Source organism: Streptomyces sp. NPDC008079 (genome assembly GCF_042957385.1).
Taxonomy (GTDB): domain Bacteria; phylum Actinomycetota; class Actinomycetes; order Streptomycetales; family Streptomycetaceae; genus Actinacidiphila.
The window spans coordinates 56655-114067 of sequence record NZ_JBIBIC010000006.1; the positions used below are offsets into that span (position 1 = coordinate 56655).

The window sequence follows — 57413 nt, forward strand, 5'->3', positions numbered from 1 at the left end:
CTTCGTGTGGGTCTCGGTGATCGGCAACGCGGTGGGCGCCTTCGCCTCGCTGGTGGCCGGGCTCGCCGACCGCTGGGGGCGGGCGAATCTGGTGGTCTACGGGCTGCTCGTCGCGTCGCTGCTGGTCTTCCTCGGACTGCCGAACGCGGGCGGCAAGACCATGTATCTGGTGCTGTTCGCGCTGGTCAGCTTTATCGAGGGCATCGTGCTCGTGGCCACGCCCGCGCTGATCCGCGACTTCTCGCCGCAGGTCGGGCGGGCCACCGCGATGGGCGCCTGGACGATGGGGCCGGTGATCGGCAGCCTCGTCGTCACCACCGTCACCAGCAACACCCTGGACACGTCGAGCTGGCAGGACGAGCTGCGCTACTCCGGCGTCTCCGGTCTGGTGGTCTTCGTGATCGCGATCTTCGCGCTGCGCGAGCTGTCCCCCGGACTGCGCGACCAGATCATGGTGACGCTGCGGGACCGGGCGCTGGTCGAGGCGCGCGCCAAGGGCATCGACCCGCAGGCCGCGAGGCGCGGTGAGTGGCGGCAGATGCTCCGGCTCGACGTGGCGGGCTCCGCGCTGGCGATCTCGCTCTTCCTGCTGCTGTACTTCGCGGCCGTCGGCAACTTCGTCGTCTACTTCGCGACCACCTACGGCTACACCGAGCAGCGGGCCAACGCGGTCGCGAACTGGTACTGGGCGGCGAACGCCATCGCCCTGGTGGTGATCGGCGTGATCTCCGACCGGCTCAAGGTGCGCAAGCCGTTCATGATCGTGGGCGCGGTCGGTTCCATCGTGGTGACCGCGATCTTCGCCTCCCGCGCCACCCACCCCACCACCGGCTACTACACCTTCGCGTGGCTGTTCATCGGGATCGGCGTCTTCAGCGGCATCGCCTACGGGCCGTGGATGGCGAGCTTCACCGAGACCGTCGAGAAGCACAATCCGGCGGCCACCGCGACGGGCCTGGCGGTGTGGGGCTGGACGATCAGGATCGTGGTCGCGGTCTCGGCCGCCTTCATCCCGGTGCTGGTCACCTCCGTCACCCCGCTGGTCGACCACGGCACCGAGGTCACCGTCGCGCAGCGGCAGGCGGCGCCCGCGCTCGCCGTCGTCAACGCCCATCCCCAACTCTTCGCGGAACTGGGCAAGTACCCGCCGGGCAAGGCGCCCGCGGCCCTCACCCAGCAGGCGGTCCAGGAGGTCGGCCCCGCCGACCTCGCCGTGGTCCAGAAGGCGCAGCCGCAGTTGGCGGTGCTCACCACGTACGGCGCCAAGGTGCAGAAGGCCGCGCACGACGGCCCCGGCCAGTGGCGTACCTGGTGGTGGATCTGTGTCGGCGGCCAGGTCCTCTTCCTGCCGTTCGTGTTCGTGATGGCCGGTCGCTGGAGTCCCAAGCGGGCCAAGCAGGACGCCGATGAGCACCAGGCGGCGGTGGACCGCGAAATGGCGGCGCTCGCGGCGGAACCCGCCTGAGGCACACGGCACACCCGCGAAATCGCCCGCCGTGCTCAAGAAATGACACAGCGTCAGTCATGCGGGGGTAATGGCCCGGTCATGGGCCCGTCAGGTGCCTCGGCGCCCGGCGGGCCCATGAATGATGTGCGACGGCCATGGCGCGCCTGTGTGAATCGCCGGTCACGGCGGCCCGTGAGGGCTACAGTCCCGATCATGAGCGAACGTCCGTTTGAGGCTCTGGGGTTGAGTGCCGACGCGGACCGGGCCTACCCGTTGCTGGTGGCCACGCGGGGAGTGGCCGATGCGGAACTGGCTCGGCAGATGGGGGTGTCGAGGGCGCGGGCGGAGGAAGCCTGCGGGGAGTTGGCCGGGCGCGGCCTGGCGAAGCTCGGGCGCGACGGGCGCTGGTATCCGGTGCCGCCGCAGAGCACGCTGCTGCCGCTGGTGTCCCGCGCCCAGGAGCAGTTGCGGCGCGGCCGGGAACTGCTCGACCGGCTGGGAGTGGAGTACCAGCGGGTGCACGAGGGCCACCGGGCGGAGGAGATCGTCCGGGTGGTCGAGGGCCAGGCCGCCATCGGCCGCTGGGCGGAACAGCTCCACGCCTCGGCCGTCTCGGAGTTGATGGCCTTCGTCCGTACCGACAAGGACACGGCGGACGACGCCGTCCCCGACCCGCTGGCCTGCGGCTCGGCCGCCGTGCCGGGGATACGCCGCCGGGTGGTCTTCGAGCGGGCGGGCCTGGAGTCGATGGGCCTGGACCCGCTGGCCGCGCTCGACCCGCCGGGCACCCGGCAGCAGGCGTTCGTCCGGGTCACCGACCGGCTGCCGGTGCGGCTGTGCGTCGCCGACCACTCGCTGGCGCTGCTGCCGCTGCCCGCCGACGCGCGGCCACCGGACCCGGTGATGCTGGTGATCCGGCCGAGCGGACTGCTCGACGCGCTGGTCACGCTCTTCGAGTCGGTGTGGGCGGACGCCGTGCCGCTCGGCCGCCCCGACGCCGGACCCTCGCCGGCCCGCGCCGACGCGGGACCGGCCCGCAGCGCCGTCCAACTGCGCATCCTGGCCATGCTGGTGAGCGGCAGCACGGACGCGGCGATGGCCCGCGCCCTGGGTGTCGCGGTGCGGACCGTGCAGCGGCACATCGCGGCGATGCAGCGGGACGCCGGAGTCGACAACCGTATACGGCTGGTCTGGCACGCGGCCCGGCACGGCTGGCTGGACGACGGATACGGACGCGGTGAGGTTGTGCCGTCTGGTTGACGTGAACGCGACGTGCAGTTCCGGTGTGGGTGATGTCAGGTATCCGACAATCACTTCGGGTTCCAGTGGTGCGTGTGAGGCACAGGTATACGCCAGCGGTTCGATCGGACCGCAACCGGCCACGACCTCGTCATGGCACGGTCCCCTCCGGCATCACGGAGTCCCGCCTTGCGCATATTTCCCAGACGGAGCGGAGGTCGGCGCGCCGCTACCGCGGTAGCCGCCCTCGCGTCGGCCACCATCGCCCTGCTCGGCCTTCAACTGCCCGCCGCGGCAACGGCGTCCGCCGCACCCTCCTCCCGGCCCGACGTCGTACGGCAGTGCGGCGACGCCCAGCCGGGTCAATTCCGCTGCTTCGCGCTGCGCCGCACCGACGTGGCCGCGCACAAGGGCATCCAGCCGCTCGCCGCCACCCCGGCCGGCTTCGGTGCCACTGACCTCCAGGACGCGTACAACCTGCCCGCCGACGGCGGCGCGGGCCAGACCATCGCCATCGTCGACGCCTACGACGACCCCACCGCCGAGGCGGACCTGGCGATCTACCGGGCGCAGTACGGCCTGCCCGAGTGCACCACCGCCAACGGCTGCTTCAAGAAGGTCAGCCAGCGCGGCGGCACCGACTACCCGTCACCCGACCCCGACTGGGCGGGCGAGATCTCGCTCGACGTCGACATGGTCTCGGCAGCCGCCCCCAACGCCCACATCCTGCTCGTCGAGGCCGACTCGGCGAACTTCGCGGACCTGGGCGCCGCGGTGGACGAGGCGGTCGCGCTCGGCGCGAAGTACGTCTCCAACTCCTACGGGACCGGCTACAGCAGCACGCCCGGCAGCGGCGAGGACCCGTCCGAGACCACGGACATGGACCCGTACTACAACCACCCGGGTGTCGCGGTGGTCGCCTCCTCCGGCGACGACGGCTTCGGCGTCAGCTACCCGGCGGCCTCGCAATACGTGACCTCCGTCGGCGGCACCGCGCTCGCCAAGGACACCGGCACCAGCCGCGGTTGGACCGAGTCCGTGTGGAACAACACCTACGGCGGCCCCGGTTCAGGATGCTCGCTCTACGAGCCCAAGCCGGCCTTCCAGACCAACGGCTTCTGTGACAAGCGGTCCGTCGCCGACGTCTCCGCGGTCGCCGACCCGGTCACCGGCGTCTCCGTCTACCAGGGCTACGGCGGCAACGGGTGGGCGGTCTACGGCGGCACCAGCGCCTCCTCCCCGCTGATCGCGGGCGTGTACGCGTCGGCCGGCACCCCGGCCGCGGGCACGTACCCGAACTCCTACCCGTACGCGCAGGCCGGCGCCCTCAACGACGTCACCGCGGGCAACAACGGCACCTGCTCGCCCACCCAGCAGTGCACCGCGGGCCCCGGCTACGACGGCCCGACCGGCCTCGGCACCCCGAACGGCCTGGCGGCCTTCCGCAGCGGCCCGCACGGCGTGCTCACCGGCAAGGTCACCGACCACGCCACCGGGGCGGCCATCGCGGGCGCCAAGGTGACCGCGGGCGACTACAGCGCCACCTCCGACGCGACCGGCGGCTACAAGCTGGACGTCCCGCCGGGCAGTTACGACCTGACCGCCGCCGCCTACGGCTACGCGAGCAAGACCGCGTCCGCCGTCGAACTGGCCGACGGCGCCACCGTCACCACCTCCTTCGCCCTGGACGCGGTGGCCAAGCAGACCGTCGCGGGCAAGGTCACCGACGGCTCGGGCCACGGCTGGCCGCTGTACGCGAAGATCACCGTCGACGGTGTCCCCGGCGCGCCGGTCTACACCGACCCCGTCACCGGTGACTACTCGCTGACGCTCCCTCAGGGCAGCGCGTACACCCTGCACGTCAGCGCCAACTACCCCGGCTACAAGACGGTCGACAAGAGCCTCCAGATCGGCACCGCCGACCAGACGCTCAACGTCCCCGTGCCCGTCGACCCGTCGTCCGACCAGGCGCCCGGCTACGCGGTGCACCTGACCGGCAGCAGCGAGGCGTTCACCTCCACCACCGGACCCCCGGCGGGCTGGTCGGTGACCAACGCGGACAGCACCAACGGCGGTTGGGTCTTCAACGACCCGGGCGCCCGCGGCAACAGGACCGGCGGCAGCGGCGGTTTCGCCAACATCGACAGCGACAACATCGGCCAGGGCCTCAGCCAGGACAGCTCGCTGCTGTCCCCGTCCTACGACCTCACCGACGTCGCCGCCCCGGTGCTCGGCTTCGACACCGACTACAAGGCGTTCAGCAACTCCACCGCCGACGTGGACGTCTCGACCGACGCCGGCGCCACCTGGACCACCGTCTGGCACAAGACGACCACCTCGGTGGCCGGTCCCACGCACGTCGAACTCCCGCTGGCCGACTACGCGGGCAAGAGCGACGTACGGCTGCGCTTCCACTACAAGGGCAACTGGGCCTACTGGTGGCAGCTCGACAACGTTTTCGTCGGCAAGCGCACCTACGACCCGGTCAGCGGCGGCCTGATCGTCGGCAACGTGACCGACAGCAACACCAAGGCGGGCGTCAACGGCGCCACCGTCACCAGCACCGACGCGCCCGACGACCACACCACCACCAACGCCACGCCCGACGACCCGAACCTGGGCGACGGCTTCTTCTGGATGTTCTCGCACCTCACCGGCAAGCACCCGATCACGGCCACCGCGTCGAAGTACACCTCGGCGACCGCGACCGTGAACGTCCCCAGGGACGGCGTCGGTTCGCACAACCTCGCCCTCAAGGCGGGCCAGATCAAGGTCACCCCGGCGAGCATCAGCAAGACCGTCGCCTGGGGCAAGAGCGCGAGCCAGGTCGTGACGGTGAAGAACACCGGTAACGCCCCGGCCACCGTCACCCTCGGCGAGACGCCGGGCGGAGTCGTCCTCCAGAAGGCCGGCGGCGCCCCGCTCAACCTCGTCAAGGGCCACTACTCGCCGCTGTCGCTCACCACGCACGGCGCGAGCGCCAAGAAGGGCGCGCTGTCGCCCGGCGGCAAGGCCACCACCGACGCCGCCGCCAACGCGCAGGGCGCGGCGGGCGACGCCTGGCAGACCATCCCCGACCTGCCCGTACCCACCGGTGACAACGCGGTGGCCGTGCACAACGGGACCGTCTACTCGGCGTTCGGCTTCACCGGCGTGGCCGACACCAGCGACCTGTACGCGTACAGCGCGGACAGCGGCGCCTGGACCAAGCTCGCCTCCGCCGCCGACACCCGTGAGGCCCCGGTCCACGGCGTGATCGGCGACAAGTTCTACGCGGCCGGCGGCTGGGGCGCCAGCGGCAACCCGGACGCCAAGCTGGAAATCTACGACATCGCCTCCAACACCTGGAGCACCGGAGCCAATTCGCCCAAGCCGTACGCGGGCGCGGGCAGCGCGGTGCTCAACGGCAAGCTGTACTCGGTCGGCGGCTGCACCGCCACCGCGTGCGGCACCGCCGACGTCACCTCCTACGACCCGGCGACCAACACGTGGGCCAGCGCCGCCGCCTACCCGGAGCCCATCGCCTGGGAGTCCTGCGGCGCGGTCACCGGCAAGCTCTACTGCTCCGGTGGCACCACGGACGCGGGCAGCACCACTCACGCGTACGTCTACGACCCCGCCGCCGACTCCTGGTCGCCGATCGCGGACCAGCCGACCGACGCGTGGGGCGCCACGTACACCTCGGCCAACGGCGTGCTGCTGGTCAAGGGCGGTGCCATCAACGCGGGCGCCGCGCTGACCAACCAGACGTGGGCCTACCAGCCCACCGACAACACCTGGACGGCGCTGCCCAACGCCAACGCCTCGCTCTACCGCGGCAGCGGCGGCGCCGGCTTCTACTCGGTCGGCGGCCTGGCGGGCCAGACCCCGGCCAAGAACGCGGAAGTGCTCCCCGGCTACGACCAGCCCGACGTCACCGACGTCACCTGGCTGTCGGAGAGCGCCACGTCCGTCACCGTCGCACCCGGCGCCAGCACCACGCTGACCGTCACCCTGGACGCGTCCGTCCCCGAGATCACCCAGCCGGGGACGTACTCGGCCTCGATCGGCCTGGCCAGTGACACGCCGTACAGCATCGCCCCGATCCCCGTGTCGCTGACCGTCAAGCCGCCCGCCACCTGGGGCAAGATCACCGGCACCGTCAGCGGCGGCGGATCGCCGCTGGCCGGGGCCACCGTCCAGATCAACACCTGGGCGACGCACTACACGCTGAAGACCGCCCCCGACGGCACGTACGCCCTGTGGCTGGACGTCCGCAACAACCCGCTCCAGCTCATCGTGGCCAAGGACGGCTGGCAGCCGACCGTGGCCACCGTGAAGATCACGAAGGGAGCGACCGTCACCAGCAACTTCACCTTGCTGAAGGACTGATCGGGACTCCTTCGCAGCAGCGCGCCCCCGTCGCCGGTTCCCACCGGCGGCGGGGGCGCCGCCGTGCGAGGGGCGTCAGTCGGTGAGGCCGGTGACGCGCAGCGTCAGATTGAGGCGTCCGCCGCTCAGCCCGACGGCCGGATCGCCGGTGTGCGGAAGGACTTTGGGCACCCCGTGGAAGGCGTAGCGGGACGGCCCGCCGAAGACGAAGAGGTCACCGGAGGCCAACTCCACGTCGGTGTACGGCTTTCCGCGCGTCTCGGTGTTGCCGAAGCGGAAGACGCAGGTGTCGCCGATGCTCAACGACACCACCGGTGCACCGGACTTCTCGTCCTTGTCCTGATGCATGCCCATCGTGGCGCCCTCGCCGTAGAAGTTCACCAGCGCCGTGTCCGGCGCGTACGCCGCCCCCGCGGCCCCGTCCTCGTACGCGTCCGCCACCGCGCGGCGGCCCAACTCGCCCAGGCGCTCGGGGAACGCGGCGACGCGGGCGCCGTTCACGTCGTGCGCGATCCGCGAGTACGCGTACGGGCTCCAGTGCCAGCCCAGACACATCGTGTGCACCGACATGACGCCGCCGCGCGGCAGCCGGGTGCGCCGCATCGGCACCGGGCCGCGCGCCCACGCGCGGCACGCCGCCACCAACTCGGCCTGTTCCTCGGGGGAGAGCCAGCCGGGCACGTGGACGGCGCCGGGCGCGGGCCGCGAGCGCGGCCGGGGGATGAGCGCGTTCACGCCGCGCTCCTGGCCCGCGCCTCGCGCAACAGGCGGGCGATGACGTCGAGTTCGGCCGCGACCAGGCGCTCGGCCGCGTCCGCGTCGCCGTCGAGCACCGCCGCGACCAGCGCCTCGTGACCGCCAGGACCCGCGGTCCCCAGGGCCAACAGGGCCTCGCGCAGCGCGGGTGCGAACTCGGCGAACAGATCGGTGAGTACGGGATTGCCGGCCGCGGCCACCAGCGCCGCGTGCAGCGCGAGGTCGGCGTCCACGCGGGCCGCCGGATCGGCGGCGGCCTCCGGCCGGGCGGCGCGTGCGGTGGCCGTGAGCGCCGAGGCCAGCGCTGCGTCGAGCGCCGCCGCGTCCTCGTCGGTACGGCGCCGCGCCGCCAGCCGTACGGCCCGCGTCTCCAGCAGCGCGCGCACCTCGTGGACGTCCGTCGCCGCCGCCCTGCCGAGCTTGGCCGACCACTCCTCGACCGGTTCGGTGGCGATGACGAACACCCCGGCGCCCTGCCGGGTCCGCAGCTGCCCGGCACCGGCCAGGGCGCGTACCGCCTCGCGGACCGTGGACCGGCCGACACCGAGCGACGCGGCGAGCGCCGTCTCGCCCGGCAGCCTGGCGCCCACCGGCCAGCGTCCCTCGGCGATCTGCTCCCGCAGGCGCTGCGCGGCCTGCTCGACGAGCGGACTGGGGCGCAGTGATCCGACGGTCATCGGCGTCTCACCTCGCAGATCTCAGGTTCTCTGAGGAGTCGTCCCAAGATCAGTTTACTCGGGGCCACCGGGACGGCGACCCGAGCGGGACGGCGGCCGAAAGCGGGGCTCGACGCGCGGGCTCGATGCGCGGGAGGGGCGCACGGGCCCGGTGCGCGGGAGGGGCCTCAAGGCTTGTAGATCTTCCCCGGCTCCGGCTTCGCGGGGGCCATCAGCTCCGGCACGGTCACCAAGGTGTAGCCCTCGGCGCGCAGCGAGTCGATGATCCCCGGCACCGCGGGCACCGTTCCCTTGTAGAGGTCGTGCAGCAGGATGATCCCGTCCCGGTGCGCGTCCTTGAGGATGCGCTTGTGGATCAGCGCGGAGTCGGTGGTCGCGTAGTCGCTCGCCGTGTCGTTCCACAGCACCAGCGACAGGCCCAACTCCTTGGAGATCTTGGCGACTTCCTTGTTGGTACGGCCCTGCGGCGGGCGCATCAGCGTCGGCCGCTTGCCGGTCAGCTTCTCGACCGCCGTGTTGAGCCGGTCCAACTCGGTGCGGATCTCGGCCGGTTTGAGGTCGGTCAGCCTGCGGTGGGTCCAGGTGTGGTTGCCCAGCACATTCCCGTTCCGCCCCATCTGCGCGACCAGGTCCGGGTACTTGTCCACGTGGTTGTGGCCCAGCAGGAAGAAGGTGACCCGCACCTTCTTTTCGTCGAGGACCTTCAGCAGCGCGGGGGTGTGCTCACTGGGACCCGCGTCGAAGGTCAGCGCGATGCACTTGGCCTTGCGGCAGTCGACGGCCCCGGCGGGCAGCGCCGCGTCGGCCCCGGCCTTCTTCGCCGCCGCGTTCCGCGCGCTGCGCGGGGACTGCGTGTCATAGGTGGTGCACCCGCTCAGCGCCGTCGCCAGCGCCACCGCCGCCACCGCGGCTCCGGCGCACCGGCGTCGTATGGCTGAGGGCGTTCCTGGCATGGCGGGTCCTCCGGGTCTGTGCGTGGGCGCGCCGCGCGGTGGCTCGGAACGGCACCGCGCGGCTGCGTACGGCTGCTCGGCACGGGGCTCCGCCCGGCCCGCCGCGCGGGCTCGCCGGGCGACATCCGTGCGAAGTCTGTATGTCCGCTCTGTGTCTGCTGAGCGGACGGAGACTCACCCTACACACCCGCTATGTACGGCATGTATAGCGGGGTGTTTCGGCCACGCCGCAGGTGGGACAGGGGTGCCCCGGTGCATGAATGTCCGTTGTGTCGACACTTCGGGCAGAACCGGTCGCCCTCGGGCCATATCGAAAAGGATCTTCGCGCAAAACAGCGCGCGACCGATCGGTTCCAGTGTGTACTGGGCACGGCCCGCCCCCGGGCGGCCCGCCGTCCCGCCGTTCCCTGATCCTCCGAGGCCGATTCGATGATCGAGATACCGGACCTGGCCGTCGCCGGCCTGGCCGCCGGGACCGTGTCCGCCTTAGTGCTCGGCGGCGGCCTGCTGCGCTCCTTACGGCACAGGACCCGGCAGCGCGCGGAGATCGCCGGGCTGCGGTCCCGGCTCGACGAGGCGCGGCAGGAGACCGAACGGGTCACCACGGCCGTCGCCGCCGAGATCGCCCACCTGGCCGCCGCGCGCATCCCCGCCGAGGCCACCCGCGCCGCCCACCCGCACGTCCGGGTGCCGGGACCGCTGCACCCCGGAACCCTCGGCGGCCGGGCCACGGCGGACGCCGAATCCCCGGACGGCCGACCGCCGCACCCCGACCCCCCGCACCCCGGACCCCCGGACGCTGAACGCCCGGCCCCCGGACCCCCGCCCGCCGACATCGAAGCCGCCCTGGGGGACGTCCTCACCGCCGTCCTCGCCGCGACCGCCCGGGAGCGCAAGCGGGTCGACGCAGCCGCCCGCGCGGGCATGCGCGGCGCCACCCGCGACATCCAGGCCGGGCTCTACCGCCTCCAGGACGTCCTGCGCGGACTCCAACAGCGTTACGACGAGCCCGAGTTGGCCCAGACGCTGTTCGCCCTCGACCACGAGAACGAGCAGTCGCTGCGCCGCGCCCAGGTGACGGCCGTGGTGTGCGGGGCCTGGGTCGGCCTGGCCCGTGAGGAGTCGCACCTGGTCGAGGCGGTGACCGGCGGCCAGTCCCGGCTCGTCGGCTACCACCGCGTCCGGGTCAACAACCACCTCGAACCCGGTACGGCGCTGGTCTCGCACGCGGTCGAGCCCGTCGCCATCATCGTGGCCGAGCTCTTGGACAACGCGCTGCGGCACTCCGCGCCCGACACCGCCGTGGTGGTCAACCTCGAAGCCGTCCACCACGGTGTCTCCGTCACCGTGGACGACTCCGGCGTCGGCATGGCCGCCGACGAGCGGGCGTACGCGCAGAAGATGGTCGCGGGCACCGACCCGATCCTGCTCTCCGACCTCGGCGACCCGCCGCGCATGGGCCTGGCCGCGATCGGCCAGCTCACCCGGCGCTTCGACCTGTCCGTCGACCTCTCCTCGCCGTCGCCCTACGGCGGCGTCCGGGCCGTCCTGCTGGTCAGGAAGCACCTGCTCAGCCATATCGACCCGGTCGAGCAGCCGCCCGCCGCCAGCACGCCGCGCTCCACCCGCCCGGCCGTCGCGGACGACGGCGCGCCCGACCCGGCCCACGCCCGCGCCGGGTCCCCGGCGGACACCGCCGCGGAGGTGCTGCCGCAACGGCGACGCAAGGCCCGCGCCGCCCACGGGAGGGCGGCGGCGAACGGGACCGCCGCCGCGCCCGCGGCACCCGCCCGCACACCGGAGGAGGCCGCCGCGGCCCTCGGCGCCCTCCAGGCCGGAACCGCCGCGGCCAGAAACGCCGTCGACACCGAAGGGAACGACCCGCGATGACCAGCCGCGACACCGGCGACACCGCGTGGGTGCTGGATCCGATCCTGGAGATCCCGCATGTCACCGCAGCCGTCCTGCTCACCAGGGACGGTCTCGTCTCCGGGTACTCGGAGGCGCTGTCCCAGGCCACCGCCGAGCGCACCGCAGCGATCACCAGCACCGTCCAGGGCGCCTGCCGTACGGCCGCCGCCGCCTTCGCGGACCGGACCGACGCGCGAATCCGGCAGGTGGTGATCGAGTCCGACCACGGCTACATCCTGGTCGCGCCCACCGAACACGGCACGTGCGTGGCCGCGTTCGGCGGCCCCGAGGTCCGTCTCGACCTGCTCGCCCACCGGGTCCACTCGCAGGTGGCCAGGCTCGGCGAGAAGGCCATGACCGCCGCGCCCCGCGCGGGCGATGGCGGCACCGCGGAATGACCGGCCGCCGGACCGGCCGCCCGCTGGTCCCCGCCTATCTGTCCACCGGCGGGGTGGCGCGGCCGAGCCGGGACAGCCTGGAGCGGCTGTCGGTGCTGACCAGCACCGACGCCGACGGCGCGATTCCCGCCGAACTCCCCGCCGCCCAGCACGCGTTGCTGGAACTGCTGGACGGCGGATCCCTCACCGTGGTGGAGACGGCGGCCCTGCTGGGGCTGCCCGTCTCCGCCGTCCGGGTACTCGCCGCGGAGCTGACCGACCGGGGGCTGGTCAGCGTCCGTCCGCCCGTACCCGTAGCCGACCTACCGGAACCCGACCTGCTGAAGAGAGTGGCCGATGGCCTCCGCGCCCTCAAGCACTGACCCCCACCGAGGCGACGTACATCTGCCGGACAGCGCCCGCGAGTTGGTGAAGATCCTGGTGGCGGGTCCGTTCGGGGTGGGCAAGACCACGCTGATCGACTCGGTCTCCGAGATCCGCCCGCTGCACACCGAGGAACACCTCAGCGAGGCGTCCGCCGCCGTCGACGACCTCGACGGCGTCCGTGACAAGACCACCACCACCGTCGCCATCGACTTCGGCCGGATCAGCATGGCGGGCGGCGTCGTCCTGTACCTGTTCGGCACCCCGGGGCAGGAACGGTTCCGCTCGCTGTGGGCCGACATCGCGTACGGGGCGCTGGGCGCGCTGGTGCTGGTCGACACCCGCAGGATCAACGACTCCTTCGACGTCCTCGGCCTGGTGGAGGAGACCGGCCTGCCGTACGCCGTCGCGCTCAACACCTTCCCCGACGCGCGGACGTACACCGAGGCCCAGTTGCGGCAGGCGCTCGACCTGGAGCCCGGCACGCCGATGGTGGCGTGCGACGCGCGCGACACCAACTCCTCCGTCGACGCGCTGCTCGCGCTGGTGCAGCACCTGATCGACCGCAAGGACGCCGACCCAACGCCCGGAGCCCTCTGATGAATCACCCTCCCGCAGCGCCCTCTCCCGCGCCCGCCGCGCCGTCTTCCTCCCCATCGTCCTCCTCCGCGCCCGCCACTCCCGCCGACACCTTCGCCCGGTCGGCGCCGGTCCGGCTCTGGGAGGACGGCTTCGCCGCCGACCCGCACCGCTACTACGCGGCGCTCAAGGCGCAGGGTCCGCTCGGCTGGGCCGAACTCGCGCCGGGCGTACCGGCGTACGTCGTCACCGACCGGCGCGCCGCGCTCGACCTGCTGCGTGACGCGGAGACCTGGTCGCACGACCCGCGCCCGTGGGAGTCCACGGTCGCCGAGGACGCGCCGATTCTCGGCATGATGCGCTGGCGGCCCAACACCCTGTTCTCCGACGGCGACGCGCACGTCCGCTACCGCCGCGCCTTCGCCGACGCGGTCGACCTGGTGGAACCCGCCGATCTGCGCGAGCGGGTGCACCGCGCGGTGGACATCCTGATCGGCCGCTTCGGACCCGTCGGCCACGCCGACCTCGTCGCCGACTTCGCCCGCCCGCTGATGTCGCTGATCTTCAACAACCTCTTCGGGCTGCCGGACAGCGAGAGCGGCCGACTGGAGGTCGCGCTCGGCAAGATGATGGAGGGCGGCGTCCAAGCGGCCGAGGGCGAGGCCGAGTTCGGGGCGTACGTGCTCGGACTGATCGCCGCCAAGAGCGAGACCCGCGGCCCCGACCTGACGAGCTGGCTGCTGGACCACCCGGAGGACCTGACGGCCGAAGAGGTGACCTGGCAGGTCTTCCTCACCCTCGGCGCGGGCCACGAGCCGACCGCGAATCTGGTCTCCAACGCGCTGTCGCGCATCCTCGGCAACCCCGACTTCTACACCACGCTGACCAGCGGCTCCCGCCCGGTCATGGACGCCGTCGTCGAGGTCCTGCGGTACGAGACGCCGCTGTCCAACTACGGCATCCACTTCGCGCGCGAGCCGCTGAGCTTCCACGGCGTGTGGGTGCGGGCGGCCGTGCCCGTCGTCATCTCCTACGGCGCGCTGGGCCACTTCGCCGAGCAGGAGTCGGGCGGCGCCCACCACCCGGGCGACGCCTCCCACCTGTCCTGGTCGGCGGGCGAGCACTCCTGCCCGGTCAAGCAGCACACCCTGCTCATCGCCACCGAGGCCATCGAACGCCTCACCCAGTGGCTGCCCGACCTGGAACCGACCACCGACCGCGACCGCCTCACCTGGCGGCCGGGCCCATTCCACCGCTCGCTGACGGCGCTGCCCGTCCGCTTCACCCCGCGCACCCCCGACCAGACCGGAGACCGCGCATGACCGCGCACGCCGCCCGTGTGGCCATCGACCCGTTCGGCACCGACATCCCCCTGGAGAGCGCCGAGTTACGGGCGCTGGGCCCGGTGGTGCCGGTCGAGTTGCCGGGCGGCATCCCGGCCTGGGCGCCCACCGGCTACGACACGCTCAAGTCGCTGATCCTCGACCCGCGGGTCAGCCGCGACCCGCGGCAGCACTGGGCGCTGTGGTCCGAGGTCGGCGACCACCCCGCCTGGGGCTGGGTCCTCGGCTGGGTCGGCGTGGTCAACATGCTCTCCACGTACGGCTCCGACCACGCCCGGCTGCGCAAGCTCGTCGCGCCCAGCTTCACCGCCCGGCGCACCGAGGCGATGCGGGTCCGCGTCGAGACGATCACTCAGGAGCTGCTGAGCGCACCGGAGTTGGCGGCGGCCGACGGCCGGTCGGTCGACCTGCGCGCCGCGTACGCGCACCCGCTGCCGATGCGGATGATCTGCGAACTCTTCGGCGTCCCCGACCACTTGACGGAGGCGACGGGCACGCTGATCGCCGCCATCATGGACACCTCCGACCCGACCCCGGAGCACGGACGGTTCGTTCAGGAGCAGATCGGTGTCGTGCTGCCCGCGCTGATCGGCCACAGGACCGAGCACCCCGGCGACGACATGACCACCGAGCTGATCCGGATGCGCGCCGAGGACGGCGACCGGCTCAGCGACGAGGAGTTGCTCTACACCCTGCTGCTGGTGATCGGCGCCGGGTTCGAGACCACGGTCAACCTCATCGGCAACGCGGTGGTCGCGCTGCTCACACACCCCGGCCAACTCGCCGCCGTACGGGCGGGGGAGATCGGCTGGGACGCGGTCATCGACGAGGTGCTGCGCGTCCACCCCTCGATCGCGGCGCTGCCGCTGCGCTTCGCGGTCAGCGACATCACGGTGGACGGGGTCACCATCCCGGCGGGCGACGCCATCGTCACCACGTACGCCGCCGCCGGCCACGACCCGGCGCACTACGGGCCCACGGCCGCCGAGTTCGACGCGACGCGGGCCGCCGACGACCATCTCGCCTTCGGCATCGGTGTGCACCGCTGCATCGGCGCACCGCTGGCCCGGATGGAGGCGCGCACCGCGCTCCCGGCCCTCTTCGAGCGCTTCCCCGACCTCCGACTCGCCGTCCCGCAGGACGAGTTGCAGCAGGTGCCGTCCTTCATCGCCTACGGCTGGCAGCGAATCCCGGTCCATCTGCACGGCTGACGCCGCTGCCGCACGGCCGCGCGCGAAGGCCCCCAGCACGTAAGGGCAGCACGTCAAGGCCGCACGTGAAGAGGATCAGCGCGCGCCCTTGGCGGCGAGCGTGTCCAGCAGCCGGGTCAGCGAGCCGCCGAGCCCCCAGCGCTCCGCGAGCGACTCCAGCACCTCGGGGTCGGCGGCCTCGCCCGGCAGCGTCGGATCGAAGTCCGGCAGCGGTACGTCGGCGGCGACGGCCACGACCTTGGGCGCCACGTCGAGATAGGCGGCGGCCTCCACGATGTTGCGCCGCCTGGCCGGGGTCAGCTTGGACATCGGGTCGGTCGCGGCGGCCCGCACACCGGCCAGGTCCCCGTACTCGGTGACGAGTTGGGCCGCCGTCTTCTCGCCGATGCCCTTCACGCCGGGCAGCCCGTCGCTCGGGTCGCCGCGCAGCGCCGCGAAGTCCGCGTACTGCCCGGCCCGCACCCCGTACCGGTCCTGGATGGCCGCCTCGTCGATGACGTCGCAGTCGCCGACGCCCTTGCGGGGGTAGAGCACGCGCACGCCCCGCGCGTCGTCCACGAGCTGGAACAGGTCGCGGTCCCCGGTGACGATCGCGACCGGCGTGCGGGAGGCGGTGGCGAGGGTGCCGATGACGTCGTCCGCCTCGTAACCGGCGACGCCCACCCGGGTGACGCCGATCGCGTCGAGCACCGCCTCGATCACCGGCACCTGCGGGGACAGCGTGTCGGGCACCTCCTCGACGCCCTCGGTGTCCTCGACCACGCGGTGCGCTTTGTACGACGGGATCAGGTCCACCCGCCACTGCGGGCGCCAGTCCGCGTCCATGCAGGCGACCAGCGCGGTGGGGGAGTGGTCGGCGACCAGCCTGGCGATGAAGTCCAGCAGCCCGCGCACCGCGTTCACCGGTGTGCCGTCCGGTGCCTTCACCGATTCGGGCACCCCGAAGTAGGCGCGGAAGTACAGGCTCGCGGTGTCGAGCAGGAGCAGTTTGCCGCCGGGCGTGTCGTCAGTCACGGCGCCAGCATCGCACGGGGGTCGGACAGTCCGTCGTACGGTGGGCGGGTGAATCAGCGCCGTTACGCCGTACGCCGGGTGGTCTCGCTGGTGCCGTCGCTGACCGAGGCGGTCGCCGCCACCGCGCCGGAACTGCTGGTCGGCGCCACCGACTGGTGCACCCATCCGGCGGACCTCGACGTGGTGCGGATCGGCGGCACCAAGAACCCCGACGTGCCCGCCGTCGTCGCCCTCGCCCCCGACCTCGTGGTCGCCAACGAGGAGGAGAACCGCGCCCCGGACCTGGCCGCGCTGCGGGCCGCGGGTGTGCGCGTCCTGGTCACCGACGTACGGACGCTGCCCCAGGCGTTCGGCGAGCTGCACCGGATGCTGGTCGACGGCTGCGGGGTGCCGCGCCCGCGGTGGCTGGACGAGGCGGAGGCGGCCTGGCGGGGGATTCCGGCGGCGCCCGCGGTCACGGCGACGGCGGTCGTGCCGATCTGGCGGCGGCCGTGGATGGTGCTCGGCCGCGACACCTTCGCCGGTGACCTGCTGGCCAGGCTCGGCGTGCGCAACGCCTACGCCGGACACGCCGAGCGCTACCCGGCGGTCCCGGTCGAGGAGCTGCGGGCCGTGGGCGCCGACCTCGTCGTGCTCCCCGACGAGCCGTACCGCTTCACCGCCGACGACGGCCCCGAGTCCTTCCCCGGCCTGCCCGCCGCCCTGGTCAGCGGTCGCCATCTCACCTGGTACGGGCCCTCGTTGGTGCGAGCGCCCGCCGTCGTGGGGGCCGCGCTGAGGGCGGCGCGCACGTACTGAGACCGGTCAAGCCGGTCACCCCGTGGGCGCCGCCAGCAGCCGGCCGCTCACCGTCCCCCGCAGCGTGCCCGCGCCCGCCGCCAGCCAGGCCACGACCAGCGCCGCGTACAGCCCGACCGCCAGCCAGCCCAGCGCGTGCAGACCGGTGTGCCGGGCCAGGCTCGCCGCGCCGGTCACGCAGGTGCCGACCGGGAAGGTGAAGGCCCACCAGGTCATCGCGAACGGCATCCCGCGCCGGGCCGCCCGTACCACCAGGGCCGCCGCCACCGCGAGCCACAGCAGCGCGAAGCCCATCACCGGGACGCCGTACAGCACCGCGAAGCCGCGCAGCGCCGTCGCGTACGGGGCGGGGACGGCGCCGGAGGCCACGTCGGCGCCCTGGCCGACCGCCGTCGTGGACTGCCCGAGCGGACCGAGCACCAGGAAGAGCGTCGGGGTCAGGGCGAGCGGCAGCGGCCCGCGGCGCACCAGGCGCGACCACACCAGCGGCAGCATCGTCAGCGTCGCCAGCAGGCTCAGCCCGAACATCGCGTAACAGCCCAGCAGCAGCGCCTCCCTGGCCTGCACGGCGTCGGCGGGCAGACGCGGGATCAGCGCGGGCCCGGTGGCCGCCGCGACCATCGGCGCCACCACCGGCAGCAGCCACACGGGCGACGCGTCGTCGAGGCCGATCCGGTGTCTGGCCACCATCAGATACGGCACGGCCGCCGCGACCACCAGCGACGACGCCGTCCCGACCGCCCACAGCGCCGCGTCGACCGTGACCGCCGTACGCTCCCCGAGCACCGGCGGCCCGAGCAGCAGCGTGCCCGCGCCGACGGCCAGCAGCGCCATCGGCAGACAGCCGTAGAACGGCGCCACGGCCGGGTCGCGCAGATGGCGCCGCGCCTGGTCGGTGTGCCAGGCCCAGTGCGCGCAGCGGGCCGCGAGGACCGCGACGAGCAGGACCGCGGACAGCGCCCACACGCCGGTGCACACGTCCCGCAGCCAGCGCTGCCCGCCCGGCAGCGCCACCCCGGCGTTCGCCACGATCGCCGTCCCCATGACGGTGGCGTACCAGTTGGGACCGACGTGCCGTACCGCGGGGACACGAGTACGGACCTGGGCGAACGGCTGCGCGGCGTGAACAGTGGCCATGCTCCGACCCTCCCCTCCCGCGGGCCGCCCCGGTAGAGCCCGCGAGGCTATGAGGGCATAACGTGGACTTATGGCTCAGCCGTCCACCGCGCCGCCCCCACCAGGCACTCCGCTCGCCCGCCGGGTCCCCGACCTCGCCGCCATGGAGCTGCTGCTGGCCGTCGCGCGGCTCGGCAGCCTCGGGCGGGCCGCGCGGGAGCTGGGCATCAGCCAGCCCGCGGCCAGCGGGCGGCTGCGCGGCCTGGAGCGGCAGCTCGGCGTGGCGCTGGTCCGCCGCTCGCCCGGCGGCTCGCGCCTCACCGACGAGGGGGCGCTGGTCAGCGAGTGGGCGCGCAAGGTGCTGGAGGCCGCCGAGGCGTTCGACGCGGGCGCGCGGGCGCTGCGCGGCAGGCGCGACTCCCGGCTCCGGGTCGCGGCCAGCATGACCGTCGCCGAATACCTGCTGCCCGGCTGGCTGATCGCCCTGCACGGCAGCCACCCGGACACGGCCGTCTCGCTCGCCGCGGGCAACTCCGCGGCCGTCGCCCGGCAGGTGCTCGCGGGCACCGCCGACCTCGGCTTCGTCGAGGGCGTGGACGTCCCCGCGGGTCTGGACGCCGTCGTGATCGCGCACGACCTGCTGCTGGTCGTGGTCGCGCCCGCCCACCCCTGGGCCCGCCGCCGCAAGGCGCTGACCGCGGCCGAACTCGCCGCGACCCCGCTCGTCCTGCGCGAGGAGGGCTCCGGCACCCGGCAGGTGCTCGACGCGGGCCTGGCGGGACACGGCGGCCCGGCCGTACCGCTGCTCGAACTCGCCTCGACCACCGCCGTGAAGGCCGCCACCGTCAGCGGCGCGGGGCCCGCGGTGCTCAGCGAACTCGCCGTCGTGGAGGAGCTGGCCGCCCGCCGCCTCGTCCGCGTCCCCGTCGCCGGTCTCGACCTCGGCCGGTCGCTGCGCGCGGTGTGGACGGCGGGCCACCGCCCGGCGGGCCCGGCGCGCGACCTGCTGACGCTGACCCGAGGCAAGAGCGGCAAGAGCGGCAAGCGGTAAGAGCTGCGAGGGGTGAGAGGGACCGGCAGCACGGGGACGGGCGGCCGGGCGGCCGGAAATCGCGGTGACAGAACGGGTGTAACCGGGCTGTGACCGACGCCCTTACGGGATTCTCATGCAGGGGCCATAGGGTGACGGCCGTGACGACGACGACCCCGCCCGGCTGGTATCCAGAACCCGGGCACACAGGCAACGGCCCGGCCATGGAACGCTGGTGGGACGGGAGTACGTGGACGGAGTACACCAGGACCGCGCCCGTCCCGGTGGACGCGGTCCAGCAGCCCTACGCGGGCTACCCCGGCACGCCGGGCTATCCGGGCGACGTCGTGGCCGGCGGCCCCGGCGGCGGCGGTCGCCGTACCGGTGCGGTGGTCATCGCGATCGTGGCCGCGCTCGTCCTGATCGGTGGCGTGGTCGCCGGAATCCTGGTCCTGGGCAAGGACGACAAGAGCGACAAGAACGCCTCGCCGACGCCCAGCGCCTCGGCGCCGCACCGAGGCGAGTCCCGGACACCGCGGTCGCCGGGCGGCGGGTCGCCCGACCCCGACTCCCCGGACGGCTCGCAGGGTCCCGACGGCGGCAGCGACGGCAAGGCCGTGGACGGCTACGACGGCATCAGGCTCCCCGTGCTCAACGGCTGGACCGGCACCTCGGGCGCCAACGGCATCGGCGCCAGCGTGGTCACCGGCGGCTACCCGTGCCCCGGCGACGCCACCAAGGACTGCGTGCGCGGCGGCGTCTTCGCCCAGCCCGCCGAGGCGCTCAAGCTCACCGCGACCGGAGCGGAGGCCGCCGCCAAGGCGGACATCGCGCAGAACGCGGCCGACGCGTACAGCACCGACATCTACGGCGCCACGACCTCGCACCAGCAGATCGCGTCGCAGCCGGTCACGGTCGCCGGGCAGAAGGGGTACTTCGTCCGCTGGAAGATCGTCACGAAGTCCGGCACCAGCGGGTACGTGGAGTCCCTCGCCTTCCCCTCGCCCCGCGACCCGAAGAACATCGCGGTCGTCCGCTTCGGCTTCGACATCGGCTCCAAAGCCCCGAGCCTGGCCGTCATGGACCAGATCACCCAGGGCATCAAGGCCGACAGCAGCGGCGGCACCGGCGGCACGGGCGGCACCGGCGTCTGACCCGCGGCCCGCGCGAGGCCGTACGCGACAGGGGGCGGCGCCCGGACCCCGGGTGCCGCCCCCTGCCGCCTTCAGCGGCTACAGGAACGTCTTGCCCTCACCGCGGTACGTCGGCACCGTCGCCGTCACCCGGTCGCCCTCGACCAGGTGCAACTCGGCGAAGCGCTCGCACAGTTCACCGGCCTTCGCGTGCCGGAACCAGACCTTGTCGCCGATCAGCAGGTCGTCCGCGGGCGACCCCAGCAGCGGGGTCTGCACCTCGCCGGGACCCTCCTGCGGGTCGTAGCGCAGCCCCTCCGGCAGATACGGCACCGGCAGCCGGTCGGGCCCGGCCGCGCCGGAGGCCGGGTAGCCGCCGCCGAGCACGGTCACCACGCCGACGCCGGGCCTGCGCACCACCGGCTGCGCGAAGAGCGCGGCCGGACGGCCCCGGAAGGACGTGTAGTTGTCGAACAGCCGCGGCACGTAGAGCCCGGAGCCCGCCGCGATCTCGGTCACCGCGTCCTCGGCCGCGGTGGTCTGCACGCTGCCGGTGCCGCCGCCGTTGACGAATTCCAGCTCCGGCGCGACCGCCCGCACCGCGCGGACCGCCTCCGCGCGCCGCGCCGCCAGCTCCTTGCGGGCCGCCGACTGCATCAGCCGTATGGCCCGCGACCGCAACGGACGGCCCGCGACCGCGTCGCCGACCCCCGCGACATGCCCCTCGTACGCCATGATCCCGGCCAGCCGGAAGCCGGGCCGCGCGGTGACGGTACGGGCCAGCGCCGCCATCCGCTCCGGGTCGTGCAGCGGCGAGCGCAGCGCGCCGATCCGCAGCCGCCCGCCCAACTTCCGCAGGCTGGTGTCCATTTCGAGACAGACCCGGACGGTCTCGTCGCCGCCGCCGCGGGCCGCGTCGATCAGGTCGAGGTGCGAGACGTCGTCCACCATCACCGTGACGGCGGCGGCCAGCTTGGGATCGGCGGCCAACTCCGCGAAGCCGTCCCGGTCCGCCGACGGATACGCCAGCAGGATGTCGGTGAAGCCCGCGCGCGCCAGCCACAGCGACTCGGCCAGGGTGAACGACATGATGCCCGCGAAGCCGTCGCGGGCCAGCGCCCGCTCCAGCAGCGCCCTGCACCGCACCGACTTGGACGCCACCCGGATCGGTTTGCCGCCCGCGCGGCGCACCAGGTCGTCGGCGTTGGCGTCGAACGCCTCCAGGTCGACGATCGCCACGGGGGCGTCGAGATGGGCGGTGGCCCGGTCGTACCGGGTGCGGTCGGCAGCGCGTTCTGACATGTCATGAAGCTTGCCAGACAGGGGCTACCGGGCGGTAGGGGCGTACGGGGCACGGCCGCCGCCGTGTCACGCGGACGGATGCCGGACGGCCTGCTGGACCACGACGTCCGGTCGACCCCGTAGAGTGACGCGCAAGCCGTGAGGACATGTCACGAGGGGGCGCCGGTGAGCACTGGAGTGGACAACGGAGGAGGCTCCACGTCCCCGTCGTTCCCCCCGCTCCAACCTCGCCGGGAACAGAGCCCGCAGACTCCGCCGACGGTCCCCCCGCACCCCGAGGGACCTCCGCCGCCCGCGGCCGAACCGCCCCCGGCCGTCCCCCCGCCTCCGGCGCGGCCCCCCGCACCGCCCTACACCCCACCGCCCGCCGCCGCGCCGCGGTTCACGGCGTACGGTCCCGGCGGATACGCGCCCGCCGGATACGACCATGGGCCCGCGCAGGCCGTCGCCCCCGCCGCCCGCGGGGCTTCGGCCCGGATCTGGGCGGCGCTCTGCCTGGTGCTCGGGCTCGGCCTGATCGGCGGGGCGGTCGCCGGGAGCGCGATCAACCACAAGCCGCGGGCGGAGCCGCCGTTGGTGGACGGGAGCGTCAAAGCGTTCGCCGCCGTACGGGAGGTGTGGCGCAGCACACCGGTCGACGCGCTGTTCCCGCGCACGGTGTCCGCGAAGGGCGCGGGTCCCGGCGGGGCCGACCGCGCGTGGACCAGGATCGGCGTCGCCGCGCCCGGCGGCTGCGCCGCCGCCTTCGACCCGCTGCTCCAGCAGGTACTCGCCCCGGTCGGCTGCGCGCGCCTGCTGCGCGCGACCTACGTGGACAGCACGTCGACCTCGGTCACCACGGTGGGCCTGCTGGTCACCACCGCCGAGTCGGCCACCATGCGCGGTTTCAGCGGACGCTGGGCCTCGCAGCACCTCGGCGACCGCGCGGACCTGATACCGCGCCCGGTGGCCTTCCCCGGCACGGCCGCCGACTCCTTCGGCGTGAAGCAGCGCGGCAGCTGGGACGTGCAGGTCTCCGCCGACCTGCCCTTCGTCGTGTACGCGGTCACCGGCTTCGCCGACGGGCGCACCCTCACCCCGCAGTCCGCCGACAAGGCCACCAAGTCCGGCGCCACCAGCGTGGCCGCCCAGGCCGGCCTCGGCTACGACGCGACCGGCCTGGCCTCGGCCGTCGACGACCGCCTGCACAGCGCGGTGACCGCACTGCTCAGGCCGTCCAGCGGCCCCGGCGGTCCGGGCGCCACCGGTACGGAGAAGTCCCGATGAGCCGCCTCTCCCGTCCCCCGGCCCGCCGCCTGCTCGGCGCCCTGACCTCGCTCGCCACGGGCGCCGCGGCCCTCGCCCTGGCCGCCCAGCCCGCCGCCGCCGACGCCGTGCGCAACGCCGACTGGGCGCTGAGCGCCCTGCACGCCGAGAGCGCGTGGCGTACGAGCCAGGGCGCGGGCGTCACGGTCGCGGTGCTCGACACCGGGGTGGACGCGACGCACCCCGACCTGACCGGGCAGGTGCTGACGGGCAAGGACATGGTCGGCTTCGGCGCCGGGCGCGGCGACCGCTCCTGGGCCCGGCACGGCACGGGGATGGCCGCGATCATCGCGGGGCACGGCCACGGTCCCGGCCACGACTCGGGCGTCATGGGCATCGCGCCCAAGGCGAAGGTCCTGCCGGTGCGGGTGATCCTGGAGGACAAGGACCCGCAGCGGTCCAAGGCGCGTACGAGCAAGGGCAACGCGCTGCCCGACGGCATCCGGTGGGCGGTCGACCACGGCGCGGACGTCATCAATCTCTCGCTCGGCGACGACAGCGCCACCGCCGCGCCCGTCGCCGCCGAGGACGAGGCGATCCGGTACGCGCTCGGCAAGGGCGTCGTGGTCGTCGCGTCCGCGGGCAACGGCGGCGAGGAGGCGGACCGTTCCTCCTACCCGGCCGCGTACCCCGGAGTGATCGCGGTCGCGGCCGTCGACAGGAACGGGCAGCACGCCGCCTTCTCCACCCGCCGCTGGTACGCGTCCGTCTCCGCGCCCGGCGTCGACGTCGTGATCGCCGACCCGGACCGCACCTATTACGAGGGCTGGGGCACCAGCGCCGCCTCCGCGTACGTCTCCGGTGCCGCCGCCCTCATCAGGTCCGCCGACCCGAAGCTGAGCCCGGCCCAGGTCAAGCGGGTGCTGGAGGACACGACGCGGGACCGGCCCAAGGACGGGCGCAGCGACGAGATGGGCACCGGTCTGATCGACCCGGCCGCCGCGCTGAAGGCCGCCGCGAAGCTGAAGCCCGCGCCCCCCGTACCGGCCGCAGCCGGCTATCCGCGGACGTACTTCAGCCCCGGCCCCGCGCCGCCGGTCCGCGCGCCCGAGCCCGCCCGCTTCCTCGGCGACGGTGTCGCGACCGTCTTCGCCGTGGCCGGAGCCGCCCTGGTCGTGGTCGCCGCGCTGCTGTGGTTCCGCCCCCGCCGCGCGGGACGGCCCGCCCACGGTCTGTCGGCGGACGGCGGATAGGGTTCCGGGGTGGCGCTGAAGAACATCCCCGACCCCGGTTTCTCCGACGACGACGGCTCGGCCGACGCGGCACTGGCCGACGCTTTGACCGGCTACGCGCGGGACCCCGGGACGGAGGCGGCCGTGGTCGCCGCGCTGCACGGGGGCCGGCTGCTGGTGCCGGTGGTCGCGGTGCTCGGCGAGGCCGAGACCGGCGAGGACGGGCTGCGCCGCGAGAAGAGCAGCGACATGGCGGTGCCGACGATCCAGGCGCCGGACGGGCGGCGGGCGCTGCCCGCCTTCACCTCCGTGGCGGCGCTGGCCCGCTGGCGGCCGGAGGCGCGGCCGGTCGCCGTACCGCTGGCGCAGGCGCTCCAGGCGCTCGCGCACGAGGGGGCCGACACGCTGCTGATCGACCTCGCGGGGCCGGTCACGTACGAACTGACCGGACCCGCCCTGCGGGCCGCCGCCCTCGGGCCCGGCCGCGCGGACCCGACCGCCGACCCCGCCGTACGGGAGGCGCTGCGGGCCGCGGTGGCCGCCGAGCCCGGTGTCGTACGGGCGCACCTGACGGCGGGGACCGACGGCGACGGCACGCTCGGCCTGGTGCTGGCGCCGGACGCCGACGTCCAGGAGACCGGGCGCAGGATCGCCGCCGCGCTGGCCGCCGACGAGGTGCTGCGGGCGGGCCTGGTACGCGGCCTCGACCTGGCACTGCTGCCGCCGGGCGCCGTACTGCCGGGCGAGCCGCTGTTCGCGCGCTGAGACCCGTGAGCTGAGCCTCGCGCGCTGAGACCCGTGAGCTGAGCCTCGCGCGCTGAGACCCATGAACTGAGCCTCGGGCGCTGTGACCCGTGAGCTGAGACCCGCGCGCTGAACCTCGTGCGCTGGACCTCGTGCGTCGAGCCGACGCCCTTCGGGTGGTCGGCACCGCTCCAGAACGCCGTCCGGACCGGTTCATTTGCCCTAAATTACCCGAGATGTGGATTTCATCAGCAAGGCCGAGAATGGCGTGAGCAGGCTGTGCTCGTCACAAGGAGGTCCGATGGACAAGCGAACAGTGACCTGTGAATTCCTCGGCACGCTCCTGCTGGTCTTCTTCGCCGTGGGGGCCGCCGTGCTGTCCGGCGAGTACATCGGCACCCTCGGTATCGCGCTGGCCTTCGGCTTCGTCCTGCTCGCGCTGGCCTACACCTTCGGCCCCATATCCGGCTGCCACGTCAACCCGGCCGTCACGCTGGGCATGCTCGTCGCCCGGCGGATCACGGTGCGCACCGCCGTCGAGTACTGGATCGCGCAGTTCCTCGGCGCCATCGCGGGCGCCGCGCTGCTCCTGCTGGTCGCCAAGCAGGTGCCGGGTCTCAAGACGCACGGCGCCTTCGGCACCAACGGCTACGGCTACCGGTCCGCGGTCGGCATCAACACCGCGGGTGCCTTCATCGCCGAAGTGGTGCTGACCTTCCTGCTGGTCTTCGTGGTGCTCGCGGTGACCCACCGGGTCGCGGTGGTCGGCTTCGACGGCCTGCCCATCGGTATGGCGCTCGCCGTCATCCACCTGGTCGGCATCCCGCTGACCGGCACGTCGGTGAACCCGGCGCGGAGCCTGGGCCCCGCGCTCTTCGCGGGCAGCCCGGCGCTCTCGCAGCTCTGGCTGTTCATCGTGGCCCCGCTGATCGGCGGCGCGCTCGCCGCCCTGGTCCACCAGGTCACCCACCCGGCGCTGGTCGCCGCCAAGGCCGCGCGGGCCGCCGCCGTCGACGAGGCGCTGGCCGACAAGGGGGACGGCGCGACCGAGGCGTCATGAGGTCCCGCGGGCCGCGCCGCCCGGCACCGGCCGCGCCGGTCCCGGACCCCATCGGCGGCAGAGGTCAGACGTAGACGGGCCCGGTGTACTTCTCGCCGGGCCCCTGGCCCGGCTCGTCCGGCACCAGCGACGCCTCGCGGAAGGCGAGCTGGAGCGACTTGAGCCCGTCGCGCAGCGGGGCCGCGTGGAAGGAGCTGATCTCGGTGGCGCTCGCCGTCACCAGACCGGCCAGCGCCTGGATGAGCTTGCGGGCCTCGTCCAGGTCCTTGTGCTGCGGGCCCTCCTCGGCCAGCCCCAGATTCACCGCGGCGGCGCTCATCAGGTGCACCGCGACCGTGGTGATCACCTCGACGGCGGGCACATCCGCGATGTCGCGGGTGAGGCTGTCGAAGTCCGGGATCTGTTGTTCGTCGCTCATGCCGCACACGATATGCCCCGTCCGGCGGATTACGGGCTTCGGTCAGCCTTTGGTATGGTGGGAGAACGACCGGCCGGGCACCCGTGTGTCCCGGCCATCAAGTGGAGGCTCCGATCTCCCACCTGGTTGGCCTTTCGGCCGACGGGTCCCCGGTCAGACGGTTTCCGGTCAGCATGACACCACCGGGCACCGTCCGATGCGCCCCGCGGAATAACGCGGCGGTGCTCCCCGGTTGTGAGGAGCCCCGCCTGTGTACCGTACGGGGCGTTTTTTGCGCCTTGGGTACGGGGTCGGAAGAACCAGACAGACTCATGCGCGGCTGTCGGCCAGTCAGCCGCGTGGTGCAACCGAGGAGGCCCCATCAGCGCCGAGCCCCGCATCAACGACCGGATTCGCGTTCCCGAGGTTCGACTTGTCGGTCCCAGCGGCGAGCAGGTCGGCATCGTGCCGCTTGCGAAGGCCCTGGAGCTTGCGCAGGAGTACGACCTCGACCTGGTCGAGGTCGCGGCGACCGCCCGTCCGCCCGTGTGCAAGCTCATGGACTACGGGAAGTTCAAGTACGAGTCGGCCATGAAGGCCCGTGAGGCGCGCAAGAACCAGGCGCACACGGTCATCAAGGAGATGAAGCTCCGGCCGAAGATCGACCCGCACGACTACGACACCAAAAAGGGTCACGTCGTCCGGTTCCTCAAGCAGGGTGACAAGGTCAAGATCACGATCATGTTCCGTGGTCGCGAGCAGTCCCGGCCGGAGCTGGGTTACCGGCTCCTGCAGCGGCTCGCGGAGGACGTCCAGGACCTCGGCTTCATCGAGTCGAATCCGAAGCAGGACGGCCGGAACATGATCATGGTCCTCGGTCCGCACAAGAAGAAGACCGAGGCAATGGCCGAGGCCCGCGAGGCGCAGGCCGCCCGCAAGGCCAGCCGCCTGGGTGAGGCCCCGGCCGACGACGACGACGTCTCCCACGACGAGGCCGTGTCCCACGACGACGTCGAGGTGCCGGACGAGGCCCAGGCCGACGCCTGAGACGAGACGAACACCCCGGAGCCTCCGGCTCCGGGCCGTAATGCAGGACTGACGCTCTCCGTGCGCCCACCGGCGGACGGGAGGGCCAGCGACGAGGAGACTACGGCGCCATGCCGAAGAACAAGACGCACAGCGGTGCGAGCAAGCGCTTCAAGATCACCGGCTCCGGCAAGGTGCTGCGCGAGCGCGCCGGCAAGCGCCACCTGCTTGAGCACAAGCCGTCCAGCAAGACGCGCGCCCTCACCGGCACCGTCGAGGTCGCCAAGTCGGACGCCAAGAAGATCAAGAAGCTTCTCGGCAAGTGACGGCGGTGCCCCGACGGGGGCACGCCGTTCCGATCCGGGACCTCATTCGCTTTCGGACCGTGTGAGCATCACCGCGGTCCCCTAGAAGGAGTTATCAAGTGGCACGCGTCAAGCGGGCAGTCAACGCCCAGAAGAAGCGCCGGGCAATCCTCGAGCAGGCCAGCGGTTACCGCGGTCAGCGTTCGCGCCTGTACCGCAAGGCCAAGGAGCAGGTCACCCACTCCCTGGTCTACAACTACAACGACCGCAAGAAGCGCAAGGGCGACTTCCGTCAGCTCTGGATCCAGCGGATCAACGCCGCTGCCCGCGCCAACGGCATCACCTACAACCGCTTCATCCAGGGCCTGAAGGCCGCCAACGTCGAGGTGGACCGCAAGATCCTCGCCGAGCTGGCCGTCAACGACGCGAACGCCTTCGCGGCGCTGGTCGAGGTCGCCCAGAAGGCGCTGCCTTCCGACGTGAACGCGCCCAAGGCGGCCTGACGCCGACACGCGCCCTGTTCACGGTACGGTTCCGGGCCCGCGGGTGGTTGTCCCCTGCGGGCCTGTGCCATGCCCGCTTCCCCCGGATCCGGAAGGCGAGTCACCCATGCCAGCCCCCGAGCTGACCTCGTTGCGTTCGACGCGCGTCACCGCCGCGCACCGGCTGGCCAAGCGCAGCTTCCGCGGCAAGGAGCGCCGCTTCCTCGCCGAGGGACCGCAGGCCGTACGGGAGGCCATCGCGCACCCCGGCACCGAGGGCGGCAGGACCCTGGTCGAGCTGTACGCCACACCGGAGGCCGCCGAGCGGCACGCCGACATCGTGGCCGCCGCCCGTACCGTCGGCGCGCCCGTACTGACCGCGACCCCCGAGGTGATGGCGGAGATCTCCGACACCGTCACCCCGCAGGGTCTGGTCGGGGTGTGCCGCTTCCTCGACTCGCCGTTCGAGGAGATCCTGCGCGCCGGGCCCCGGCTGGTCGCCGTGCTCGCCAACGTCCGCGACCCCGGCAACGCCGGTACGGTGCTGCGCTGCGCAGACGCCGCGGGCGCCGACGCGGTGGTGCTCACCGACGCGTCCGTGGACCCGTACAACCCCAAGGCCGTACGCGCCTCCGCGGGCAGCCTGTTCCACCTGCCGGTCGCCGTCGGCGTGCCCGTCGACACCGCCGTGGCAGGACTGCGGGCCGCCGGGGTACGGGTGGTGGCCGCCGACGGCGCGGGCGGGCGGGACCTGGACGCCGAGCTGGACGAGGGCACCATGAACGGCCCCACCGCCTGGATCTTCGGCAACGAGGCGTGGGGCCTGCCCGAGGAGACCCGCGCGCTGGCCGACGAGGTCGTCCGCGTCCCGATCCACGGCCGCGCCGAAAGCCTCAACCTCGCGACGGCCGCCGCCGTCTGCCTCTACGCCTCCGCGCGGGCGCAGCGCGCGCCCGGAGGGTGCCGCAGCGTCACATCCACCTAGTAGGGTGGCGGCCCGGGGGCCCTGAAAGGGGAGTGGCGGGGATGGATGTGACGGTGCCAGAGGACGAGGCGCGCAGCGCCGTCCTGGGCCGGACCGCGCGCTCCGCGGGACCGCGGACACCGGGGCCCGCGGGCCACGAAGCGGAATCGCGGGACACCGCGGCGCGCGCCGCCCGCCCGCTCGGCACGGAACCGTTCGGCGTCGACTCCCTGGGCTTGGACCCGGACGACCTCCCCGACGGCCTGGTGGTCGCCGACGAGCGCGGCCGGGTGATCGCCTTCAACGCCGCCGCCGCCCGGATCACCGCCCTGCACCCGCGCGACGTGCTCGGCAAATCCGTGGAGCGCGCGCTGCCGCTGGAAGACCTCGAAGGCCGCCGCTGGTGGGCGCTCACCGACCCGTACGGCGGCCTGGCCATCAGGGTCGGCCAGCCGGAACGCAATCTGCTGCTGCCCGGCGGACGCGAAGTGCTGGTCGCCGCCCGCTATGTGCGCGAACACCCCACGGGACCGGTGCGCCGTCTGGTGGTCTCGCTGCGCGGCACCGAGGCCCGCCGCCGTACCGAACGCAGCCACGCCGAGCTGATCGCCACCGTCGCGCACGAACTGCGCTCGCCGCTCACCTCGGTCAAGGGCTTCACCGCGACCCTGCTCGCCAAGTGGGAACGCTTCACCGACGACCAGAAGAAGCTCATGCTGGAGACCGTCGACGCCGACGCCAACCGGGTCACCCGGCTGATCGCGGAACTCCTCGACATCTCCCGGATCGACTCCGGCCGCCTGGAAGTGCGCCGCCAGCCGGTGGACATGGCGGCGGCCGTGCAGCGGCACGTGGACGGCCATGTCGCCGCGGGCCAGCGGGCCGACCGCTTCCGGGTGCGGGTCACCCAGCCGCTGCCCGCGCTGTGGGCCGACCCCGACAAGGTCGACCAGGTCCTCGGCAATCTGCTGGAAAACGCGGTGCGGCACGGCGAGGGGACTGTCACCATCGACGTAGAGCCCTCGTTCTCCGCGCAGGAGCGGAGCTGCACCGGCACAGCGGTGACCGTGAGCGACGAGGGCCCCGGCATTCCGGAGGAGTCGATGGGCCGCGTCTTCACCCGCTTCTGGCGGGGCAGCAAGCGCGGCGGCACCGGCCTCGGGCTGTACATCGTCAAGGGCATCGTCGAGGCGCACGGCGGCACCATCTCCGTCGGCAGGGCCCCCGGCGGCGGCGCCCAGTTCCGATTTATTCTGCCCGTCGGGGCACCCGCTTTCATGGCCTGACCGGCCGCGCGGGCAGAGCGTTCGCCGGGGATGTCGTCCCGGCGGACCCCCGACGGGCGTGATCAGGCGGTCCACGCGGCGCCGGTAGAATCGGGCTTCGGTATGTGTCCGGTCGGGCAGAGCCTCCACTCGGAGACTCCGTCCTGGGAGGCGCCCCCACCACCATCCACTGCGGAACGGGAAAAGATGTCGGCACCGAACAAGTCGTACGACCCTGTGGAGGTCGAGGCGTTGAAGCCGGAGGAGATCGAGCGGATGCGCGACGCGGCGCTGGCCGCCGTCGCCGCCGCCACCGACCTCGACGCGCTCGCGCACGCGAAGACCGCGCACACCGGCGGCGCCTCGCCGCTGGCGCTCGCCAACCGCGAGATCGGCGCGCTGCCGCCGCAGGCCAAGGCGGAGGCGGGCAAGCGCGTCGGCCAGGCGCGCGGCGCGGTCAACAAGGCGCTGGCCGCCCGGCAGGCCGAGCTGGAGGCGGAGCGCGACGCCCGCGTGCTGGTCGAGGAGGCCGTGGACGTCACGCTGCCCTACGACCGGCGCCCGGTCGGCGCGCGGCACCCGCTCACCACGCTCTCCGAGCGCATCGAGGACATCTTCGTGGCCATGGGCTACGAGGTCGCCGAGGGTCCCGAGGTCGAGAGCGAGTGGTTCAACTTCGACGCCCTCAACTTCCCGCCCGACCACCCCGCCCGCGAGACCCAGGACACCTTCTTCGTCGAGGGCCCCGAAGGCCCCGGCGGCAGCGGCGAGTCCGGCGTGGTGCTGCGCACCCACACCTCCCCGGTGCAGATCCGCGCCCTGCTGGAGCGCGAGCTGCCCGTCTACGTGATCGCGCCGGGCCGCGTCTACCGCTCCGACGAGCTGGACGCCACCCACACCCCGGTCTTCGCGCAGGTCGAACTGCTCGCCGTGGACGAGGGCCTGACCATGGCCGACCTCAAGGGCACCCTCGACCACATGGTGGTCTCGCTGTTCGGCGAGGGCATGACGACGCGGCTGCGGCCCAACCACTTCCCGTTCACCGAGCCGTCCGCCGAGATGGACATGCTCTGCTACGTCTGCCGCGGCGACTCGGTCGGGAACCCCGACCGCCCCTGCCGCACCTGCTCCTCCGAGGGCTGGATCGAGCTGGGCGGCTGCGGCGTCGTCAACCCCAGGGTGCTCACCGCCTGCGGCGTCGACCCGGAGAAGTACAGCGGTTTCGCGTTCGGCTTCGGCATCGAGCGGATGCTGATGTTCCGCCACAGCGTCGAGGACATGCGAGACATCGTCGAGGGTGATGTGCGCTTCACCCTTCCGTTCGGGATGGAGATCTGATGCGGGTCCCGCTTTCTTGGCTGCGGGAGTACGTCGAACTGCCCGCCGGTGAGACCGGCCGCGACGTCCAGGCCAAGCTCATTTCCGCCGGTCTCGAAGTCGAGACCGTCGAACAGCTCGGCGCCGGGCTCAAGGGCCCGCTGGTCGTCGGCAAGGTGCTGACCATCGAGGAGCTGGAGGGCTTCAAGAAGCCGATCCGCTTCTGCACGGTCGACGTCGGCGACGCCAACGGAACCGGCGAGCCGCAGGAGATCGTCTGCGGCGCCCGCAACTTCGCGGTCGGCGACAAGGTCGTCGTGGTGCTGCCAGGCGCCGTGCTGCCCGGCGACTTCGCGATCGCCGCGCGCAAGACGTACGGCCATGTCTCGCACGGCATGATCTGCTCCGCGCAGGAGCTGGGCATGGGCGACGACCACGAGGGCATCATCGTGCTGCCGCCCGAGCACGAGGTGGGCACCGATGCCGTCGAGCTGCTCGAACTGGTCGACGAGGTCCTGGACATCGCCGTCACGCCGGACCGCGGCTACGCGCTGTCGATGCGCGGCGTCGCCCGCGAGGCGGCCATCGCGTACGGCGTCTCGCTGCGCGACCCGGCGCTGATCGACGTGCCCGCGCCCAACGCGTTCGGCTACCCGGTCAAGGTCGCCGACCCGGTCGGCTGCGACCGCTTCACCGCCCGTACGGTCACCGGTCTCGACCCCGAGGCGCGGTCGCCGATCTGGCTCCAGCGCAGGCTCCAGAAGGTCGGCATGCGGCCGATCTCGCTGGCCGTGGACATCACCAACTACGTGATGTTCGAGCTGGGCCAGCCGCTGCACGCCTACGACCGCTCGCGGATCGAAGGGCCGATCGGGGTGCGCCGCGCGCTGCCCGGCGAGAAGCTGACGACGCTGGACGACGTCGAGCGCACGCTGGACCCCGAGGACCTGGTCATCACGGACGACTCCGGGGCGATCGGCCTCGCGGGCGTGATGGGCGGCGCGAACACCGAGATCGCCGCGCCCGCCACCGACCCGGAGACCGGCGTCGTCACCGGCACCACCGAGATCGTCATCGAGGCCGCGCACTTCGCGCCGGTCACCATCGCCCGCACCGCGCGCCGCCACAAGCTCGGCTCCGAGGCGTCCAAGCGGTTCGAGCGCGGCAGCGACCCGCAGGCCACCTCGGCCGCGGCCCAGCGCGCGGTCGACCTGCTGACGGGCCTGGCGGGCGGCACCGCGGACCCCGGCGTCACCGAGGTCGTCTCGCCGTCGGCCCCGCGCACCGTCGCGATGGCCGCCGACCACCCGGACCGCGTCGCGGGCACCGAGTACGGCCGTGAGACCGTCGTCCGCCGCCTCCAGGAGATCGGCTGCGACGTCTACGGCAGCGACGAGCTGATCGTCACCGTGCCGAGCTGGCGCCCCGACCTGGCCTTCCCCAACGACCTCGCCGAAGAGGTCATCCGGCTCGAAGGCTACGAGAATCTGCCGTCGACGCTGCCCAAGCCGCCCGCCGGACGCGGGCTGACCGAGTCGCAGCTCCTGCGCCGCCGGGTCGGCCGGGCCCTGGCCGGCGCCGGATACGTGGAGGCGCCGAGCTACCCCTTCGTCAGCGCCGAGGTCTTCGACCAGCTCGGGCTCGACGCGGACGACCCGCGCCGTCGCACTGTGACCGTCGCCAACCCGCTCTCGGACACCGAGCCCGGTCTGCGCACGACGCTGCTGCCCGGTCTGCTGGCCACGCTGCGCCGCAATCTGGGCCGCGGCACGCACGACCTGGCGCTCTTCGAGACCGGTCTGGTCTTCCTGCCGACCGGCGCGGAGAAGGCGCCGCCGCGTCTCGCGGTCGACCGCCGTCCGACGGACGCGGAGATCGCGCGGCTCCAAGAGGCGCTGCCGGACCAGCCCCGCCGGGTCGCCGTCGTGCTCTGCGGCGCCCGCGACCGTAATGGCTGGTGGGGCGCCGGACACCCGGCGACCTGGGCCGACGCGGTCGAGGCGGCCCGTACCGTGGCCCGCGAGGCCGGGGTCGAGCTGAGCGTCCGCCAGGACCAGCACGCCCCCTACCACCCGGGCCGCTGCGCCGCGCTGTACGCGGTGGTCGACGGTCAGGAGACGCTGGTGGGCAACGCGGGGGAGCTGCACCCGAGGGTCACCAAGGCGCTCGGCCTGCCCGAGCGGACCTGCGCGATGGAACTGGACATGGACCAGGTCGAGCGCGCGGGCGGCGACCGGCCCACCGGGCCGCGGGTGTCCACCTTCCCGGTGGCGACCCAGGACGTGGCGCTCGTCGTCGACTCCTCGGTCCCGGCCGCCGACGTCGAGCGCGCGCTGCGCGACGGCGCCGGTGAACTCCTCGAATCGCTCCGGCTGTTCGACATCTTCACCGGCGAGCAGATCGGCGAGGGCCGCAAGTCCCTCGCCTACGCGCTGCGCTTCCGGGCCCCCGACCGCACGCTGACGGCCGAGGAGACCACGGCGGCGCGTGACGCGGCGGTCGCCAGCGCCCACGCCCTCACCGGGGCGGTGCTGCGCGGCGCCTGACGGCGCGCAGGACCCGAGAGAGGGGCCGTCCCGGACGCACCGGGGCGGCCCCCCTTCGTCTTTCGGGCAGCGCTCAAGGGTTTCGTCGCTCATTCGAGTGATTACCCCGTTCGGCGGGCCACTTGTGCGCGGGGAATGGCCAGAATCGGTCGGGATGCGGGAGCCGGGCATGCGGGCCGCGGCTCCGACGCTGCCGCGACCGCGGCTTCTGGGGGGAGCCGGGCGGATGATCCGAAACCGGGCAGTCCGTGCGCTGCGAAGGGTGCCGTGGGCGCTGGTACCCGCCGTGTGGGTGGCGGTGATGGGCGTGCTCACCTGGCAGTTGTCCGAAGGCGCGGACGTGCTGCCCGCCCTCGCCGTGACACCCGCGGTGGCCTGCGCGGCGGGCGCCCGGCGGCTCTGGGTGTTCGGCAGCGGGCTGCTGGCGCTCGGCGTGCTGGGCGCGGAACTGGCCGACGACTCCTTCGACGGCTTCGGCCCGGTGCTCGGCGCCGCGGCCACCGTGGTCGCGGTGATAGCCGCGGCGATGTGGACCGCCCGCCGCCGGTCGCTGCTCTGCGACGAACTGGACCGTACGCGGGAGATCGCCGTCGCCGCCCAGCAGGTGCTGCTGCGGCCGTTGCCGCGCAGAGCGGGCGGCTGGACGGTGGCGGGGGAGTACGTGTCGGCCAGCCGGGGCGCTCACGTCGGCGGCGACTTCTACGAGGTGCTGGCCACGCCGTTCGGGGTGCGAGCGGTCATCGGGGACGCGCGCGGCCACGGCCTGCCCGCGATCGGCATGGTCGCCGCGCTGCTCGGCAGCTTCCGCGAGGCGGCCCATCAGGAACCCGAACTGGCGGGCGTGCTGCGGCGGTTGGACGGGGCCCTGCGACGCCATCTGCGGGAGCGGACCCGCGGTGAGCACCCGGCGGCGGCCGGTGTCCCGCCACAGGATCCGGTCGCCGAGGAATTCGCCACCCTCCAACTCGTCGAGCTCGCCGACGACGGCGCCTACCGGATCGTCAACTGCGGCCACCCGCAGCCGTATCTGCTCGACGCCGCGCCCGGTCCGCTGCCGATCGGCGAACCCCTGCCGCCGCTGGGCCTGTTCGACCCGGCGCGGACGGCCGCACCGGCCGCCACCGGCCATGTGCCGCCCGGCGACGGGCTGTTGCTCTGCACCGACGGCATGCAGGACGCGCGGGACGCCGAGGGCGTCTTCTTCCCGCTGGCCGACGCCCTGGCCGACGCGGCCGACGTACGCCCCGGCACCCCGCTGTCCGGCCGCGCCGTCGCCGCGGACCTGCGCGCCGCCGTCCTGCGGCACGCGGCCGACCGCCCCGCCGACGACGTGGCCCTGCTGGTGCTCGTACGGGACGGCGTACGGCCGGCGGCCCGGCCGCGTACGGCGGCGCTCTCCGGAGTGCCGCGCCGCTGAACGCCCCCTTCCTTGGTAGATATGGGCGGATTGCTCGCCTCTACGAAGGAAGGGGACGGCGTGGTGACAGTGACCGGGCACAGCGCCCCCGCACACGGCGTCGCGCCCGCCGCCGTATCGGCCGCGGAACTCCTGGCCGTCATCGGCCCCGCGGGTCCCGAACGCACCGCGATGCTGGTCGCGCTCGGGCGCGGGCTGCGGCCCGGCGGGCGCAGGACCGGCGTGGCGCGGGTGTACGGCCCCGGGGCCCCCGACCCGTACGACCGCGTCGGTGAACTCCTCGACCTGGCGGCCGTCCACGCGGGCCTGCGTGTCGGTGCCCGGCGCATCCACGAAGCCCTGGCCGCCGCCGGGCTCACCTTGGCCGACCACCCGGACCCGGAGCGGCCGGGCGTCGTCCCCCGCCGCGCCCGCTTCGAACACCTGGGGGTCTGCGACCAGCTTCTCCTGGCCGTCGCCCTGGCCCTCATCCCGGCCCCGGACGTCCTCCTGGTCGACCCCGCCGACCTCGCCGTTCCGGCCGAGGGCCGGATCTGGGCCCGCCTCCGCGGGGTCGCCGCCGCGGGCACCCTCGTGATCGCCGCCGCCCCCACGGCGGACGTGGCGGGCGACCACGCCCACCGCACCGTGGTGCTCCCGCACGGGGCCGCCGTTTGACCTGCCGGTCACCACGGGCACGTGGACGCCCTTTGACCTGCCGGTCACTACCGGCCCCGGTGGGGCGGTTGCCGCATCCCCCCGACCACCCGCCGGTGATGGGTTTCCCGCGCAGTTCCCCGCGCCCCTTCGGGCGAGCGCTGTGGGTCTGGCGGGGTGTTTGCCGGGTGCCGGTGCGTTGTGGTTGCTCGCGCAGTTCCCCGCGCCCCTTCGGGGGCGAGGGTGCTCGGCTGGGTGCGGCGGGTTTTTAGGGGCGCGGGGAACTGCGCGGCCAGCCACGGCGGTGGTGCGCTGTGCGGACCGGCCTCAGCGGGGCAGGTCCTGCGGGGGGTCCGGGCCGGAGGCCCGGTGGTCGCGGCCCTTCGGGTGTGTGGGTGCACGGCTGGGTGCGGCGGGTTTTTAGGGGCGCGGGGAACTGCGCGGCCAGCCACGGCGGTGGTGCGCTGTGCGGACCGGCCTCAGCGGGGCAGCTCCTGTGGGGGGTCCGGGCCGGAGGCCCGGTGGTCGCGGCCCTTCGGGTGTGTGGGTGCTCGGCTGGGTGCGGCGGGTTTTTAGGGGCGCGGGGAACTGCGCGGCCGGCCGCGGCGGTGGTGCGCTGTGCGGACCGGCCTCAGTGGGGCAGCTCCTGTGGGGGGTCCGGGCCGGAGGCCCGGTGGTTACGCGGAAGCCGGGAGCGCGGCGGCGGGGTGGGGGCGGACGTACGCGCTACGTGGAAGCCTGGAGCGCAGCGACGACGGCTGAGGTGAGGGCGTCGAGCTGCGCTCGGGAGTAGGCGGCGCGCATGACGGCCAGACGCCAGTAGAGCGGGCCCGCGATGAGGTCGAGGGCGAGCTCGGGATCGGCGCTGGGAGACAGCTCGCCGCGCGCGGCGGCCTGGCGTATGACGGCGACGGTGATCCCGCCCTGGGCCTCGCGCAGCGCGGTGCGCAGCGTGTCGGCCAGCTCGGGACTGCGAGCGGCCTCGGCCAGCAGATCGGGGATGATCTGCGCCGCGACCGGATGCCGCAGGGCCCGCGCGCTGACGTCGAGCAGGGCGCGGACGTCCCCGTACAGCGTGCCGGTGTCGGGCACGGGAAGGCCCTGCGCGGCGAAGTCGGACACCATGTCGAGGACCAGCGGCAGCTTCGAGCGCCACCGGCGGTACACGGCGGCCTTGCCGACCCCCGCGCGCCGGGCGATGCCCTCCATCGACATGCGCCCGTAGCCGCCGGCGGCCAGCTCGGCGAAGACGGCCGCCCGGATCGCCTCGGTGACGTCCTCGCGCAGCACGGCGGCGCCCGCCGGGGCGCGGCGCGGACCGCCGGTCGTCGTGGACGGAGAAGCGGCCTCGGCGGAGTCGGTCATGCGAGCGATCCTAACCCGACGTGACGACGGAACGGTTGCGTTCCATCCCGCGACTGCTCTACCGTCGACCGTGACGACGATACGGGCCCGTTCCGTCGTTGCGCAGGTGTCTCCCCATGCCCGTCACCCGAAGGCAGCCGCCCATGCCCGTCGCCTCTCCCGCCGTGATCACCGCCCCGCGCGCACCCGCGCGGCCGGGCCCCGCGGACCTCGCTCCCGCCGCGCTCGCCGCCGCCCACGGCCTGACCGTCAGCGGCGCCCGCCCCGGAATCGTGGAGTACACCCGGCGGCTCTGGGCCCGCCGCCACTTCGTCACCACCTTCGCCGGTGCCCGGCAGGCCGCCCTCTACAGCGACGCGCGCCTCGGCCAGCTCTGGCAGGTGCTCACCCCGCTGCTCAACGCGGCCGTCTACTTCCTGATCTTCGGACTGCTGCTCGGCGCGGGCCGCGGCGTCACGGACTACATCCCGTTCCTGTGCACCGGGGTCTTCGTCTTCACCTTCACCCAGTCGGCCGTCCTCGGCGGCGCCCGCTCGCTGACCGACAACATCGGACTCGTCCGCGCCCTGCACTTCCCGCGCGCCTGCCTGCCGATCGCCGCCACCCTGCTCCAGCTCCGGCAGCTCCTGCTCTCCCTCGGCGTGCTCTCGGTCATCGTGGTCGCCGAGGGCATCCCGGTCACCACCCGCTGGCTGCTCGCCGTCCCCGCGCTGGCCCTCCAGTCGCTCTTCAACGCGGGGCTGGCCCTGGGCCTGGCCCGCGTCGGCGCCAGGACCACCGACTTCGCCCAGGTGCTGCCCTTCGTGCTGCGGACCTGGATGTACGTCTCCGGGGTCTTCTACGACCTCTCCCGGTTCACCGTCGGCGCGCCGCACGCCGTCGCGGTGATGCTCAACGTCAACCCCGCCCTGGTATATGTCGGTCTGATGCGTTTCGCGCTGATCGACAGCGTCACCCGCGAACAGCTCCCGCCGCACATCTGGCCGCTCGCGGTCGGCTGGGCGGCCGTGGCCGCCTGCGCCGGGTACGCGTTCTTCTGGTCGTCGGAGGAGGAGTACGGCCGTGGCTGAACCAACGGACGAGGCAACGCAGGAGACCGCGCTGAACGCCGTCCCGAACAGCGCCAGGGGCCTGGCCCCCGAGCTGGCTGCCGCCCTGGACCCGAAGATCGCCCCGGAGGTCGCCCCGCGCCTGGTCCAGCCCCTGGTGCCCACCGTCATCGTCGACGGACTGCACGTCGTCTACCGGATCTACGGCGCGGGCACCGGCCGGGGCAACGCGACCTCCGCCCTGCACCGGCTGGTCTCCCGCAGGGCCTCGCCGAACGTCCACACCGTGCACGCGGTCAGGGGCGTCACCTTCACGGCCTACCGCGGTGAGGCGATCGGCATCATCGGCTCCAACGGCTCGGGCAAGTCCACCCTGCTCAAGGCCATCGCGGGCCTGCTCCCCGCCGACCGCGGCCGGGTCTACACCGACGGCCAGCCGTCCCTGCTCGGCGTCAACGCCGCCCTGCTCAACGACCTGACCGGCGAGCGCAACGTCATCCTCGGCGGCCTGGCCATGGGCATGTCCCAGGAGGAGGTGCGCGAGCGGTACGACGGCATCGTCGAGTTCTCCGGGATCAACGAGAAGGACGACTTCATCTCGCTGCCGATGCGGACGTACTCCTCCGGCATGGCCGCCCGGCTGCGGTTCTCGATCGCGGCGGCCAAGAACCACGACGTGCTGATGATCGACGAGGCGCTGGCCACCGGTGACCGCGCCTTCCAGAAGCGCTCGGAGGACCGGATCAGGGAGCTGCGCAAGGAGGCGGGCACCGTCTTCCTCGTCAGTCACAACAACAGCTCCATCCGCGACACCTGCGACCGCGTGATCTGGCTGGAGAAGGGCGAGCTGTTGATGGACGGCCCGACCGAAGAGGTCGTCGCCGCCTACGAGGAGCACAGCGGCGGAGGCTGAACCGCTGGTCGCGGCACATGTCGATGCCGTCGGGGCTTGAAGTACGGAGCCCGCTCCTGCATCGTCTCCAGGGAGATCACCGCGCCGGGGCGGCTTTCGAGCGGCCCGTACCCGGCGCGGGTGCGGGGACACCGGTACCCGGACGGCTCGCGGTCACGAGCCGATGTGGTGCCGGCCACTGTGTTCACAGCACAGTGCGCCACGATTCTCTGCGTCGTCGGCACATTGTCGGGTGTATCCGGGCTTTCTAGCCTCGGACCCAGGGCCTCGGAGTACCCGGGGCCGCCCGGCCCCATCGACCAGGCTCCCGTCCCGCACCGCGTCGAACCAAAGGACGACAGCAATGACCAGGAAGCACCTCAAGCCGTCCGTCGCGGTCGCGGCATGTGCGGTCGCGACCGTAACGCTCGCCGCCTGCGGTTCCGGCTCAGGCTCCGGCGCCAAGGCGAGCGCAGGCCCGACCTCGTACGTCTCCGGCGGCACGTTCAACGTCGGGCTCAACGACGACCCGGGCAGCCTCTCGCCGCTCACCGGGGTCTCGCTCGTGCAGCGCCAGCTCGTGCCGTACGCCTACGAATCGCTCGTCTACACCTCGGGGGACGGCCAGTCCCTGCCGTGGCTCGCGCAGAGCTGGACGCAGACCCCCACCTCCGTGACGTACACCCTCAAGGACGGCGTCACCTGTTCCGACGGCAGCACGTTCACGGCCGCGACGGCCGCGAACAACATCACCTACCAGGCGGACGCCAAGCACGGCACCTTCTGGCACGGCTCCGACGTCACCGCCGACATGAAGGCCACGGCCGAGGGCAACAAGCTCACGATCACCTCGAAGACCAGCAACCCGTTCCTGCTCAGCATGACGGGCGAGGTCGAGATGGTCTGCCAGGGCGGCCTCGACAAGCCCGACTCGCTGAAGAACGCGACCAACGGCACGGCGCTGTTCCACCTGACCACCGCCAAGGCGGGCAACGAGTACGTCTACACCAAGCGCACCGACTACACCTGGGGACCCCAGGGCGTCACCAGCAGCACCAAGGGGCTGCCCGACAAGGTCGTCGGGAAGGTCGTGACCGACGAGTCCACGGCGGCGAACCTGCTGCTGTCCGGCGGACTCAACGCGGCAGGCGTGGCGGGCACCGACCGCGACCGTCTCCAGGCCGCCAAGCTGGCGTCCAAGGGCGTGCCGAACCCGATCGGCGAGATGCTCTTCAACGAGCGCTCCAGCCGGCCGACCTCCGACGAGCGCGTGCGCAAGGCGCTCACACTCGCCCTCGACCGCTCCTCGGTCGGCGACCTCGTCACCAACGGCCACTCCGAGGAGATGAAGTCGCTGGTCGTCCAGGCGCCGTTCCTGTGCGTCAAGGGCGGCCCGAAGTGGACGCTGCCCGCCACCGACAAGGCGAAGGCCGGCGCGCTGCTGGACGAGGCCGGGTACCCGGCAGGCTCCGGCGGCAAGCGCTCCAAGGACGGCAAGCCGCTGACCATCCGCTTCCTGTACGACGCGGGCACGCCCAGCCACTCCGCCGCCGCCGAGGAGATCCAGGCCGAGTGGAAGGAGATCGGCGTCGACACCAAGCTCGTCGCCGAGGACCCGACCGGCTGGTCCACCGACCTCTACCAGTCCTACGACTGGGACACCGGCTTCATCCAGCTCGCCCCCAACAAGCCCTCCACGCTCAGCCTGTTCTTCCTCGGCGCCACCAGCGAGAAGGGCGGCTACAACTTCATGGACGTGCGCAACCCCGCGTACGACGACCTGGCCAAGCAGGCGATGACCGCCAAGGACACCACGGCGGCGTGCGACCTGTGGCAGAGCGCGGAGAAGGAACTGATCGACCGGGCCGACGCCTACCCCCTCGCGCAGACCGCGGCGCCGACCTTCTTCAACAAGGCCACCGCCGACGTGCCCTGGGGCATCGCGCCGACGACCATCCGCATGCTGGGCTGACGGCATGACGATCCCTTCGAACGCGGTCACCACCGCCGCGCCCCCCGAGCAGGCCGAACCGGCCGCCGCTCGGGCCGGGCGCCCCCGGCTCCTGGCCGGATCGCCGAGGCTCGAATTCGTCCTGCAACGACTGCGTCGCGCGGCGATCTCGTTCGCCGTCGTGCTGGTGGCGTCGTTCTTCATGGTCCAGCTCGTGCCGGGCGACCCGGTACGAGCGGCCCTGGGGCCCACCGCCCCGCTGTCGACGGTGAACGCGCTGCGCCAGCAGCTCGGCCTCGACCAGTCGCTGTGGGCCCAGTTCACCCACTACGTCACCGCGCTGCTGCACGGCGACCTCGGTACGTCGATCACCTCGCAGCGACCGGTCTCCCAGATCCTCGGCGAGCGGCTGCCCACCACGCTGCTGCTGGCCGTGATCTCCTTCCTCGTCGCCGTCGTCGGCGCCTTCCCGATCGGCGTCGCCACGGCGGTCTCGGCCCGGAGCGGTCGCCGCCGCTTCCTCGACCTCGGGGTGTCGGGACTGCTCGGCATCCTCATCGCGATCCCGAACTTCCTGCTCGCGGTGCTGCTCATCGCGACCCTCGGCGTCGGCCTGCCGCTCTTCCCGCCCGCGGGATGGGGCACGCCCGGCCAGGCGGTGCTGCCCGTGCTCGCGCTGGCCATCGGGCCGCTGGCCTACCTGGCCCGGATCGTGCACATCGAAATGCTGCGCGTGCTGGACGCCCCGTACCTGACCACCGCGCGCAGCAAGCGGCTGCCCGGCCGGCTGCTGTACCTGCGGCACGCGCTGCCCAACATCGTCACCGCCACCCTCACCGCGGGCGGCGTGGTGCTGGTCGGACTCGTCGCGGGCACCGTGCTCGTGGAGACGGTGTTCACCGTGCCCGGCATCGGGTCCACGATCGTCTCCTCGATCACGGCCAAGGACTACCCGCTGATCCAGGGGATCGTGCTCGTGTACGCGCTGCTCGTCCTCGGGGCGAACCTCGTCGTGGACCTCGCCATCGCGGTCCTGGACCCGCGCTCGACGATCGCGGAGGCATGACCATGCTGCGCCGTACCCTCCTCACCCCGCAGGGCATCGCCGTACTCGCCGGTCTCACGCTCGTCGTGCTCGCCGCGGTCGTCGGCCCCTTCGTGTTCGACCACGCGGCCACCACCCGGAACATCGCGGGCCGCCAGGCACCGGTCAGCCTCTCCCACCCTTTCGGCACCGACGAACTCGGCCGCGACCTGTTCGCCCGCACCGTCGTCGCCACCCGCCTGTCGGTGCTGCTGACCCTGGGCGCCGCGGGCATCTCCGTCGCGGGCGGCGTCGTGCTCGGCATCGTCGCCGCGGTGCTGCCGCGCGCGCCGCGCCGCCTGGTCACCGCCTTCATCGACATCCTGCTGTCGTTCCCGTGGCTGCTGCTCGCGCTGTTCTTCTCCGTCATCTGGGGCGCGACGGCGCGCGGCGCGATGTTCGCGATCGGCTTCGCGGGCGTCCCGGTCTTCGCGCGCCTGGTCTCCACCCTCGCCTCGTCGGTCGCCAACACCGACTACGTGCACGCCGCGCGGCTGGTCGGCAGCCCGCCGCTGCGCACCGCGCGGCGGCACGTCCTGCCGAACATCCTGCCGCCGCTGGTCGTCAACATCGCCGCGCACGCGTCGGCCACGCTGCTCTCCTTCGCCGCGCTGTCCTTCCTCGGCCTGGGCGTGCAACCCACGCAGTACGACTGGGGACGGCTGCTCAACGAGGGCTCCAAGCGCATCTACTCGGCGCCCATGGCGGCGATCGGGCCGGGCATCGCGATCGTGCTCACCGGTGTGCTGTTCTCGCTGCTGGGCGAGGTGCTCAGCCAGTCCCGCGCCCGGACCGTGCACGCCGTACGCCCCCGGTCGGACGGCGCGGGCGTCACCCCGGCCGAGGGCGAGGCCGTCGCCGAGGTGAAGAACCTGCGGGTCTCCTTCCGCGCCGACGACGGCTCCCTGGTCCAGCGGGTGCACGGCGTGGACCTGACGATCGGACCGGGGGAGGTCGTCGGCATCGTCGGCGAGTCGGGCTCCGGCAAGTCGGTCACCGCCATGGCCCTGGCCGGACTGCTCGGCCCCGAGGCGCTGGTGGAGAGCGAACGCCTGGTCTTCCGCGGCATCGACATGGAACGGCGGCCCAGGGCCGCCGAGCGCCGCAGGCTCGGCCTGGAACAGGCGATGATCTTCCAGGACCCGCTGTCCTCGCTCAACCCGGCCCTCACCGTCGGCCGGCAGCTCACCGAGGCCAGCGAGATCCACGCGGGTGTGGCGCGCGGCGCCGCGACGAAGCGGGCCCTGGACGCCCTCGCCCTGGTGCGCATCCCCGACCCGGAACGGCGGATCCGGCAGCTGCCCCACGAGTTCTCCGGCGGCATGCGGCAGCGCGCCATGATCGCGATGGGCCTGATGGGGACGCCCCGGCTGATCATCGCCGACGAGCCCACGACCGCCCTGGACGTGACGGTGCAGCGGCAGGTGATGCGCGCGCTGCGCGACGCCCGCGAGCGGACCGGCACCGCGATCCTGCTGATCTCCCACGACATCGCCCTGGTGAGCGGCTTCTGCGACCGCATCGCCGTCATGCGGGACGGCGTGGTGGTCGAATGGCTGGACGCGCGACGGCTGGACGAGGCGCGGCACCCGTACACGCGCGGTCTGATCGCCTGCGTGCCCGACATGACGACCGACAGGACCCGCGCGCTGCCGGTGGTCGGCGTCGCCACACAGGAGGAGGCGACCGCGTGAGCACGCTCGAATTCGACCACGTCACGGTGCGCTTCGGCCACGGCCGGGCCGCCCAGACGGCCGTCGACGACGCCTCGCTCGTCGTCCGCTCCGGCCGGACGCTCGGGCTCGTCGGCGAGTCGGGGTCGGGCAAGTCGACCATGGCGCGGGTCGCCGTGGGGCTGGCGCGCGCCGACGCGGGCACCGTACGCCTCGACGGTGTCGACCTCACCGCCCGCTCGCGCGAGGCCAGACTGGCCCGCCGCCGGGTGCAGATGGTCTTCCAGGACCCGCTCGCGGCGCTCGACCCGCGGATGCCCGTGGGCGTCTCCGTCGCGGAGGGCCTGCTCGCCACCGGGCGGCGGCTCAACCGGACCGACCGGGAGGCACGGGTCCGCGAACTGCTCGACCTCGTCCACATCGACCCGTCCCGGGCGGGCGACCGACCGGCCCGCTTCTCCGGCGGCCAGCGGCAACGGATCACCATCGCGCGGGCGCTGGCGGCCGAACCCGCCGTACTCGTCGCCGACGAGATCACCTCGGCGCTCGACGTCAGCGTCCAGGGCGTGGTCCTCAATCTGCTGCGCGAGCTCCAGAGCGAACTCCACCTGACCATGCTGTTCATCTCGCACAACCTCGCCGTGGTGCGCTACGTGAGCGACGAGGTCACCGTCATGCGGGCCGGCCGCGTCGTCGAGCACGGGCCCACCGACGCCGTGCTCGCCGACCCCGCCGATCCCTACACCCGCGAACTGCTGCGGTCGATCCCCGTGATGGGAAGGCCGCTCGACCTCGACGACCTCGACGACGCTTCCCTCGACGACACCGCCGACCTCGATGACACCGCCGACCTCGACACCAGCCTCGACCTCGACGGCACCCCTCGACCCTGAAGACCCCTGAGATCCGGAGGAACACCTGAGATGCGGTCGCCCATGAGCCCCGTGCCCGACCTCGTCCTGCGCCGCGCGCGCATCCCGCGCACCCCGGGGCAGTGGGACCTCGTGCTGCGCGACGGCCTGATCGAGAGCGTCGCGCCGACCGGCGGCGACCTCCCGTCGGCGGCGGCCCTCGACCTCGACGGGCGCTTCGTGCGCCCCGGCCTATGGGACGCGCACACCCATTTCGACCAGTGGGTCATCCGTAGCCGCCGGGTCGACCTCGCCCCCGCCACGTCCGCCGCGCACGCTGCCACGATCATGCGCGACGCGCTGGCCGCCACCGCGTCCGACCTCCTGGTCGGCTACGGCTTCCGGGACGCGCTGTGGCCCGACGCCCCGAGCCTGGCCGCCCTCGACGCGATATCGGCCGACCGCGGCCTGGTGCTCGTCTCCGGCGACCTGCACTGCGGCTGGCTCAACTCCGCCGCCGCGCGCCGCCTCGGCGTGCGCCCGCCCGAGGACGGCGTGCTGCGCGAGACCGAGTGGATCGGAACGCTCGACGTCCTCGACCGCGACCACCGGCCCGAGGCCGCCGACCACCGGGCCGCGGCCCAGGCCGCCGCGGCCAGGGGCGTCGTCGGGATCGTGGACTTCGAGAACGCCGACATCACCCGCTTCTGGCCCGAGCGGGTCGCCGCCGGAGTGACCGCGCTGCGCGTGGAGGCGTCGGTGTGGCCCGACCGGCTCGACGACGCGATCGGCCGCGGCCTGCGGACCGGCGACCTCCTCGAACCGAGCGGGCTCATCACCATGGGGCGGCTCAAGATCGTGGTCGACGGCTCCCTCAACACCCGTACGGCGCTGTGCTGGGACCCCTATCCGGGGCTGCCCGCCGACCACCCGCACCCGTGCGGAGTGCAGTCCGTCGCACCCGAGCGCGTCGGGGAACTGCTCGCCCGCGCGGACGCGGCGGGCATCGCGGCGGCCGTCCACGCCATCGGCGACCGCGCCAACACCCAGGTGATCGACGCCTTCGAGCGCCTGGGCATACCGGGCACCGTCGAGCACGCCCAGCTCGTGTCCGCCGCCGACTTCGCCCGCTTCGGCCGGCTCGGCCTGGTCGCGAGCGTGCAGCCCGAGCACGCCATGGACGACCGCGACGTCGCCGACACGCACTGGGCGGGCCGCAGCGACCGGGCGTTCGCGTTCCGCTCGCTGCTGGACGCGGGGGCGACCCTCGCGCTCGGCTCCGACGCGCCCGTCTCGCCGCTCGACCCGTGGGTGGCGATCAGCGCCGCCGTCTCGCGCAGCCGCGACGGCCGCGAGCCGTGGCACCCGGACGAGCGGATCACCCGCGAGGCGGCCCTGTCCGCGAGCGCCCGCGGCCGGATGGACGTGACGGCCGGTGACCCGGCCGACCTCGTCGTCCTCGACGAGGACCCGCTGGAGCTGGACGCCGAAGCGCTGCGCACCCTGCCGGTCGCCGCCACCGTGCTGGGCGGCCGGCCCACCTGGACGAACCTGTAGGAGATCCGATGCCCACCCTCATCACCCCCGCCGGCATCGAGGTCCATTACGAGACCGACGGCGACCCGGCCGGGCGTCCGCTGGTGCTCGTGCACGGCGGCGGCGCCCAACTCATCGGCTGGCACGACGCGTTCGTGGCGCTGTTGGCCGACGCGGGCTTCTACGTCGTACGCCCGGACAACCGGGACGTCGGGCTCTCCCAGCAGACCGGCGGACCCGACGAGTTCGCCGCCACGTACGACCTCTCCGACATGGCCGACGACGTCGTCGCGCTCCTCGACCACCTCGGCATCGGCCGCGCGCACCTGGCCGGTATGTCGATGGGCGGCTACATCGCGCAGTTGGTCGCGATCGAGCACCCCGGACGGGTCGCGAGCCTGGGCCTGATGTCGACCTCGCCGTCGAGCGAGCCGGAGTTCCTGGTCGGGACGCACGGGGACGGTCGGCCGGTGTCGCGGGCGCCCGAACGGCTGGACCGCGCGGCCTACATCGAGATGTTCGTCGGCGGCCAGCGGAACTACCAGTCGCCGGGCTTCCCCTTCGACGCCGAGGAGTCGGCCGCCCTCGGCGCCCGCTACTACGACCGGGTCTACCGCCCCGACGGCCTGGTGCGGCAGTGGAACGCCATGCTGCGCGGCCCGTTGGAGCGCCGCGACGACCTGCGCGAGGTCACGGTGCCGACGCTGGTCATCCACGGGCGCGGCGACCAGTCCCTGCACTGGCGGGCCGCGCTGGCCTTCGCGGAGATCATGCCGCGGGCCGAGGTGCACCTCTACGAGGAGATGGGCCACGACATCCCGCGCGAGCTGTGGCCCGACTTCGTCCGCGCGTTCGCGCGCACGGCGGCGCGAGCGGAGCGGAGCGACCATGCGTGAGACCCCCGAGTACACCGGCGGCGGCCTCGCCTGGGCCGCGGACCTGCTGCGCGGACACCCCTGGGCGACCATGGTGTCCAACGGCGCCGACGGCGCGGGGCCCGTCGTCTCGCACTACCCGTTCCTGATCGAGGAGCCCGAGGAGTCCGGCGCCCCAGAAGACTCCACGGCCCCCGGCGAACTGGTGCTGGTCAGCCATGTCGGCCGCCCCGACGAGGCGCTGCACCGGCTCGGCACCCAGGAGCTGTGCGTGGTCGTCTACGGCCCCAGCGGCTACATCTCGCCGAGCTGGTACGACCTGCCCACTGCCGTACCCACCTGGAACTTCGCCGCCGCCCACCTGTACGGGGTGCCCGACATCCTCTCCGACGAGGAGAATCTGGCCGTCCTCGACCGGCTCGTGGCCCACTTCGAGGCGCCCGTGCCCAACCCGTTCCTGATGCGCGGCACGGCGGAGAACGCCGCCTACGCGCAGCGCATCGTGCACGGCACGGTCGGCTTCCGCATGCGGGTCACCCGCGCGGTCACCAAGGAGAAGATGAGCCAGGACAAGCCAGAACCGGTCGTCGCGCGCATCCTCGCGGCCCTCGACGGGGACGGCCCGTACGCGAACCCCGGCCTTGCCGCGCGGATGCGCGCCGTGCGCGACTGACCGCGCCGTGCCCGGCGCCGTCGCTCAGCGGCGGCTGGCGCCGAGCAGCCGCACCCGGCAGGCGAGTTCGACCGCGAAGCGCGTGTCCGGGTCGTCGAGGTCGAGCTGGAGCGTGTCGCGGACCCGTTTGAGCCGGTAGCCGACGGCGTTGGGGTGCAGATTCAGCTCGCGGCCCGCGTGGGCCAGGGAGTTGCGGTGCGACAGGTAGGCGAGCAGCGTCTGCACCGAGATGTGCGCCCGCTCGGGTCCGAGCGCGTCCAGCGGCAGCAGGATGTCCGCCAGCAGGCTGCGGCTGGTCGGGGAGGCGTACACGTCGAGCAGCACCCGGCGCAGGCCCGTCACGTCCGTCAGCTCGACGCTGCCGAGGCGCCCGGCCGCGATCGCGGAACCGGCGGCGATCCGCGCCTCCGCGGCGGACGAACGCAGCCCCGCCGCGCCCGTCTGCGGGGTGCCGAGGCCGAGCGTGTACTCCCACCCGTGCCCGGTCAGGCCGCGCGCGTACTCCTGGAGCCGGACGGCCACCTCCCGCAGCCGCCGCTGGTGGTCGCCCGCGCCGTGCTCCTCGGTGCTGACCAGGAGCAGGTCGTCCTGGACGAACGCGACGTGCCACATCTCGTCCCGGCCGTCGACCAGTTGGAGCGCGAACAGCTCAAGCGCGGGCTGCACGCTGCGCGGAGCCCGCGCCTCGGGGTTGTCGAGGCCGGTCGGGATCAGCCAGGCCGCGACGTGCGAGAGCTGGAGGGGGAGCCCGAGCATCGCGGCCTGGCCGACGAAGCCCTCGACCCGGTGGGACTCGGCGAGCACCAGCTCGACGATGAGGTCCGACCGCGACTGGGTGGGCGCGAAACGGTCGCTGATCTGGCGCTGTGCGGCCCGCGACAGCAGCGAGGCGACGACGGGCAGGGCGATGGCCATCGCCGGGTCCGACCGGTTCCCGACGAGCCGCCCGATCGGCACCTCGCCGACGCAGACCGCGTCGGCCGCCGACCAGGTCACGGTGGCGTCCTCCACCACGGCGAGCTCCGAGCCGAGCATGCGGTTGGCCTCGGCGAGGATGTGCTCGGGCGTCCCGTCCGGTCCCGCCGCGGCCTCGGTGGCCTTCTCGATGGCGTGCGTCGCCCGCATGATCGCCTCGGACGCGCCGCCCGACAGCAGCCGGTCGACCACGAGGGCCAGATCGGCCGACCGCGCGCCGGGAGCGGCGAAGACCGGCACACCGCCGCGGTCGGCGAGCACCCTGGCGGTGTCGGGCAGGGTCAGCTCGGTCGTGAACACGAGCCCCGCGACCTCGCGCGCGCTCGCCTGACGCAGCGCCACGTCCAGCCGGTACGGCGGCGGGTGCTCGGTGCCGGGCACGATGACGAGGGTTCCGGCGGGCACGGTGCCCAGCAGGTCGAGCGCCGAGACGTCCACCCGTACGACGGCGCGCCCGTCCGCGGGCCCGGCGCGGTGCCGGATGCCGAGGCGGTCGCCCTGGGCGGCGAGGTCGGAGACGGTCAGTTGTGCCATCAGCACAGTATGACGCGATTCTCTGGACTCTCGGGCCATAGGTGCGGTCAGGGCGTCGCCATATCGTGAGGCCCATGGTTCACACACCCCTCGACGCGCCCGCCCCTCACAGGGCCTCCGCCGTCGCGGCCTCAGACGTCGCGGCGCTGGCCGCGGGCACAGCGATCTTCGGCACCGGGGGCGGCGGGGCGGTCTACACCTCGCAGATCGTCGCCGAGGAAGCGCTCCGCGCGAACGGCCCGGTGCCCCTGGTCACCGTCGACGATCTCGGCCCCGACGACCTGGTGATCCTCATGTCGGGCATCGGCGCCCCCACCGTGGGCATCGAGATGCTCTCCTCCAACCGCCAGGTCGACCTCCTCGTCCGCGAGGCAGAGGCCGTCGCCGGCCGCCCCATCACCGCCCTCATGGCCGCGGAGATCGGCGGCAGCAACGGCGTCGGGCCGGTGGGCTGGGCCTCCCGCCTCGGGCTGAAGCTGCTCGACGCCGACGGCATGGGCCGGGCCTTCCCCGACGCGGCGATGGTCGCCATGAACGTCGCCGGAGTCCCGTGCGACTTCTCCGTCCTGAGCGACGTGGTCGGCAACGTCTCGGTGCTCAAGACCGTCGACCTGCACTGGCTGGAGCGGCACGCGCGCGCCCTCACCGTCGCCAGCGGCTCCATCTGCCTCGGCGTGCACTACCCCCTCACGGCCGAGACGGCCAAGGGCGCCGTCGTCGAGGGCACGGTCAGCGCCGCCATCCGCGTCGGCCACGCCCTGCTCTCCTCACCCGAGCCGGTCGCCGCCGTGGCCGCGGAGCTCGGCGGCTCGATCCTGCTCACCGGCAAGATCACCGACCTCGACCGCCGCACCGTCGGCGGTTTCTCCCGCGGCTCCGTGACGATCGCCGGTACGGGCACCGACCGCGGCAGGCTCCAGCGCCTGGAGATCCAGAACGAGAACCTGGTCGTCCTGGAGGACGGCGAAGTGCTCGTGAGCGTCCCCGACAACGTCACCATCATCGACGCCGAGACCGGCCACGCGATCACCACCGAGATGCTGCGGTACGGCCAGCGCGTCTCCGTACTCGCCTGGGCCTGCGACCCGATCTGGCGGACACCGCGCGGCCTGGAACTGGCCGGACCGCGGGCGTTCGGATACGAGCTGACCTACACCCCCTTCGAAGGAAGCACCCGATGACGGCCACGCGCGATCTCTCCATCGGCGTCGACGTCGGCGGCACCAACACCGACGCCGTCGCCATCGACAGCACCGGCACCGTGCTCGCCCACACCAAGCAGGCGACGACCGACGACGTCACCGGCGGCATCAGGGCCGGAATCGCCCATGTGCTCACAGCGCTCGGCGAGGACCGGTCACGGGTCTCACGGGTCATGCTCGGCACCACGCACGCCACCAACGCGATCGTCGCCCGGCGGCAGCTCGACCGGGTGGCGACCATCCGGCTCGGCGCCCCGGCGGCGACCGAGTACCCGCCGCTGCTCGGTTGGCCGGGCGATCTCGCCGGGCTCATCCTGGCCGGGTCCGCGATGGTCGGCGGCGGCCACATGGTCGACGGCACGCCGATCGCGCCACTGGACCGGGACGCCATCCTGCGCTTCCTCGACGGCCTCGACCACTTCGACGCCGTCGCCGTGACCGGCATCTTCAGCCCCTCGATGCCGGACCAGGAACTCGAGGTCGCCGAACTGCTCCGCGCCCACCTCGGCCCCGACGCGCGCGTCTTCCTCAGCCACGACATCGGTCCCACCGGTCTGCTGGAGCGGGAGAACGCCACCGTCCTCAACGCGGCGCTGCACAGCGTGGCCCGCTCGGTCACCGAGGCCCTGGTGACGGTCGTCGACGAGGAAGGGCTCGACGCCGTCACCTTCTTCGCGCAGAACGACGGCACGCTGATGTCGCTGGACTACGCCGCCCGGTACCCGGTGCTCACCATCGGCTCCGGCCCCGCGAACTCCATCCGCGGCGCGGCCTACCTCTCCGGCGCCACCAACGCGATCGTCATCGACGTCGGCGGCACCACCTCGGACCTGGGCGTCGTGGTGAACGGATTCCCCCGCGAGTCCACTCTGCCCCGCGAGATCGGCGGCGTACGGACCAACTTCCGGATGCCCGACATCCTCAGCCTCGGCGTGGGCGGCGGTACGACCATCGACCCGGTGACCGGCGCTGTCGGACCGGGCTCGGTGGGCTACCGGATCGCGACGGAGGGCCTGCTCTTCGGCGGCCGGACGCCGACCCTGACCGACGCGGCGGCCCTCGCGGGCGCCTCGATCGCCGGACGGACCCTCCCCGCCCAGACGGCCGCCAACGAGCAGGCGCTGCGCGCCGCCCTGGAGCGCGCGCACGTGCTGATCGAGGAAGCCGTGGAACGGCTCTCCCTCGGCCGCGCCGACCTGCCGCTCGTGGTGGTCGGCGGCGGCGGCTTCCTCGTACCCGACGACCTGCCGGGCGCCGGTCCCATCGTGCGGCCCGACCACGGCGACGTGGCGAACGCGGTGGGCGCCGCGATCTCGCTCGCCGGAGGCCGCGCCGACCAGATCAGCCCGCTGGAGGACCGGGAGGCGGCCATCGCCCAGGCGTCGGAGGCGGCGATCGCCAAGGCGATCCAGGCGGGCGCCGACCCGCTGGAAGTGGCCGTCGTCGACGTGCTGGAGACCCCCGTCCCCTACAGCGACCGGCCGACCGTGGAAGTGTCGGTCAAGGCCGCGGGACCGCTGGCGCGGCTCGGCGAACGGGCCGCGGTGCGGTGACGGGGTTCACCGCGGGTGACGCGGCGCTCGCCGACCTTGTGGCGCTGCGCCGCGCACTGCACGCCCACCCCGAGGTCGGCCTCGACCTGCCCCGGACGCAGGCGGCGGTCCTCACCGCGCTGGACGGCCTCGGCCTGGAGATCACCACCGGGCACGGTCTGACGTCGGTGACGGCCGTGCTGCGCGGCGGCCGGCCGGGCCCCGTCGTCCTGCTGCGCTCCGACATGGACGCCCTGCCGGTCCTGGAGGCCACCGGCCTGCCGTTCGCGGCGGCCAACGGCGCCATGCACGCCTGCGGCCACGACCTGCACATGGCGGGCCTGGTCGGCGCCGCCCGGCTCCTCGCGGCCCGCCGCGCGCAACTGCCCGGCACCGTCGTGTTCATGTTCCAGCCCGGCGAGGAGGGATACGCGGGCGGTCGGCTGATGATCGAGGAAGGCGTCCTGGACGCGGCGGGCGAGCGCCCGGTCGCCGCGTACGCCGTCCATGTCGACTGCGTGACGCCGAAGGGCCGGGCGGTCACCCGGCCGGGTCCGATGATGTCGAGCGTGAGCGCGCTGCACATCCGGGTGACCGGGACCGGGGGCCACGCCGCCTACCCCCACCACGGGTTCGACCCGGTCCCGGTGGCGGCCGAGATCATCCTCGCGACGCAGTCCTTCGTGGCGCGCCGGATACCGGTCGCCGACCCGGCCGTGGTCTCGGTGACCCGTGTCTCCTCCGACTCCGCCGCGGGCAACGTCCTCGCCGCCTCCGTCAGCCTGGAGGCGAACATCCGCGCCCTGTCACCCGCGACGCTGGCGCTGGTACGTGACGAACTCCCGGCGCTGGCCGTCGCGCTCGGCGAGGCGCACGGCTGCGCGGTCGACACCGAGTACGTCGAGTCGTACCCGGTGACGGTCAACGACCCGGCAGAGACCGAGCGGGTGCTCGCGGTGCTCGACGAGCGCTACGGCGACCGGGTGGTGCGCCTGCCGTTCCCCGGCATGGCCTCGGAGGACTTCGCCTACGTGCTCGAAAAGGTGCCCGGCACGCTGGTCTTCCTCGGCGTACGGCCCGAGGACGGTACGAGCGGTCCGATGCACTCCGATCGGGCGGTCTTCGACGACTCCCGCCTCGACGAACACGCGGCGCTCCTGGCGGAACTGGCATGGCGCCGCCTCGCGGGCCGAGGGGCACCGCGCCCGCGGTGACCGCTCAGCCGAGCGCGCGCTGGAACAGGCGCGAGAGGAGGATCGCGCTCCGGGTCCGGTAGAGCCGGTCGGTGCGGCGGATCTGCTCGATGGTGTCCTCCGACTCCGCGATGGAGCCCGCCAGGACACGGACCAGGGCGTCCGCGTCCCCCGACACGTTCCACACCCCGACACGTTCGCAACAAACGTTCAAGGAGGACATTGTGCACGCAGAAACCACCGTTCCGCGCCGTCGGGTGAGCCGTCTCGCCAACAACTACGCGCCCCTTCCGGTGCGGGCCGAGTCCGCACGGGGCGTCTGGGTCACGGACGCCTCGGGCAGCCGCTTCCTCGACATGCTCAGCGCCTACTCCGCGATGAACTTCGGCCACGGCAACCCCACCCTGCTCGCGGCGGCCCACGACCAGCTCGCGGCCATGACCCTGATCAGCCGCGCCTACGACCACACCGAGATGGAGCGGTACGCCGCGGCCCTCTGCGACCTGGCCGGCAAGGACATGATGGTGCCGATGAACACCGGCGGGGAGGCCGTCGAGACCGCCATCAAGGTCGCCAGGAAGTGGGCCTACGAGGTCAAGGGCGTCCGCGAGAACCGGGCCGAGATCATCGTGGCCTCCGGCAACTTCCACGGCCGGACGACCACCGTCGTCGGCTTCTCCGACGACCCCGACGCCAGGAACGGATTCGGACCGTTCACCCCGGGCTTCGTGACGGTGCCCTACAACGACGCCGCGGCCCTGGAGGCGGCGATCACCCCCGACACCGCCGCCGTGCTGCTGGAGCCGGTGCAGGGCGAGGCCGGTGTGATCATCCCCGACGCGGGCTATCTGCCCGCGGTGCGCCGGATCTGTGACGAGCGGGGCGTCCTGTTCCTCGCCGACGAGATCCAGTCGGGCCTGGGGCGCACGGGGGAGACCTTCGCCTGCGACCACGTCGGAGTGACGCCCGACGTCTACATTCTGGGCAAGGCGCTCGGCGGCGGCATCGTCCCCGCGTCCGCGGTGGTCGCCGACAGCGACATCCTCGGTGTCCTGCGCCCGGGGCAGCACGGCTCGACCTTCGGCGGCAACCCGCTGGCCTGCCGGATCGGGACCGCCGTCGTCGACCTGCTGAGGACCGGGGAGTACCAGGAGCGCGCCCGGACCCTGGGGGCGCGACTGCGCGACGAGCTGACGCCGTTGGTCGGCCAGGGGCTGGTCTCGGTCCGGACCATCGGGCTGTGGGCGGGGATCGACGTCGACCCCGCGCTCGCCACCGGCCGTACCGTCTGCGAGGAGCTGGCCCGGCGCGGTGTCCTCGCGAAGGACACCCACGGCTCCACCGTGCGGCTCTCGCCTCCCCTGGTGATCGAGCCGAGCGAGCTGTCCTGGGGCGTCGCCCAGCTCGCCGACGTCCTGCGGGCGCTGGCGTAAGCGGGTTCCGCCGTCCACGGGACGGCAGTGACGAGGGCCCAGGATCCGGCGGTGGTGATGGACGGTGGGCCCATCGCCGCCGGTCGGCGCCACGGCTATCGTGCGGCGCAGAGGCGGAAACAGACATACGGCACGCGGGCCGAGTCCACGCGGCGGAGCCGACGAGAACGAAGAGGCAGGGGTGCGCGATGCACAGGGACCAGCCGGAGACCGGCGCCGACGGCAGGGCCGCACTGACCGGAGTGGTCGTCGTCGACCTGTCCCACGTCCTGGCGGGACCGTACGCCGCGCAGACGCTGGCCGACCTCGGCGCGACCGTCATCAAGGTCGAGAACCCCGCGAATCCCGATGTCTCGCGCGGCTTCCCGCCGTACCTGCGCTCGGGCGACGAGGAGTTCAGCGGGTACTACGGCCAGTACAACCGCGGCAAGCTCGGTGTCTGCCTCGACCTGGCCCGTGACGAAGGCAAGCAGGCCCTCAAGGACCTGGTCGCCCACGCCGACGTCCTCGTCGAGAACTTCCGGCCCGGCACCATGGACAAGCTCGGCCTGGGCTACGAGGTGCTGGCCGGGATCAACCCCCGGCTGGTGTACACGGCCATCTCCGGCTACGGCCAGACGGGCAGCCGTCGCCGCCGTCCGGCCTTCGACAGCACCGCGCAGGCCGCGGGCGGCCTGTGGTCGATGAACGGCTACCCCGACACCCCGCCGGTGCGGGTGGGCGTCACCATCGGGGACCTGTCGGCCACGATGTTCGCCGTCATCGGCACCCTGGCCGCCCTGCGGCACGCCGAGAGCACCGGCGTCGGCCAACTGGTCGACGTCGCCCAGGTCGACAGCGTCGTCGCCATGACCGAGACGGCCGTCGTCGACTACACCGTCGACCGGAAGGTCGCGGCACCGGCCGGGAACGAGCACGCCTGGGTCAGGCCATACGAGCTGTTCCCGTGCGCCGACGGGCAGGTGTTCTTCGGCGGCTACACCGACAGGCTCTGGGCGGCCAGTTGCGCGCTGTTCGGCACACCGGAGGCGGCCACGGACCCCGAGATCGACACGATGCGCAAACGCTTCGACAAGGAGACGTACGACCGCCGGGTGAAGCCGCTGGTCACCGGCTGGTTCGCCGGGCGGACCCGGCAGGAACTCGAAGACCTCGCGGGCGATGTCATCCCGCTGACGGCCGTCCGCGACATCGGGGAGGTCGTCGAGGACCCGGGCACCGCCGAGCGGGACATGATCGTCGAGGCCGACTACGGCCCGCTGGGCGCGCTGCGGATGTTCGGCTCGCCCATCAAGCTCAGCGCCACCCCCGCCGTGCCGGGGCGACCGGCCAACAAGGTGGGGGAGCACACCGACGAGGTGCTGCGCCGCTTCGCGGGCTATGACCGGGCGCGGATCGAAGAGCTGCGCGCGGCGAAGGTGATCTGACGATGGGTCAGGAGGCCGTCCGCCGCGAGCCGTTGCTGACCGGGCCCGCCGCCGCGTATCGCTCCACCTTCGCGCCCAGCGCCCCTGAGCCGGTCCCCGGCGAGCCGCTGCCCCCGGGCTGGGAGGGGATCTACTTCCCCTTCGACGCGGCCTTCGCCGACCTGCGCCCCGACGGCTCGCCCGGCGCCGACGGCACGGTGCCCGACCCCGGCCTGCCCCGGCGCATGTACGCCGGTGAGGACACCCGCTTCCTGCGGCCCCTGCGCTACGGCGACACGGTCGAGCAGCGCACCGCGCTCGGCGCCGTGACCCGCAAGCGCGGCCGGGCGGGGGAGCTGGTCTTCGCCGACATCGAGCGGAGCTACCTGGTGGACGGCGCCGTCGCGGTCACGAGCACCTGGCACGACGTGTTCCTGCCCGCGAGCGACCCCGCCGCCGCGCCCGCCGACGTACCCGCGGGCGAGGCCGAGCAGTGGGACTGGTCGTGGCGGGCGACCCTGGACAGCCGGCAGCTCTTCCGGTACTCGGCGCTGACCTTCAACACCCACCGGGTGCACTACGACCGGGCCTGGGCGCAGGACGTCGAGGGCCTGCCCGACCTGCTGGTGCACGGCCCCCTGATGCGCATGCTCCTGCTCGACTTCGCGACGCGCTCACTGCCCGGCCGCACGGTCCGCGAGTTCTCGATGCGCTCGGTCTCGCCCGCGTTCGTCGACCGGCCGGTGACCCTGGTCGGCCGCGAGGACGCCGACGGCGTACGGGTCCGCGCCCTGGACGCCGACCATCGCGTACTCGCCCGGGGCCGGGTGCGTACGGACACGCCCTAGGGGCGGCGCAGCCGCTCGGCGATCTCGTCCAGGCGGACGGCGAGCGACAGCCGGAAGAACAGCT

The 57413-nt window shown here is 73.3% G+C and carries 51 protein-coding genes (2 of these 51 cut by a window edge); 40 read left to right on the forward strand and 11 right to left on the reverse strand.

Annotation, left to right across the window (positions count from 1 at the left end; all coding sequences use genetic code 11):
• The 3 genes from ACFZAM_RS15585 to ACFZAM_RS15595 all read left to right on the forward strand — a co-directional run.
• A protein-coding gene (locus ACFZAM_RS15585) for an MFS transporter (RefSeq protein ID WP_391046294.1) crosses the window boundary here: on the forward strand, positions 1-1465 show its 3' portion. Its footprint begins 242 nt before the window's first position; 1465 of the gene's 1707 nt are visible here — the last part of the coding sequence; its start codon lies off the left edge, out of view; it ends in the stop codon at positions 1463-1465.
• A 195-nt stretch (positions 1466-1660) separates the two neighbouring features.
• Positions 1661-2707: a LuxR C-terminal-related transcriptional regulator gene (locus ACFZAM_RS15590; RefSeq protein ID WP_391046297.1), complete on the forward strand. Its 1047-nt coding sequence runs from the start codon at positions 1661-1663 to the stop codon at positions 2705-2707.
• A gap of 168 nt (positions 2708-2875) precedes the next feature.
• A complete protein-coding gene (locus tag ACFZAM_RS15595) occupies positions 2876-7057 on the forward strand; it encodes a carboxypeptidase regulatory-like domain-containing protein (protein WP_391046300.1) in 4182 nt (1393 codons plus the stop codon).
• A 75-nt stretch (positions 7058-7132) separates the two neighbouring features.
• Here ACFZAM_RS15595 and ACFZAM_RS15600 read toward each other — a convergent pair whose 3' ends face one another.
• From ACFZAM_RS15600 to ACFZAM_RS15610, 3 genes are all read right to left on the reverse strand, one after another.
• A complete protein-coding gene (locus tag ACFZAM_RS15600) occupies positions 7133-7792 on the reverse strand; it encodes an alpha-ketoglutarate-dependent dioxygenase AlkB (protein WP_391046302.1) in 660 nt (219 codons plus the stop codon).
• A complete protein-coding gene (locus ACFZAM_RS15605; protein WP_391046304.1) occupies positions 7789-8490 on the reverse strand; it encodes a GntR family transcriptional regulator in 702 nt (233 codons plus the stop codon). The genes ACFZAM_RS15600 and ACFZAM_RS15605 overlap by 4 nt, the downstream gene beginning before the upstream one ends.
• Positions 8491-8657: 167 nt before the next feature.
• Positions 8658-9443: a polysaccharide deacetylase family protein gene (locus ACFZAM_RS15610; protein ID WP_355332910.1), complete on the reverse strand. Its 786-nt coding sequence runs from the start codon at positions 9441-9443 to the stop codon at positions 8658-8660.
• Between the two features lie 429 nt (positions 9444-9872).
• Between ACFZAM_RS15610 and ACFZAM_RS15615 the strand changes: the two genes are divergently transcribed.
• Genes ACFZAM_RS15615 through ACFZAM_RS15640 form a run of 6 tightly spaced genes read left to right on the forward strand, consistent with a single transcriptional unit; the run spans position 9873 to position 15248 of the window.
• Complete coding sequence (locus tag ACFZAM_RS15615; protein WP_391046307.1) at positions 9873-11333, forward strand: ATP-binding protein; 1461 nt, start codon at positions 9873-9875, stop codon at positions 11331-11333.
• On the forward strand, positions 11330-11752 hold the full coding sequence (locus tag ACFZAM_RS15620; RefSeq protein ID WP_355332904.1) for a roadblock/LC7 domain-containing protein: 423 nt from the start codon (positions 11330-11332) through the stop codon (positions 11750-11752). The genes ACFZAM_RS15615 and ACFZAM_RS15620 overlap by 4 nt, the downstream gene beginning before the upstream one ends.
• Positions 11749-12114, forward strand: coding sequence for a DUF742 domain-containing protein (locus tag ACFZAM_RS15625; protein WP_355332902.1), 366 nt, complete (start codon positions 11749-11751; stop codon positions 12112-12114). The genes ACFZAM_RS15620 and ACFZAM_RS15625 overlap by 4 nt, the downstream gene beginning before the upstream one ends.
• A complete protein-coding gene (locus tag ACFZAM_RS15630; RefSeq protein WP_355332899.1) occupies positions 12089-12715 on the forward strand; it encodes an ATP/GTP-binding protein in 627 nt (208 codons plus the stop codon). Before ACFZAM_RS15625 ends, ACFZAM_RS15630 begins: the two co-directional genes overlap by 26 nt.
• Entirely contained in the window at positions 12715-14016 is a 1302-nt protein-coding gene (locus ACFZAM_RS15635) for a cytochrome P450 (protein ID WP_391046311.1), read from the forward strand. Before ACFZAM_RS15630 ends, ACFZAM_RS15635 begins: the two co-directional genes overlap by 1 nt.
• A complete protein-coding gene (locus ACFZAM_RS15640; protein ID WP_391046314.1) occupies positions 14013-15248 on the forward strand; it encodes a cytochrome P450 in 1236 nt (411 codons plus the stop codon). The genes ACFZAM_RS15635 and ACFZAM_RS15640 overlap by 4 nt, the downstream gene beginning before the upstream one ends.
• Positions 15249-15323: 75 nt before the next feature.
• Here the strand turns inward: ACFZAM_RS15640 and ACFZAM_RS15645 are convergent, their stop codons facing one another.
• Entirely contained in the window at positions 15324-16262 is a 939-nt protein-coding gene (locus ACFZAM_RS15645; protein WP_355332893.1) for a 5'-3' exonuclease, read from the reverse strand.
• Between the two features lie 48 nt (positions 16263-16310).
• Between ACFZAM_RS15645 and ACFZAM_RS15650 the strand changes: the two genes are divergently transcribed.
• Positions 16311-17060, forward strand: a complete 750-nt coding sequence (locus ACFZAM_RS15650) for a helical backbone metal receptor (RefSeq protein WP_391046317.1) — start codon at positions 16311-16313, stop codon at positions 17058-17060.
• 15 nt (positions 17061-17075) lie between these two features.
• On the opposite strand, the gene ACFZAM_RS15655 is transcribed toward ACFZAM_RS15650, so the two are convergent.
• Positions 17076-18197 (reverse strand): TDT family transporter, encoded by a 1122-nt coding sequence (locus ACFZAM_RS15655; protein WP_391046319.1) that lies wholly within the window; start codon positions 18195-18197, stop codon positions 17076-17078.
• Positions 18198-18267: 70 nt separating this feature from the next.
• Between ACFZAM_RS15655 and ACFZAM_RS15660 the strand changes: the two genes are divergently transcribed.
• Together ACFZAM_RS15660 and ACFZAM_RS15665 are read left to right on the forward strand one after the other, a co-directional pair.
• Positions 18268-19227: a LysR substrate-binding domain-containing protein gene (locus ACFZAM_RS15660; RefSeq protein ID WP_391046321.1), complete on the forward strand. Its 960-nt coding sequence runs from the start codon at positions 18268-18270 to the stop codon at positions 19225-19227.
• 140 nt (positions 19228-19367) lie between these two features.
• Positions 19368-20360, forward strand: a complete 993-nt coding sequence (locus ACFZAM_RS15665) for a DUF2510 domain-containing protein (RefSeq protein ID WP_355332884.1) — start codon at positions 19368-19370, stop codon at positions 20358-20360.
• 78 nt (positions 20361-20438) lie between these two features.
• Here the strand turns inward: ACFZAM_RS15665 and ACFZAM_RS15670 are convergent, their stop codons facing one another.
• Positions 20439-21641: an amino acid deaminase/aldolase gene (locus ACFZAM_RS15670; protein WP_355332882.1), complete on the reverse strand. Its 1203-nt coding sequence runs from the start codon at positions 21639-21641 to the stop codon at positions 20439-20441.
• 165 nt (positions 21642-21806) lie between these two features.
• Between ACFZAM_RS15670 and ACFZAM_RS15675 the strand changes: the two genes are divergently transcribed.
• The 4 genes from ACFZAM_RS15675 (at position 21807) to ACFZAM_RS15690 (ending at position 25922) form a co-directional block, all read left to right on the forward strand.
• Positions 21807-22907, forward strand: coding sequence for a hypothetical protein (locus ACFZAM_RS15675; protein WP_391046323.1), 1101 nt, complete (start codon positions 21807-21809; stop codon positions 22905-22907).
• The gene (gene mycP, locus ACFZAM_RS15680) at positions 22904-24139 is read left to right on the forward strand and encodes a type VII secretion-associated serine protease mycosin (RefSeq protein ID WP_391046326.1); all 1236 of its coding nucleotides are present in this window, start codon (positions 22904-22906) and stop codon (positions 24137-24139) included. Before ACFZAM_RS15675 ends, mycP begins: the two co-directional genes overlap by 4 nt.
• Positions 24140-24148: 9 nt before the next feature.
• On the forward strand, positions 24149-24883 hold the full coding sequence (locus ACFZAM_RS15685; RefSeq protein ID WP_391046328.1) for an SseB family protein: 735 nt from the start codon (positions 24149-24151) through the stop codon (positions 24881-24883).
• 280 nt (positions 24884-25163) lie between these two features.
• A complete protein-coding gene (locus ACFZAM_RS15690) occupies positions 25164-25922 on the forward strand; it encodes an MIP family channel protein (protein ID WP_355332870.1) in 759 nt (252 codons plus the stop codon).
• A 64-nt stretch (positions 25923-25986) separates the two neighbouring features.
• On the opposite strand, the gene ACFZAM_RS15695 is transcribed toward ACFZAM_RS15690, so the two are convergent.
• Positions 25987-26340 carry a DUF1844 domain-containing protein gene (locus tag ACFZAM_RS15695; RefSeq protein WP_391046331.1) on the reverse strand — a complete coding sequence of 118 codons (354 nt, stop codon included), beginning with the start codon at positions 26338-26340 and terminating at the stop codon, positions 25987-25989.
• A 360-nt stretch (positions 26341-26700) separates the two neighbouring features.
• Here ACFZAM_RS15695 and infC point away from each other — a divergent pair, with 360 nt between their 5' ends.
• The 9 genes from infC (at position 26701) to ACFZAM_RS15740 (ending at position 36298) form a co-directional block, all read left to right on the forward strand.
• Positions 26701-27366 (forward strand): translation initiation factor IF-3, encoded by a 666-nt coding sequence (infC, locus tag ACFZAM_RS15700; RefSeq protein WP_355333576.1) that lies wholly within the window; start codon positions 26701-26703, stop codon positions 27364-27366.
• A gap of 110 nt (positions 27367-27476) precedes the next feature.
• Positions 27477-27671, forward strand: a complete 195-nt coding sequence (gene rpmI / locus ACFZAM_RS15705) for a 50S ribosomal protein L35 (protein ID WP_327291998.1) — start codon at positions 27477-27479, stop codon at positions 27669-27671.
• 98 nt (positions 27672-27769) lie between these two features.
• The gene (rplT, locus tag ACFZAM_RS15710) at positions 27770-28153 is read left to right on the forward strand and encodes a 50S ribosomal protein L20 (RefSeq protein WP_018564305.1); all 384 of its coding nucleotides are present in this window, start codon (positions 27770-27772) and stop codon (positions 28151-28153) included.
• 106 nt (positions 28154-28259) lie between these two features.
• A complete protein-coding gene (locus ACFZAM_RS15715) occupies positions 28260-29117 on the forward strand; it encodes an RNA methyltransferase (RefSeq protein WP_355332865.1) in 858 nt (285 codons plus the stop codon).
• 41 nt (positions 29118-29158) lie between these two features.
• Complete coding sequence (locus ACFZAM_RS15720; RefSeq protein ID WP_391046332.1) at positions 29159-30382, forward strand: ATP-binding protein; 1224 nt, start codon at positions 29159-29161, stop codon at positions 30380-30382.
• 186 nt (positions 30383-30568) lie between these two features.
• Complete coding sequence (gene pheS / locus ACFZAM_RS15725; protein ID WP_391046334.1) at positions 30569-31699, forward strand: phenylalanine--tRNA ligase subunit alpha; 1131 nt, start codon at positions 30569-30571, stop codon at positions 31697-31699.
• Complete coding sequence (gene pheT, locus ACFZAM_RS15730) at positions 31699-34224, forward strand: phenylalanine--tRNA ligase subunit beta (RefSeq protein ID WP_391046336.1); 2526 nt, start codon at positions 31699-31701, stop codon at positions 34222-34224. Before pheS ends, pheT begins: the two co-directional genes overlap by 1 nt.
• Positions 34225-34486: 262 nt before the next feature.
• Positions 34487-35641 (forward strand): SpoIIE family protein phosphatase, encoded by a 1155-nt coding sequence (locus tag ACFZAM_RS15735; protein ID WP_391046338.1) that lies wholly within the window; start codon positions 34487-34489, stop codon positions 35639-35641.
• Between the two features lie 60 nt (positions 35642-35701).
• On the forward strand, positions 35702-36298 hold the full coding sequence (locus tag ACFZAM_RS15740) for a hypothetical protein (RefSeq protein WP_391046340.1): 597 nt from the start codon (positions 35702-35704) through the stop codon (positions 36296-36298).
• Positions 36299-37003: 705 nt separating this feature from the next.
• On the opposite strand, the gene ACFZAM_RS15745 is transcribed toward ACFZAM_RS15740, so the two are convergent.
• Positions 37004-37642 (reverse strand): TetR/AcrR family transcriptional regulator C-terminal ligand-binding domain-containing protein, encoded by a 639-nt coding sequence (locus tag ACFZAM_RS15745; protein ID WP_391046342.1) that lies wholly within the window; start codon positions 37640-37642, stop codon positions 37004-37006.
• 116 nt (positions 37643-37758) lie between these two features.
• Here ACFZAM_RS15745 and ACFZAM_RS15750 point away from each other — a divergent pair, with 116 nt between their 5' ends.
• The 9 genes from ACFZAM_RS15750 to ACFZAM_RS15790 all read left to right on the forward strand — a co-directional run bounded on the left by ACFZAM_RS15750 (position 37759) and on the right by ACFZAM_RS15790 (position 48226).
• Complete coding sequence (locus ACFZAM_RS15750) at positions 37759-38712, forward strand: ABC transporter permease (RefSeq protein ID WP_391046344.1); 954 nt, start codon at positions 37759-37761, stop codon at positions 38710-38712.
• 136 nt (positions 38713-38848) lie between these two features.
• Positions 38849-39604, forward strand: coding sequence for an ATP-binding cassette domain-containing protein (locus ACFZAM_RS15755; RefSeq protein ID WP_391046702.1), 756 nt, complete (start codon positions 38849-38851; stop codon positions 39602-39604).
• A 343-nt stretch (positions 39605-39947) separates the two neighbouring features.
• Positions 39948-41555, forward strand: a complete 1608-nt coding sequence (locus ACFZAM_RS15760) for an ABC transporter substrate-binding protein (protein ID WP_391046347.1) — start codon at positions 39948-39950, stop codon at positions 41553-41555.
• A gap of 4 nt (positions 41556-41559) precedes the next feature.
• Entirely contained in the window at positions 41560-42600 is a 1041-nt protein-coding gene (locus tag ACFZAM_RS15765; protein WP_355332846.1) for an ABC transporter permease, read from the forward strand.
• 2 nt (positions 42601-42602) lie between these two features.
• Complete coding sequence (locus ACFZAM_RS15770) at positions 42603-44312, forward strand: ATP-binding cassette domain-containing protein (protein ID WP_391046350.1); 1710 nt, start codon at positions 42603-42605, stop codon at positions 44310-44312.
• Positions 44309-45184, forward strand: coding sequence for an ATP-binding cassette domain-containing protein (locus ACFZAM_RS15775; protein WP_391046352.1), 876 nt, complete (start codon positions 44309-44311; stop codon positions 45182-45184). The genes ACFZAM_RS15770 and ACFZAM_RS15775 overlap by 4 nt, the downstream gene beginning before the upstream one ends.
• A 30-nt stretch (positions 45185-45214) precedes the next feature.
• Entirely contained in the window at positions 45215-46699 is a 1485-nt protein-coding gene (locus ACFZAM_RS15780) for an amidohydrolase family protein (RefSeq protein WP_391046354.1), read from the forward strand.
• A gap of 8 nt (positions 46700-46707) precedes the next feature.
• Positions 46708-47574, forward strand: coding sequence for an alpha/beta fold hydrolase (locus ACFZAM_RS15785; RefSeq protein WP_391046357.1), 867 nt, complete (start codon positions 46708-46710; stop codon positions 47572-47574).
• Positions 47567-48226: an FMN-binding negative transcriptional regulator gene (locus tag ACFZAM_RS15790; protein ID WP_391046359.1), complete on the forward strand. Its 660-nt coding sequence runs from the start codon at positions 47567-47569 to the stop codon at positions 48224-48226. Before ACFZAM_RS15785 ends, ACFZAM_RS15790 begins: the two co-directional genes overlap by 8 nt.
• A gap of 24 nt (positions 48227-48250) precedes the next feature.
• Here the strand turns inward: ACFZAM_RS15790 and ACFZAM_RS15795 are convergent, their stop codons facing one another.
• Entirely contained in the window at positions 48251-49735 is a 1485-nt protein-coding gene (locus ACFZAM_RS15795) for a helix-turn-helix domain-containing protein (RefSeq protein ID WP_391046360.1), read from the reverse strand.
• A 74-nt stretch (positions 49736-49809) separates the two neighbouring features.
• Between ACFZAM_RS15795 and ACFZAM_RS15800 the strand changes: the two genes are divergently transcribed.
• Genes ACFZAM_RS15800 through ACFZAM_RS15810 form a run of 3 tightly spaced genes read left to right on the forward strand, consistent with a single transcriptional unit; the run spans position 49810 to position 53683 of the window.
• On the forward strand, positions 49810-50916 hold the full coding sequence (locus ACFZAM_RS15800) for a DUF917 family protein (RefSeq protein WP_391046362.1): 1107 nt from the start codon (positions 49810-49812) through the stop codon (positions 50914-50916).
• Positions 50913-52490 (forward strand): hydantoinase/oxoprolinase N-terminal domain-containing protein, encoded by a 1578-nt coding sequence (locus ACFZAM_RS15805; protein ID WP_391046363.1) that lies wholly within the window; start codon positions 50913-50915, stop codon positions 52488-52490. Before ACFZAM_RS15800 ends, ACFZAM_RS15805 begins: the two co-directional genes overlap by 4 nt.
• Positions 52487-53683: an amidohydrolase gene (locus ACFZAM_RS15810; RefSeq protein WP_391046365.1), complete on the forward strand. Its 1197-nt coding sequence runs from the start codon at positions 52487-52489 to the stop codon at positions 53681-53683. The genes ACFZAM_RS15805 and ACFZAM_RS15810 overlap by 4 nt, the downstream gene beginning before the upstream one ends.
• A gap of 4 nt (positions 53684-53687) precedes the next feature.
• Here ACFZAM_RS15810 and ACFZAM_RS15815 read toward each other — a convergent pair whose 3' ends face one another.
• Positions 53688-53876 carry an Lrp/AsnC ligand binding domain-containing protein gene (locus ACFZAM_RS15815; RefSeq protein ID WP_391046367.1) on the reverse strand — a complete coding sequence of 63 codons (189 nt, stop codon included), beginning with the start codon at positions 53874-53876 and terminating at the stop codon, positions 53688-53690.
• 10 nt (positions 53877-53886) lie between these two features.
• Here ACFZAM_RS15815 and rocD point away from each other — a divergent pair, with 10 nt between their 5' ends.
• From rocD to ACFZAM_RS15830, 3 genes are all read left to right on the forward strand, one after another.
• Complete coding sequence (rocD, locus tag ACFZAM_RS15820; RefSeq protein WP_391046369.1) at positions 53887-55095, forward strand: ornithine--oxo-acid transaminase; 1209 nt, start codon at positions 53887-53889, stop codon at positions 55093-55095.
• 188 nt (positions 55096-55283) lie between these two features.
• Positions 55284-56522 (forward strand): CoA transferase, encoded by a 1239-nt coding sequence (locus tag ACFZAM_RS15825; protein ID WP_391046371.1) that lies wholly within the window; start codon positions 55284-55286, stop codon positions 56520-56522.
• A 2-nt stretch (positions 56523-56524) separates the two neighbouring features.
• Entirely contained in the window at positions 56525-57349 is an 825-nt protein-coding gene (locus ACFZAM_RS15830; protein ID WP_391046372.1) for a hypothetical protein, read from the forward strand.
• Here the strand turns inward: ACFZAM_RS15830 and ACFZAM_RS15835 are convergent.
• A protein-coding gene (locus ACFZAM_RS15835; RefSeq protein WP_391046375.1) for a GAF domain-containing protein crosses the window boundary here: on the reverse strand, positions 57346-57413 show its 3' end. It continues 1885 nt past the right edge of the window; only the last 68 of its 1953 coding nucleotides appear in the window; its start codon lies beyond the right edge, outside the window; its stop codon occupies positions 57346-57348. The two genes, ACFZAM_RS15830 and ACFZAM_RS15835, sit on opposite strands and share 4 nt — an antisense overlap.

Coding starts and splice junctions, on each gene's coding strand:
- ACFZAM_RS15670 (WP_355332882.1), bottom strand. CDS start 21,641: ATGTCAGAACGCGCTGCCGACCGCACCCGGTACGACCGGGCCACCGCC.
- ACFZAM_RS15760 (WP_391046347.1), top strand. CDS start 39,948: ATGACCAGGAAGCACCTCAAGCCGTCCGTCGCGGTCGCGGCATGTGCG.
- ACFZAM_RS15690 (WP_355332870.1), top strand. CDS start 25,164: ATGGACAAGCGAACAGTGACCTGTGAATTCCTCGGCACGCTCCTGCTG.
- ACFZAM_RS15780 (WP_391046354.1), top strand. CDS start 45,215: ATGCGGTCGCCCATGAGCCCCGTGCCCGACCTCGTCCTGCGCCGCGCG.
- ACFZAM_RS15715 (WP_355332865.1), top strand. CDS start 28,260: ATGCCAGCCCCCGAGCTGACCTCGTTGCGTTCGACGCGCGTCACCGCC.
- ACFZAM_RS15605 (WP_391046304.1), bottom strand. CDS start 8,490: ATGACCGTCGGATCACTGCGCCCCAGTCCGCTCGTCGAGCAGGCCGCG.
- ACFZAM_RS15750 (WP_391046344.1), top strand. CDS start 37,759: ATGCCCGTCACCCGAAGGCAGCCGCCCATGCCCGTCGCCTCTCCCGCC.
- ACFZAM_RS15640 (WP_391046314.1), top strand. CDS start 14,013: ATGACCGCGCACGCCGCCCGTGTGGCCATCGACCCGTTCGGCACCGAC.
- ACFZAM_RS15785 (WP_391046357.1), top strand. CDS start 46,708: ATGCCCACCCTCATCACCCCCGCCGGCATCGAGGTCCATTACGAGACC.
- pheS (WP_391046334.1), top strand. CDS start 30,569: ATGTCGGCACCGAACAAGTCGTACGACCCTGTGGAGGTCGAGGCGTTG.
- ACFZAM_RS15620 (WP_355332904.1), top strand. CDS start 11,330: ATGACCAGCCGCGACACCGGCGACACCGCGTGGGTGCTGGATCCGATC.
- mycP (WP_391046326.1), top strand. CDS start 22,904: ATGAGCCGCCTCTCCCGTCCCCCGGCCCGCCGCCTGCTCGGCGCCCTG.
- ACFZAM_RS15795 (WP_391046360.1), bottom strand. CDS start 49,735: ATGGCACAACTGACCGTCTCCGACCTCGCCGCCCAGGGCGACCGCCTC.
- ACFZAM_RS15765 (WP_355332846.1), top strand. CDS start 41,560: ATGACGATCCCTTCGAACGCGGTCACCACCGCCGCGCCCCCCGAGCAG.
- ACFZAM_RS15825 (WP_391046371.1), top strand. CDS start 55,284: ATGCACAGGGACCAGCCGGAGACCGGCGCCGACGGCAGGGCCGCACTG.
- ACFZAM_RS15590 (WP_391046297.1), top strand. CDS start 1,661: ATGAGCGAACGTCCGTTTGAGGCTCTGGGGTTGAGTGCCGACGCGGAC.
- ACFZAM_RS15695 (WP_391046331.1), bottom strand. CDS start 26,340: ATGAGCGACGAACAACAGATCCCGGACTTCGACAGCCTCACCCGCGAC.
- ACFZAM_RS15615 (WP_391046307.1), top strand. CDS start 9,873: ATGATCGAGATACCGGACCTGGCCGTCGCCGGCCTGGCCGCCGGGACC.
- ACFZAM_RS15800 (WP_391046362.1), top strand. CDS start 49,810: ATGGTTCACACACCCCTCGACGCGCCCGCCCCTCACAGGGCCTCCGCC.
- rpmI (WP_327291998.1), top strand. CDS start 27,477: ATGCCGAAGAACAAGACGCACAGCGGTGCGAGCAAGCGCTTCAAGATC.
- ACFZAM_RS15610 (WP_355332910.1), bottom strand. CDS start 9,443: ATGCCAGGAACGCCCTCAGCCATACGACGCCGGTGCGCCGGAGCCGCG.
- ACFZAM_RS15790 (WP_391046359.1), top strand. CDS start 47,567: ATGCGTGAGACCCCCGAGTACACCGGCGGCGGCCTCGCCTGGGCCGCG.
- ACFZAM_RS15635 (WP_391046311.1), top strand. CDS start 12,715: ATGAATCACCCTCCCGCAGCGCCCTCTCCCGCGCCCGCCGCGCCGTCT.
- pheT (WP_391046336.1), top strand. CDS start 31,699: ATGCGGGTCCCGCTTTCTTGGCTGCGGGAGTACGTCGAACTGCCCGCC.
- ACFZAM_RS15630 (WP_355332899.1), top strand. CDS start 12,089: ATGGCCTCCGCGCCCTCAAGCACTGACCCCCACCGAGGCGACGTACAT.
- ACFZAM_RS15720 (WP_391046332.1), top strand. CDS start 29,159: ATGGATGTGACGGTGCCAGAGGACGAGGCGCGCAGCGCCGTCCTGGGC.
- ACFZAM_RS15830 (WP_391046372.1), top strand. CDS start 56,525: ATGGGTCAGGAGGCCGTCCGCCGCGAGCCGTTGCTGACCGGGCCCGCC.
- ACFZAM_RS15625 (WP_355332902.1), top strand. CDS start 11,749: ATGACCGGCCGCCGGACCGGCCGCCCGCTGGTCCCCGCCTATCTGTCC.
- ACFZAM_RS15770 (WP_391046350.1), top strand. CDS start 42,603: ATGCTGCGCCGTACCCTCCTCACCCCGCAGGGCATCGCCGTACTCGCC.
- ACFZAM_RS15745 (WP_391046342.1), bottom strand. CDS start 37,642: ATGACCGACTCCGCCGAGGCCGCTTCTCCGTCCACGACGACCGGCGGT.
- ACFZAM_RS15660 (WP_391046321.1), top strand. CDS start 18,268: ATGGCTCAGCCGTCCACCGCGCCGCCCCCACCAGGCACTCCGCTCGCC.
- ACFZAM_RS15655 (WP_391046319.1), bottom strand. CDS start 18,197: ATGGCCACTGTTCACGCCGCGCAGCCGTTCGCCCAGGTCCGTACTCGT.
- ACFZAM_RS15805 (WP_391046363.1), top strand. CDS start 50,913: ATGACGGCCACGCGCGATCTCTCCATCGGCGTCGACGTCGGCGGCACC.